The sequence below is a fragment of the Pseudomonas sp. UBA3153 genome (assembly GCF_002364635.1).
GTDB lineage: Bacteria > Pseudomonadota > Gammaproteobacteria > Pseudomonadales > Pseudomonadaceae > Pseudomonas_O > Pseudomonas_O kuykendallii.
Map to the genome: position 1 here is coordinate 110,280 of NZ_DEYR01000002.1, position 55,648 is coordinate 165,927.

A 55,648-nucleotide genomic window follows, 5' to 3' on the forward strand; every position below is an offset into this window, starting at 1 on the left:
GAGAGGGCGGGGGGAGAGGGCGGCGGTTCAGGTGGCGCCGAGCGCGAGGCGTCGCACCTCGACACCCGCAGCCAGCGCTTCGAAGCTATCGGCGGCCGGAACATCGCGCCCCTCCAGCAACACCCCCTGCACACAAAAATCCCCCCGATCGTCCACGACCAAGAGCAGCGCCTGGCTGACCACCCCATCCTGCAAATCCAGCCGCGCCAGATTCGACAGCTGCGACCACACCTTCGCCCCTGCGCCGATGAACAGGTTCGGTCCTTCCAGCCCCAGCTGCTGCGCCACATGAAAGCCGGCGGCATTGCTGACGCTGTTGACGAACTCGAAAGGCTTGGGCTGCTTGTGCTGCACGCACACCGCTTCCAGCAGGGCGATCATGGTCGGTCGAGCGGGGTGGTGGGAGGCGAGGTACAGGCCGCAGTCGCTGCGGATGTCTGCCTTGATCAACGCACCGCCCAGCAGCGCCTGAAAGATCAGCCTGTCGATGCGCCGCGGCGGGTTGCTCAGGTGCTGGCTCAGCGCGGCTTTCAGGTCCTTGTCGCCGGTCGTGGCCAGGCCATGGATTTTACTGGCGGCGATGACCGTCATTGCTCACCCCCGCAGCCTTGCAGCACCAGGCTGGCGTTGTTGCCGCCAAAACCGAAGAAGTTGGCCAGCACCAGGGCGTCATCGGCCAGCTGAAGGGGCTGGCCGCTCAGCGGCAGGCTGGCCTCGGTGGCGTAGTCCAGCCCAGGCAGAGGCCCCTGTTGCAGGGCGTGCATCAGCAGCAGGGTTTCGCTCAGGCCGCAGGCGCCGAGGGTGTGGCCGAGCCAGGGTTTGAGCACGCACAGCGCCGGCATGCGCTCGGGATAGAGGCTGAGCATGCCGTTGGTTTCGGCGTGGTCGTTGGCCTGGGTGGCGGTGCCGTGCAGCTTGATCAGGGCGATATCGCCGGCATCGCGCCCGGCACTGGCCAGGGCCTTTCGCATCACCCAGTCGATATGGCTGCCGTCTTCGCGGGTGGTGGTCAGGCTGGTGGTGTCGCAGGCGCTGAAGCCGCCGAGCAGGCGGGCCAGCGGCGCGCTGCCGGGTTCCAGCCCGAGCAGGGCGGCGCAGTAGGTTTCGCCGAGCACCAGGCCGTCGCGCTCGGGGTGAAACGGCCGGTACCGGCCGCTGGGGCTGAGCAGGTTGAGGGCGCCGAAGCCCTGCATGGCCACGGCACTCGGCGTTTCGAAGGCCAGTACCAGCACATGGGTAAACAGACCGGCGGCCAACTGGCGGGCGCCATACAGCAGGCCATTGGCGGCGCTCGTGCAGGCGGTGTTCAGGGTGTAAGCCTCGGCGAACCCCCAGCGCTCGCGCAGCTGCCCGGCAAGCCGATCCAGCGAGGTGGAGTCGCTTGGCACGAACCCGCCGCGCTCCGCCGCCAGGGTTTCCAGCTCGACGATATCCAGCGCGGTGCTGGCGACAATCAGCAGGCAGTCGTCCAGCACGCCGCAATCGGCCCCGAGGGTTTCGCCCAGCAGACGATCCAGGCGTTGGTCGAGGCTTTCCTCGCTCGCCGGCACATTCAGGTAGGTACGCGGCTCCTGTACGTCATGCAGCACGAACTCACGGCCAGTCGCCCGCTGACCTTCACGCAGGGCCCGGCTGGCGGTGGCAAGGTCGTCTCCCAGCGCACAGTGCAGGGCGCCGCGCAGCAGGTAGACCGGCGTCACTGCTGCTGCCTGATGAAGGCGGCGATGCTGGCGATGCTGTTGAGGATGCGCCGGCCGTCCTTGGCGCCTTCGATGCGCACGTTGTAGTGCTGCTGGAGGGCCAGCGAGACCTGCAGGGCGTCGAGGCTGTCCATCTGCACCCGGCTTTTCTGGCCGAACAGCGGCTCGTCATCGGTGATGCTCTGCCAGTCGATGTCGTCTTCCTTGTCGCATTCGACGATCAGCAGACGTTTGAGCTGTTCTTCTAGTTGTGTGTTGTCCATTGCGTTTGCTGCACTCGTTTACGGAACAGGAACAACCCGCCAGCGCCCAGCACCAGGGCGAAGAGCAGCAGGCGCGCGCAGTAGGGGGCGACGTCGGCCAGCGAGCCGTGGCCCACCAGCAGGGTCAGGAAGGCGTCCAGCGCCCAGCTCATCGGCGAAAGCTCGGCCAGCCGGGCCATCGCGGCGGGCATCACGCTCTTCGGGACCATGATCCCGCCGAGCGCGGCGATGATTATATTCAGCCCGCCGCCGAGCAACAGCGCCTGCTCGGCGCTGCGCGCCAGGGCTGCGAGCAGCAGGCCGAGGCTGCCGGTGGCGAGGCCGATGCTCAGCGCCAGCGCTGCATAGGCCAGCGGGCTGCCGGGCAGGCTCAGCGCGGGCAGGCCGAGCAGCGGCAGCCCATAGTGGCCGAGGGCGAGAAGCAGGGCGAATTGCAACAGGTTGATCGCCAGGTAGGGCAGCAGTTTGCTCAGGGCCAGCGTGGCGAGGCTCAGGCCGAGGCCGCGAAAGCGCAGCAGGGTGCCACTCGCCTGTTCGCGCTGGAATCCGCCCGCCATCGGCAGCACCACGAAGAACATGCCGAAGATCAGCCAGGCCGGCACGCTCAGCTGGGTGGCGTTGGCGCGGCCGCTGAGCTCGCCGCTGAGCAACTGGTCCTGTTCCTCGATCGTGCTCTGCGTGCGCTCCTGAACCAGTTGCAGGCGCTGCGTCGGCGTGAGGTCGCCGTCCAGCGCGCCGCTGTCCTGCAGGTAGGCGAGCAGGCGGGTCTGCGCCAAGGCGATGGTCACCGCGCCGCGCACGCGCTGGCGCGACAGGCTGTCGACCCGCGCCGGGAAACTCAGCGTCGGCCCCTGGTGCGGCGTATCGAGCAATGTGCTGTCGAAGTCCGCCGGGAGGATCACCCGGCTCAGCGCCTCGGGGCTGTCGGCGAGCAGGCGGCTGTCGGGCAGCTGCGCCTGCAGGGCGTCGGCGAAGAAGCGGCTCGAGTCGCTGACCTGCGGCGCTTCCAGCACCAGGCTGAGCGGCGGCGGGCGGTCCTGCAGGTAGCTGGACATGGCGAAGGCCATCAGCAGCAGGAACAGCGCCGGCATGATGAACAGCACCGCAAGCGCATGCGGATCGCGGGCCAGCAGCAGCCCTTCCTTGCGGACCAGGGCGCGCAGTCTCACAGCCTTCCTCCGTTGAGGCGCAGGTACAGTTGCTCGAGCGACGGGCGACCGAAGCGCAGCAGGCTGGGCAACTCGTCCTGCCTGGCGATGAAGTCGCTGATGGCCTGGAGCTGATGGCCGTCCAGCGCGGCGATGCGGATTCCGTTGGGGATCGTCTCCGCCGTCAGTTGCAACCCGGCCAGCAGCTCATCCAGGCCGGGCGGAGCCTGTCGGGGCCACTCCAGCAACAGGCCGTGTTCATCGCCGAGCAACTCCCGCTTGTCCACATCGAGGCGCACGCGGCCTTCGTGCAGCAGGAAGATGCGTTGCGCCACGCGCTCGACTTCCTCGAGGTAGTGACTGGTGTAGATCACCGCCTTGCCGCTGGCGGTGAGAGCCTCCACGGCGCCCAGGAGCAACTGGCGGCTGCGCGCGTCGACGCCCACGGTGGCCTCGTCGAAGAGGTACAGCGCGGCCGGTTGCAGCAGTCCGATGGCGAAGTTCAGGCGGCGCTGCTCGCCGCCGGAGAGTCGCTCGGCGCGGCGCGACAGCTTGTCTTCCAGCGCCGTGCTGGCGATGCAGCGTTCCATCAGGTCGCGGCGTTCGGCGCCGCGCAGGCGGTAGAGGTCAGCGAACAGCTCGAGGTTCTCGCGCACCTTCAGGCCGGCGTAGAACGCCAGTTGCTGCGGCACCAGGGCCAGGCGACGCGGGCCGCGCCAGCGGATCTCGCCCTGTTGCGGCTGCAGCACGCCGCTGATCAGCGAGAGCAGGGTGGTCTTGCCGGCGCCGTTGCTGCCGAGCAGCCCCAGGCATTGGCCCGGTTCCAGCTGCAGGTGGATGTTCTCCAGCGCCGCCGACTCGGCGCCCGGATAGCGAAAACCGAGCCCTTCCAGTTCAAGCATGGACCAGCACCAGCAGCAGTTTGCCGTCCAGCAGCAGGCGCCCCTCGGCATGCACGGCGAAGGCGTACAGCGCACCGGCCGGGCTCAGGGCCTCCTGCGTCGCGCTGACCTGCAGGGCTCCGTCGCGGCGTTGCGGTTCGTGATGCAGGAGGAGGTGCGAGAGCTTGCCGACCAGCGCCATCTCGATGGAATCGTCGGCGCCATATAGGGCACCATGCGCCGCACACAGCTGCGCGGCGGCTTCGAACAGCAGGCAGGGCGAGGCCTCTTCGCCGAACGCAGCGAGGTGATGCCAGGCGGTGAGGCCGATGATGCGCGCGGGGTCGTGCTCGATCAGGCGATCCAGCCAGAGGGCTTCACCCTGATGCGGCAGCAGCGTGTGCAGTTGATCGCGGTCCATTGCTTGCGGTCGCAGCGAAGGGGCTGGCAGTGTAACAGAGGGGGCGGCGGCCGCGTGGTGTCGGGCCCGGACGATCAGGGCGGGAGAAGGAATAGGGATGATGTGGCAGCAATGGTTGGGATTCCTGCTGGGAAGCCTGGTTCTGACAGGCGTCTCGTGGCAGGCCCTGCGCCGGCCGAACTCGCATGGGTTCTACCGTTTCTTCGCCTGGGAGGCGATGCTCGCGCTGTTCGTGGTGAACGCGCCGGTGTGGTTCGAGGACCGCTTCGCGCTGCATCAGAAGGTGTCCTGGGTTTTGCTGTTCGGCTCGCTGGCGGTGCTGTTCCTCGGCCTCTACCAACTGCTGCGTTACGGTCGGCCGAACCGCGGCCGGCGCACCGACGCCGAACTGTTCGACTTCGAGCGAACCTCGCAACTGGTGACCGGCGGGATCTACCGCTTCATCCGGCATCCGCTGTACTGCTCCCTTTTGCTGCTGACCTGGGGCATCTGCTGCAAGCAGATCGGTCCGCTGACGCTGCTTCTGGCCGGCGTCGCCAGCGTGCTGCTGCATCGGGCGGCGCGATGCGACGAGAGCGAATGCCTGGCCTATTTCGGCGAGGCCTACCGCCTCTACATGCAGCGCAGCCGGATGTTCATTCCCTACGTTTTCTGATGGCTGGATGGCGTGGATCGCGGTCGGCAGATAAATGAACCGACGGTCATCCCGAGTTCGGCCATTCATGGTTATGATGCCCGCCAAGACAGCACAGCAGTACCCGCCGGGGTCCTTCGTCAACTACGGGAGCGCAGCAATGGAAACGTTGTATCCGGAGATCAAACCTTTCGCGCGCCATGAGCTGGCGGTGGATGACACGCACCAGCTCTATGTCGACGAAAGCGGCTCGCCGGATGGTTTGCCGGTGCTCTTCGTGCACGGCGGGCCGGGCGCCGGTTGCGATTCGCTGTCGCGGCGCTTCTTCGATCCGCGGCTGTACCGCATCGTCACCTTCGACCAGCGCGGCTGCGGGCGCTCGACGCCGCATGCGAGCCTGGAGAACAACACCACCTGGGACCTCGTGGCCGACATGGAGCGCATCCGTGAGCACCTGGGCATCGACAAGTGGGTGCTGTTCGGCGGTTCCTGGGGCTCGACGCTGTCGCTGGCCTACGCGCAAACCCACGCCGAGCGCGTGCACGCGCTGATCCTGCGCGGGATATTCCTCTGCCGGCCGCAGGAGATTTCCTGGTTCTACCAGGAAGGCGCCAGCCGGCTGTTCCCCGATTACTGGCAGGATTACCTGGCGCCGATCCCGCAGGAAGAGCGCGGCGACCTGGTCCAGGCGTTTTACAAACGCCTCACCGGCAGCGACCAGATCGCCCAGATGGGTGCGGCCAAGGCCTGGGCCTGCTGGGAAGGGCGCACCCTGACGCTGCGACCCAACCCGCAGACGGTCGAGCGTTTCCACGAACGCGCGCTGTCCATCGCCCGGATCGAGTGTCACTACTTCGTCAACGACGCCTACCTCGAGCCCAACCAGCTACTGCGCGACATGCCGAAGATCGCCCACCTGCCGGGCGTCATCGTGCACGGCCGCTACGATGTGGTGACGCCGCTGGACAACGCCTGGGAGTTGCACCAGGCCTGGCCGAACAGCGAACTGCAGATCGTCCGCGAAGCCGGCCACGCGGCCTCCGAGCCGGGCATCATCGATGCGCTGGTGCGTGCCACCAACGAAATGGCCCGGCGCCTGCTCGATCTGCCTCTGGAAGAGGCGTGAAGGCACTGTTGCAGCGCGTGCGTGGTGCACGCGTCGAGGTGCAGGGCGAAACCGTCGGCGCGATCGACCAGGGCCTGCTGGCGCTGATTGGCGTCGAAAAGCACGATGATGCGGCCAGCGCCGAGCGCCTGCTGCACAAGCTGCTCAACTACCGCGTGTTCTCCGACCCCGACGGGAAGATGAACCTGTCGCTGAGCGACGTCGGCGGCGGCCTGCTGCTGGTGTCCCAGTTCACCCTGGTCGCCGACACCCGCAGCGGCCTGCGCCCGAGCTTCTCCAGCGCGGCGCCGCCGGAGCAGGGGCGTGCGCTGTTCGAGCATCTGCTGGCGCAGGCCGGCGCACGGCATCCGCGTGTCGCCAGCGGCCGCTTCGGCGCCGACATGCAGGTGCATCTGGTCAACGACGGGCCAGTGACTTTCCTGCTCGAAAGCTGATCTGTCGCACGACGATTGGCTCCTTTCTTGCCTCATCCTGGCTCGCCTTGGGCGGCGCCTGCGGTTAGCATGCGCCGCCAGCGAGCGGTCGGTCCGCTCGGCGAGCTTCCATGGAAATTGCCCCCTTCTGGAGATGAAATGAAACGATTTCTCGCGTCATTGCTGTTATCCGCCTGCGCCCTGAGCGGCCTGGCCCACGCCGGCATGGTCGACGATGTGGTCAAGCGCGGCACCCTGCGCGTCGGCATGGACCCGACCTACATGCCCTTCGAAATGACCAATAAACGGGGCGAGATCATCGGCTTCGAAGTCGACCTGCTCAAGGCGATGGCGAAGGCCATGGGCGTCAAGCTTGAACTGGTTTCCACCGGCTACGACGGCATCATCCCGGCGCTGCTGACCGACAAGTTCGACATGATCGGTTCGGGCATGACCCTGACCCAGGAACGCAACCTGCGGATCAACTTCTCCGAACCCTTCATCGTGGTCGGGCAGACCCTGCTGATCCGCAAGGAACTGGCCAACGACGTGAAGTCGTACAAGGACCTCAACGATCCGAAGTACCGCATCACCTCGAAGATCGGCACCACCGGCGAAATGGTCGCCAAGAAGCTGATCGCCCAGGCCAAGTACAACGGCTTCGACAACGAGCAGGAAGCGGTGATGGACGTGGTCAACGGCAAGGCCGATGCCTTCATCTATGACGCCCCGTACAACGTCGTCGCGGTCACCAAGGCCGGCGCCGGCAAGCTGCTGTTCATCGAAGAGCCCTTCACCTACGAGCCGCTGGCGTTCGGTCTGAAGAAAGGCGACTACGACAGCCTCAACTGGATCAACAACTTCCTGGCCCAGGCCAAGAAGGACGGCACCTACGATCGCATCCATGCCAAGTGGTTCAAGAACACCGACTGGCTCAAGGATATGGAATAAGTAAGAGTCGCCGAGGGCCGCCCGCGCGGTCCTCGGCGCTTTTACGATGTGTCCGCCTCCACGTTGTACCCGAGATATCCCGTGACCAAGAAGAAACGTCCCCTCTGGCCCTGGCACCTGCTGACCGTTCTGATCCTGGTCGGGCTGGCCGCCGGTATCTGGTATTCCACCTCGCTGATTTCCTACGAGTGGCGCTGGAACCGTGTGCCGCAGTATTTCGCTTATCAGGCCGAGGACGCGCAGCGCGCTGCCGACTTCGGCCGTGTCGAGTCCGTCGTCGAAGACGGCGACCGAGCCCGTGTCACCCTGGCCACCGAGAGTGGCAAGCAGCAGGTCGTCGAAGTCGCCCGCAACAGCCTGCTGGTCGCCGAAGGCGATGACGTCAGCGAAGGCGACAGCCTGGGCGTGAACCGTCACTGGGCTGCCGGTCCGCTGCTCTGGGGGTTGTGGACCACGCTGTGGATTTCCGTCGCCGCCGGCGCCGCCGGGCTGGTCATCGGCCTGTTCACCGGCCTGTGCAGGCTGTCGCCGAACCCGACCCTGCGCGATCTTTCCAGCGTCTATGTCGAACTGGTGCGCGGCACGCCGCTGCTGGTGCAGATCTTCATCTTCTATTTCTTCATCGGCACCGTGCTCAACCTGTCCCGCGAGTTCGCCGGGGTGGCGGCACTGGCGCTGTTCACCGGCGCCTACGTCGCCGAGATCGTTCGCGCCGGGGTGCAGTCGATCGCCCGCGGGCAGACCGAGGCGGCGCGCTCGCTGGGCCTCAACGCTCCCCAGGCGATGCGCCACGTCATCCTGCCGCAGGCCTTCAAGCGCGTGCTGCCACCGCTGGCCGGGCAGTTCATCAGCCTGGTCAAGGACACCTCGCTGGTCTCGGTGATCGCCATCACCGAACTGACCAAGAGCGGCCGGGAGGCGATCACCACCTCGTTCTCGACCTTCGAGATCTGGTTCTGCGTCGCCGCGCTGTATCTGGTGATCAACCTGCCGTTGTCACAAATCGCCAACAAGCTGGAGCGGAGGCTCGCGCAAAGTGATTGAAGTACGCGACCTGACCAAGGTGTTCGACACCCGCGGCCACGTGGTGCGCGCGGTCGACGATGTATCCACCGATGTGGCCAAGGGCGAGGTGCTGGTGGTGATCGGCCCGTCCGGCTCCGGCAAGTCGACCTTCCTGCGCTGCCTCAACGGGCTGGAGGACATCGATTCCGGTTCGGTGAGCATCGACGGGCTCGACCTGGCCAACCCGAAGACCGACATCAACGCCTATCGCCGGGAAGTCGGCATGGTGTTCCAGCATTTCAACCTGTTCCCGCACATGACCGTGCTGGAGAACCTCTGCCTGGCGCAGAAGGTGGTGCGCAAGCGCGGCAAGGCCGAGCGCGAAGACAAGGCGCGGGCGTTGCTGGAGAAAGTGGGCATCGGGCAGAAGGTCAACGAATACCCGTCGCGCCTCTCCGGCGGCCAGCAGCAGCGCGTGGCGATCGCCCGGGCGCTGTGCATGGACCCGAAGGTGATGCTGTTCGACGAGCCGACCTCGGCACTCGACCCGGAAATGGTCGGCGAGGTGCTGGACGTGATGAAGACCCTGGCGCTGGAAGGCATGACGATGGTCTGCGTGACCCACGAGATGGGCTTCGCCCGCGAAGTGGCGGACCGGGTGCTGTTCTTCGATCACGGCAAGCTGCTCGAAGACACCGCTCCGGCGGAGTTTTTCGCCCATCCGAAAGACCCGCGCGCGCAGGCGTTCCTGCGCCAAGTGCTGTAGGAAAGAGACTGCCGGTCACCCCCGGGAAGCGTCCTTACGTGGTCGCCTGCAGTTTTTTTTCATACGGCAACGCAGCGGGAAACCATCGATGCCACGCCATTGGCCTCAACGTCCGGTGATTAGCGGCGTGCAGCCGCTTGCCGAGCCCGTTCGTCGTCCCTCATCATTCACACCCCGAGAGGCTGCCCAGGGCGGCTTCGGGGAATCATTGCGTACTCACGCGGTCGTTTATGGGTCATCGCCGTCTAGCTTGCGGCTTATAGAAGCAATCTGACGAGTAAGGGGATTACGTTGGTCTCTCATTCCATTGCAGCAGCTTCCTGGCCCGAAAAGCTTCGCCCGATGCTGCTGGGTTTTGCCTTGTTTACCGCCTTCGGCGCCGCGCAGGTCCAGGCATTCAGCCTCGACGACGTTGGCACGGAAGCGAAGAATCTGGCCGACAAGGCCTACGAAGCACCGAAGAACAACCTGCCCAAGTCGCTGCGCGACCTCAAGTTCGCCGACTACCAGCAGATCCAGTACCGCTCCGACAAGCTGTTCTGGGCCGAGCGCGATACCCCCTTCAAGCTGAGCTTCTATCACCAGGGCATGCAGTTCGACACACCGGTGAAACTCAACGAAGTCACCGCCACCAGCGTCCATGAAATCCAGTACGACCCGAACAACTTCAGCTTCGGTTCGCTGCAGCTCGATCACAGCCCGGAAGCGCTGAAGGACCTGGGCTACGCCGGCTTCCGCGTGCTCTATCCGATCAACAAGGCGGACAAGCAGGATGAAGTGATGACCCTGCTCGGTGCCAGCTATTTCCGCGTGATCGGCAAGGGCCAGACCTACGGCCTGTCCGCGCGCGGCCTGGCCATCGACACCGCGCTGCCGTCCGGCGAAGAGTTTCCGCGCTTTCGCGAATTCTGGATCGAGCGTCCGAAGGCCGGTGACAAGCACCTGGTGATCTACGCGCTGCTGGACTCGCCGCGTGCCACCGGTGCCTATCGCTTCATCCTGCGTCCGGGCGACGACGCGGTGGTCGACGTGAAGTCGCGGGTCTACCTGCGCGACACCGTCAATCGCATCGGCCTGGCGCCGCTGACCTCGATGTACCTGTTCGGCTCGAACCAGCCATCCCCGCACCTCAACTACCGCCCGGAGCTGCACGACTCCGACGGCCTGGCGATCCACGCCGGTGACGGCGAGTGGCTATGGCGCCCGCTGAACAATCCGAAACACCTCGCCGTCAGCGCCTTCTCGGTCGAGAATCCCAAAGGCTTCGGCCTGCTCCAGCGCGGCCGCGAGTTCGCCCGCTTCGAGGACCTCGACGACCGCTACGACCTGCGTCCGAGTGCCTGGATCGAGCCCAAGGGCAACTGGGGCAAAGGCCAGGTGCAACTGGTGGAAATCCCCACGCCGGACGAGACCAACGACAACATCGTCGCCTTCTGGACCCCGGCGGAATTGCCCGCGAACGGCGAGCCGCTGGAACTGGACTATCGCCAGCACTGGACGCTGAACGAGCCGGCGCTGCATGCGCAGGACAGCGCCTGGGTCGCCCAGACCCGCCGCTCCACTGGCGACGTCAAGCAATCCAATCTGATCCGTCAGGCCGACGGCAGCATCGCCCTGCTGGTCGACTTCGTCGGCCCGGCGCTGGAAGCGCGCGCCGAGGGCGAGCCGCTGAGCAGCCAGGTCAGCGTCGGCGACAACGGCGAGCTGGTCGAGAACAGCCTGCGCTACAACGCGGTGACCAAGGGCCGGCGCCTGACCCTGCGCTTCAAGGTCAAGGACCCGACGCTGCCGGTGGAAATACGTGCCGCGCTGGTCGATGGCGAGCGCACCCTCAGCGAAACCTGGAGCTACCAGTTGCCCGCCGATGAATAAACCCCATGAAAGCGCCTCGCCCGTCGAGGCCTACCGGCACCATCTGGGACTGTCCGCCGAGGACGGTGATCTTGCCACTGCGGACGACATCGACGTGCTGCTCGGCGGGCTGGCCACGCGGGGACGCGTGAACGGCGCCACCGGCGAAGCCGCGCTGGACTCGGTCGGCCGTCGCCTGGAGCTGGCCTGGCCGGATCTGCGCAACAGCGATGTGATCGGCGTCGACGCCGGGCAGCGGGTCTGCCTCAAGGCGACTCCGCCGGTGCGGCGTACCCGCATGCTGCCCGAACCCTGGATGACCAACCCACTGGTGCGCGGCTGGCGCAAGCTGTTCGGCGCGCCGCCCAAGCGCCTGCGTCCGCCCGCCGAGGCCGACGAGTACGCGCACTGGCGCACCGTCGGTGCCTGGCGGCGGATGATCCTGCTGATCCTGATGCTGGCGCAGACCGTGGTCGCGACCTGGTACATGAAGCAGGTGCTGCCGTACCAGGGCTGGGGCATGGTCGATCTGCAGGAAGTCTTCCAGCAGGGCTGGCTCGCCTCGATCCGCCAGGTCCTGCCCTATGTCGTGCAGACCAGCATCCTGCTGCTCTTCGCGCTGCTCTGCTGCTGGGTCTCGGCAGGTTTCTGGACCGCGCTGATGGGCTTCCTGCAACTGCTCACCGGGCGCGACAAGTACAGCATCTCGGCCAGTTCCACCGGCGAGGAGCCGATCGACCCGCAGGCGCGTACCGCGCTGGTCATGCCGATCGCCAACGAGGACGTGCCGCGCGTCTTCGCCGGTCTTCGCGCGACCTACGAATCGCTGGCCGCCACCGGGCAGCTTGAGCACTTCGATTTCTTCGTGCTCAGCGACAGCAACCAGCCGGACGTTTGCGTCGCCGAGCAGAACGCCTGGCTCGAGTTGTGCCGCGAGGTGAAGGGCTTCGGCCACATCTTCTACCGCCGCCGGCGTCGCCGCGTGAAGCGCAAGAGCGGCAACATCGACGACTTCTGCCGCCGCTGGGGCAGCGACTATCGCTACATGGTGGTGCTCGACGCCGACAGCGTGATGAGTGGCGAATGCCTGGTGCGCCTGACCCAGCTGATGGAGGCCAATCCGCGCGCCGGGATCATCCAGACCGCGCCCAAGGCGTCCGGCATGGACACCCTCTATGCGCGCATGCAGCAGTACGCGACGCGCGTCTACGGCCCGCTGTTCACCGCCGGCCTGCATTTCTGGCAGCTCGGCGAGTCGCACTACTGGGGGCACAACGCGATCATCCGCATGAAGCCGTTCATCGAGCACTGCGCGCTGGCGCCGTTGCCGGGCAAAGGTGCCTTCGCCGGGGCGATCCTCTCCCACGACTTCGTCGAGGCCGCGCTGATGCGGCGTGCCGGCTGGGGCGTGTGGATCGCCTACGACCTGCCAGGCAGCTACGAGGAACTGCCGCCCAACCTGCTCGACGAGCTCAAGCGCGACCGTCGCTGGTGCCACGGCAACCTGATGAACTTCCGCCTGTTCCTGGTCAAGGGCATGCACCCGGTGCACCGCGCGGTGTTCCTCACCGGGGTGATGTCCTACCTGTCGGCGCCGCTGTGGTTCCTCTTCCTGGTACTCTCCACCGCGCTGCTGGCGATCCACCAGTTGCTCGAGCCGCAGTACTTCCTGCAGCCGGGCCAGCTGTTCCCGGTGTGGCCGCGCTGGCGTCCGGAGGAGGCCATTGCGCTGTTCTCCACCACGCTGCTGATGCTGTTCCTGCCCAAGCTGCTCAGTGTGATGCTGATCTGGTTCCAGGGCGCGCGGGAGTACGGCGGCAAGTTCAAGGTCACGGTGTCGATGCTGCTGGAGATGTTCTTCTCCATGCTGCTGGCGCCGGTGCGCATGCTCTACCACACGATCTTCGTGACGGCGGCATTCCTCGGCTGGTCAGTGCAGTGGAATTCGCCGCAGCGTGACGACGACGCCACGCCATGGAGCGAAGCGATCCGTCGCCACGGCATGCAGACGCTGCTCGGCGCCGCCTGGACCGCCCTGGTCGCCTGGCTGAACCCGCAGTTCCTCTGGTGGCTGTCGCCGATCGTGCTGTCGTTGATGCTGTCGATTCCGGTCTCGGTGCTTTCCAGCCGCTCGCGTCCGGGTATCGCCACGCGCCGCGCGAAGCTGTTCGTGATCCCCGAGGAGAGCAACACGCCGCGCGAACTGAGCGCCACCGACGAGTACACCCAGCTCAACCGCGACAACCAGTTGAAGGACGGCTTCCGCAAAGCGGTCGTCGATCCCTCGCTGAACGCGCTGGCCTGCGCGCTGGGAACCGCTCGCCATGGTCACAGCGAGATCATCGAGCGGCAGCGTCAGCAGCAGATCGAGCGCGCCCTCAGCGAAGGGCCGAAGGCCCTGGACGGTACGCGCAAGATGTTCCTGCTCAGCGACCCGGTCGCGCTGTCGCGCCTGCATGCGCAGGTCTGGCGCAACGGCGTGGCACCCTGGCTGGCCGGTTGGGAAAAACTCCCCGCCGCCTCGGCCAACCCGCCAGCGGGCACCCTCAAGGCCGACGGACTTCCCCAGCCCGCGGTCTGAATCCGAAGCAGCGATGCGTGATCGCATCGCCGCCCGGTTCCTCGACGGTTTCAGGCCCTCAGTAGACGCCGGCGGATGCCTTCGGGCATGGACGAATCCGCCGCCGTGTCCGCCGCGGCCGGCTCCAGTCCCAGTTCCATCAGCCAGTTCAGCGCCAGCTCGTGCAGCCGGGCCTTTTCATAGATCGGCCAGGCTTGGCGTGCAGCGGGAAACTGCTCCAGCTCGTAGCCGAAGGTGCGCAGCGGTCGCCGGCTCTGCAGGGCCGCCGCCAGCAGCGGATGGGCGTGCGGGTCGTGCAGGTCGAAGAGGAATGCCTCGCGCATGTCGATGCGGTCGGCGGTGTCCAGCGGCGGGATGCCGGCATAGCGCTCGGGATCGCTTTCCAGCTGGTGGAGGGTCTGCGCGTCGGGGGCGTCGGCATCCAGTGAGATGAACTCGCCGCTGTGCAGGTCGAGGTAGTGCTCGAGAGGGCCCGGATCGTCCAGTGCGCGTTCCAGGCGGTGCATGTCGATGGTCAATACGCGCATATCGTCGGCCTCCTGGGGTTTCCACCCGCAGTAGACCATAGTCACGGCGACCCGTGCGGCGCCCTTCGCGCGGGCGCCGACGACGGGGCGATCAGGTCCGGAAGCGCGCCACGCGCTGTTGCAGTTCGGCGCCCAGGCGGGCCAGCTCGACGCTCGAGGCTGCGGTTTCCTCACTGGACGAGGCGGTCTGCTCGGAGATGTCGCGCACGTTGATCACGCTGCGGTTGATCTCCTCGGCGACCACGCCCTGCTGTTCGGCCGCGGCGGCGATCTGCTGGTTCATCGCCTGGATGGTCGACACCGCCCGGGCGATGTCGCCGAGACGGCTGCCGGCGCTGCGGGTCAGCTCAACCGTGCTTTCGGTCAGCGCCCGGCTGCTGTCCATCAGGCTGGCGGCGCGCTGGGTGCCGCTCTGCAGGCCGGCGATCAGCTCCTCGATCTCCTCGGTGGATTTCTGCGTGCGTTGCGCCAGGCCGCGTACTTCGTCGGCGACCACGGCGAAACCGCGTCCGGCGTCCCCGGCACGGGCGGCCTCGATGGCGGCGTTGAGCGCCAGCAGGTTGGTCTGCTCGGCGACCGACTTGATCACGTCGAGCACGCTGCCGATGCGCTCGCTTTCCTGCTTGAGCAGGCCGACCGCGTCGTTGGAGCGGCTCACTTCGGCGGCCAGGCGATCCATCTGCCCCACCGCGTCGTTCACCGCGGTTTCGCCCTCACGAGCCTGGCGATCGGCATTGCTGGCGGCGAGCGAGGCTTCCTCGGCGTTGCGTGCGACTTCCAGCACAGTGGCGGCCATCTCGTTCATCGCGGTGGCGACCTGGTCGGTCTCGCTCTTCTGGCTGTTCACCCCGGCGCTAGTCTGCTCGGTGACCGCGGACAGCTGTTCGGCGGCGCTGGCGATCTGGGTGACGCCGTCGCGGATATGCCCGATCAGCTCGCGCAGGTTGAGGGTCATGCGCTGCATGCTCTTCTGCAACTGGCCCAGTTCGTCCTTGCGTCGCACCTGAATGTCCTGGCCTAGGTCGCCGGACGCGATACGTTCCGCCGCGACCAGGGTGAGGTTGAGGGGGCGGGTGATCTGCCGGGTGATCAGCGCCGCAGCGAACACGCCGATCAGCAGCGCCAACGCGGCGCTGATCGCGAGCAGCCCGCGGGTGCGCCCGGTTTCGCTGGTGCGCTTCTCGTTCTGGATCTGGTAGAGCTGCTGGGCGATCTGCAGGAAGCGCTCACCCTCGCTCTGCATGGCGGCGAACTGAGCGGCAGCCGCATCGCTGGCGGTCCGGAACTGCGCGACAGCCTTACGGTAAGCCTGCAGTGCGGTGGCGATTTCGCCCAGGCTGGCATCCGCCGCGCCGGTCTGCTGGCCCAGTTGGGTGACGCTGCCGATGGCGGCGTCGACGGCGTCGAGCGCGGTCTGTTGCACGCTCGGATCGTTGCTGTAGGTGTAGCCGCGCACCTGGTAGCGCGCCTGCTGCACAGCGAGGCGCAGTTGGGCGACGAGGCGGAACTCGGCGAGCCGGGTGGCATCGTCGAGCGCGCTGTCATCGAGCACGCGCTGCTCCAGGGCGGTGATCAGTTGCACGGCGTGATCGGCATTGCTGCCAAGGCTGGCGCGGGCAGCCTCGCGGGTCTGGTAGGCCTGGCCCAGCAGCTCGATGGCTTTCTGGTAGGCGTCATTGGTGGCGTCCTGCTCGCCAACCAGTTCCATGTCGTCGGGGTCGAGGGTCGCGCCCAGGTCGTCGGAGATCTTGTCGATGTCCTTGAGGCGGCCACGCAGCCGTTCGGCGGTGGCGGGCTCCTGCTTGATCAGATACTGCAGGCGGGAGACGTTCAGGTCCTTGGTCATTTCGCCGAAGCGCGCGGCCGCGCCCAGTTTGTCTCCGCGCTCGATGGTCTGTCCCAGGCTGAACCAGCCGGTAAGGGTGATCAGCAGGGTAAGCAGCAGCACCAGGCCGAAGCCCAGGGCGAGTTTGAGTTTGACGCTAAGGTTGTCGAACCAATCCATCGAGTGTCTCCACGACATGAAGGCCATTCTCTGGGGGCGGGATGCTGCGCTTATCGGCCGCAGGTCGCGACTCTATAGAGGTGTAGGACAATTTTACAAGCGAACCGTGAAAATCCGCAGGACGCGGGCTCAGTACAGGCGGGCGAGGAGGGCGGTGACGGCGGTTTCGACCCGCAGGATACGATCGCCGAGCTGCACGGGCGCCAGTCCCGCCGCGATCATCTTCTCGACTTCATAGGGAATCCAGCCGCCTTCCGGGCCGATCGCCAGCGTCACGGGAGCGTCGACGCCGCGCGGGCAGGCGGGGTAGTCGCCCGGGTGGGCGATTAGACCGAGGCTGTCGGCAGCGACCGATGCCAGTCGATCCTCTACGAAGGGCTTGAAGCGCTTCTCGATACTCACATCCGGCAGCACCGTGTCGCGCGCCTGTTCCAGGCCGAGAATCAGCTGTTCGCGGATCGCGGCAGGCTCGAGGAACGGCGTCTGCCAGAAGCTCTTTTCCACCCGGTAGCTGTTCAGCAGGACCAGGCGCGGAACGCCCATGGCGGCGACCGTCTGCAGCACGCGGCGAAGCATCTTCGGGCGCGGCAGGGCGAGCAGCAGGGTCAGCGGCAGCTTGGCCGGAGGTGCCTGGTCGAGATCGACCTGCAGTTCCGCTTCGTCGGCTTGCAGCCGCAGCAGGCGCGCCGTGCCCATCGCCCCGCCCAGGCGGCCGACGCGCAGGCTGTCGCCGGCCTCCGCGCGGTGCACGTCATGCAGATGGGTGAGGCGGCGATCGCGCAGGATGGCCCGGTCCGCCGCGACGAAGTCGGCGTTTTCCAGCAACAGCAGGTTCACGGCAGTGGTGCGGGCGGCTGGTCGGTGCTTTCGGCTTCTTCGCGCTCGTCGCGGCTCTTGCGCACGAAGCGCGAGAACAGCAGGCCGACCTCGAAGAGCATCCACATCGGCACGGCCAGCAGGGTCTGCGACATGGGGTCCGGCGGGGTGAGGATCATCCCGACCACGAAGCAGCCGATGATCACGTAAGGGCGGATCTTCTTCAGGTAGGCGACGTCGACGACGCCGATCAGCGTCAGCAGGACCACCGCGACCGGAATCTCGAAGGTCAGGCCGAAGGCGAACAGCAGGGTCAGGAAATCCAGATAGCTGTTCACGTCGGTCATCGTGGTGACGCCTTCCGGCGCCTGGCTGATGAAGAAGTGGAACATCAGCGGGAACACCAGGTAATACGCGAAGGCCATGCCGGCGTAGAACAGCACGATGCTCGACGCCAGCATCGGCACGGCGATGCGCTTCTCGTGCTTGTACAGGCCTGGCGCGATGAAGCCCCAGATCTGCCCGAGGATGATGGGCATCGCCAGCAGCACCGAGACGATCATGGTCAGCTTCAATGGCGCGAGGAACGCCGAGGCCGGATCGATGGAGATCATCGTCGCGCCTTCGGGGAGAAAGCGCCGCAGCGGTTCCGAGGCGTAGGCGTAGATCTGCTTGGAGAAGTACAGCAGGCTGATGAAAATCAGGAAGACCGCGGCCACGCAGCGCAGCAGGCGCGTGCGTAGCTCGGTGAGGTGCGAAACCAGGGGCATTTCCTGGTCCTGTTCCGGTATCTCGCTCATGGATTACGCGGCGGCTCTGGCGTGACGGGAGTATCGACCGCCGGCGGCGACAGGGCATCGCTCTTCGGCTCTGGATGCAGCGCGGCCTCCACGGTCTCCGGCGAAGCGGCGGCGGACTGCTCCGGCGTGGTGTTCGTCGGCGGCTGGATGCTGCGCTTCATCTCGCGCTCCAGCGACAGGATGTTCTCGTTGTGCAGCTGCCGGCGAATCTCGTCGGCGCCGATTTCGCGCTCCACTTCCTGCTTGATCGCGTTGAAGCTGCGCTTGAGCCGGCCCACCCAAAGGCCGGCGGTACGCGCCGCGCCCGGCAGGCGCTCCGGTCCGAGAACCAGCAACGCCACCAGGGCGATCAGCAGCAGTTCGCCGAAGCTGATACCGAACATGGATTAATCCTTGCGCGCCGGCTCTTCGACCTTGTGCGCCTGGGCGTCGATGGTGTGCGGCTGCTCGAGCGGCGTGGTCGAGGCCTTCGGCTCTTCGGTCGGGCGCTCGTCGTCGTTCATCGCCTTGCGGAAGCCCTTGATCGATTCGCCGACATCCGCGCCCAGGCCCTTGAGCTTCTTGGTGCCGAAAACCAGTACTACGACGATGAGAATGACGATCCAGTGTTTCCAGTCGAAAATGCCCATGGAGAACCTCGTGTGATTAGTGGGAGTCGGAGCGGGCGGCCTTTTCGGCATGCCCGGAGAGGCCGAAGCGCCGGTCCAGTTCGTCCAGCACGGCCTGCGGATGCTGGCCGAGGGCGGCGAGCATGACCAGGCTGTGGAACCACAGGTCGGCGGTTTCGTAGATCAGGTCGCTGCAGTCGCCGCTATTGGCGGCGTCCTTGGCGGCGAGGATGGTTTCCACCGATTCCTCGCCGAGTTTTTCCAGGATCTTGTTCAGGCCCTTGTGGTACAGGCTGGCGACGTAGGAGCTGTCGGCCGACGCGCCCTTGCGCGCCTCCAGCACTGCGGCCAGGCGGTCGAGTGTGTCAGTCATGCTGATGGCCCGCCGCGTAGATGGCTTTCGGGTCTTTCAGCGGCGCCTCGACGGTCTTCCAGTCGCCCTCCTGGTAAACCCGGTAGAAGCAGCTTTCGCGCCCGGTGTGGCAGGCGATGCCGCCGACCTGCTCGACCATCAGGATGATCACGTCGGCGTCGCAGTCCAGGCGCAGTTCGTGGAGCTTCTGCACGTGACCGGAGTCCTCGCCCTTGCGCCAGAGCTTGTTGCGCGAGCGCGACCAGTAGATCGCCCGGTTTTCCGCGACGGTCAGGCTCAGCGCCTCACGGTTCATCCAGGCCATCATCAGCACCCGGCCCGTACGGTGGTCCTGGGCGATGGCGGCGACCAGGCCGTCGGCGTTCCAGTTGATCTCGTCAAGCCAGTCTTTCATGGTGTCTTTCCGCGCCGGCGCGCCCTGTTCGCAGGGCTCGCGCCGTACTGCCAGTGTCTATGGAGGGGACCTAGTGTGCCAGCCGATGACGCGGCTGGCTATCGGCGCACGACCAGGTAAAGACCCGCAGCGGCCATGATCCACATCGGCCAGGCCTCGATCGCGTTCAGCGACCCGGCGTTCGCGGCGAGTACCGCACCGCCGCCGAGCAGGGCTGCACCGAGCAGGCGCAAGATGCCGCCGTCGCGACGTTCGCGCCAGGGCGGCGGCGGGTCTTCGGCATGCGGTTGCGACATCCGTTCGAGCAGGTCGCGGGTCATGTTGGCCAGGTGCGGCACCTGTTCGAGTTGTGTCTGCAGGTTGCGCAGCAGGGTTTTCGGGCTCATCCGCTCCTTCATCCAGCGTTCGAGGAAGGGTTGCGCGGTGGTCCACAGGTCGAGGTCCGGGTAGAGCTGGCGGCCGAGGCCTTCGATGTTCAGCAGGGTCTTCTGCAGCAGCACCAGCTGCGGCTGGATTTCCATGTTGAAGCGCCGTGCGGTCTGGAACAGGCGCAGCAGCAACTGGCCGAAGGAAATGTCGCGCAGCGGCTTCTCGAATATCGGCTCGCAGACGGTACGGATCGCCGCCTCGAACTCGTTCACCTTGGTGTCCTTGGGAATCCAGCCGGAGTCGATGTGCAGCTGCGCCACCTTGCGGTAGTCGCGCTTGAAGAACGCCACCAGGTTGCGTGCCAGGTAATCCTGGTCTTCCGGGGTGAGGCTGCCGACGATGCCACAGTCCACCGCGATGTATTGCGGGTTCCACGGTTGCTGGGTGCTGACGAAAATGTTGCCGGGGTGCATGTCGGCGTGGAAGAAGCTGTCGCGGAACACCTGGGTGAAGAAAATCTCCACGCCGCGCTCGGCGAGCAGCTTCATGTCGGTGCGCTGGCTGGCGAGGGTCGCCAGGTCGGTGACCGGAACGCCGTAGATGCGCTCCATCACCAGCACTTTCGGCCGGCAGTAATCCCAGTGCACCTGCGGCACGTAGAGCAGCGGCGAGCCGGCGAAGTTGCGCTTCAACTGGCTGGAGTTGGCCGCCTCGCGAAGCAGGTCGAGTTCGTCGTAGATGACCCGCTCGTAGTCGCTGACCACTTCCACTGGGTGCAGCCGGCGTGCCTCGCTGGACAGCCGCTCGGCAAGCCGGGCGATCAGGAACAGCCAGGCGATATCCTGGGCGATCACCGGCTTGAGCCCCGGACGAACCACCTTGACCACCACTTCCTCGCCGCTGTGCAGGCGCGCGCTATGCACCTGGGCTACCGAGGCCGAGGCCAGCGGTTGCTGCTCGAAGCGGGCGAACAGCCTGGCGATCGGCGCACCGAGCTGCGACTCGATCAGGGCCACGGCCTGTTCGGGCGGGAACGGAGGCACCTTGTCCTGCAGGAAGCTCAGCTCGTCGGCGATATCTTCGGGCAGCAGGTCGCGGCGGGTGGAGAGAATCTGGCCGAACTTGATGAATACCGGGCCGAGGCCTTCCAGCGCCAGGCGCAGGCGCTGCCCGCGGCTGTGCGGCGAGGTGCGCCGCGGCAGCCAGCGCCATGGCAGCAGGTAGCCGCAGACGCGCAGGTACCAGGGCAGCGGCAGTTCGAGGACCAGGTCGTCGAGGCGATAGCGGATCACCACGAAGAGGATGCGGAGCAGGCGGCTTAGCGCGGCGAACAGCTTCATGCTTGGGGTTTGGGTCCTTGGACGAGACGCTCGACACGCGCCTCAAGACGGTCGAGAGCCAGTTTCAGCGCATCGAGTTCGGCGAAACGTGCTTCGGCTTCGCGGGCACCGACCAGGCTGGCGGTTTCCTCGGCCAGGTAGTCCTTGAGGTCGAGACGCAGGCTGTCGAGGCTCTGCTCGGCCCAGTTCGACGCGCCCCGCAGGCGGCTGCCGAGGACATGGCTGGCCACCGGTCCGATCCAGCGCGACAGCTCGTATTCCCAGTCCAGCTCGAGGTCCTGGAGTACCGCCGACAGTTCCATCAGCACGCCGCTGTCGCCGTCGATCTGCACGTCCGGGCGATGCAGCACGGCGGTCTTCTGCCGGCTGGTGGCCAGGCGCAGCAGGGTGCCGGCGGGGGCGCGCAGCACGCAGTCCGCCGGCGCCGCCCATTGCCGGGCCAGGCGCAGGCCGTCCGCGTGAGGCAGGATGAACAGGCGCACCGCGGGGGAGGCGCAATCGACCTCGATCACCTTGCCGGACAGCCCGGCGAGGCGCGCCTGTGCGCTGCTGTCCAGCGCGAGGATACGGTTGATGCCGCTTTCGGCGGCGGCGAGCAGGGCCTGGGTGATCATCAGGGCTTGATTCCCCGATGCAGGGCGACGATGCCGCCGGTCATGTTGTGGAAAGTGACCGCGGCGAAACCGGCATCGGCCATCATGCCCTTGAGGGTTTCCTGATCCGGGTGCATGCGGATCGACTCGGCGAGGTAGCGGTAGCTGTCGGCATCGTTGGTGATCAGCTTGCCCATCATCGGCAGCAGGCTGAACGAGTAGACGTCATAGGCCTTGGACAGCAGCGCGCTGGAAGGTTTGGAGAACTCCAGCACCAGCAGCCGGCCGCCCGGCTTGAGCACGCGCAGCATCGAGCGCAGGGCGTCTTCCTTGTGGGTGACGTTGCGCAGCCCGAAGGCGATGGTCACCACGTCGAAGTGATTGTCCGGGAACGGCAGCTTTTCCGCGTCGGCCTGGACGAACTTGACGTTGCCGGAGACGCCCTTGTCCATCAGTCGATCGCGGCCGACGGCGAGCATCGAGGCGTTGATGTCGGCCAGCACCACTTCGCCGGTCGGGCCGACCAGGCGCGAGAATTGCCTGGTCAGGTCGCCGGTGCCGCCCGCGATGTCGAGCACCCGGTTGCCGGTGCGTACACCGGAGAGCTCGATGGTGAAGCGCTTCCACAGGCGATGAACGCCACCGGACATCAGGTCGTTCATCAGGTCGTACTTGGCCGCCACCGAATGGAACACCTCGGCGACTTTCTGCGCCTTCTGGCTCTCCGGCACGCTCTTGTAGCCGAAGTGGGTGGTGGGCTCGGCGTCTTGGCGGTTAAGCGGATCGTTCATGTCGCAGGCACCGGTGGATAAAAGTGGCGGCCATTCTAAACCGAAAAGCCGACGCCAGGCGCCACGCGCTGTGCGCTGCGTGCGCCGCCGTGGGGCGTGGCCGGTCGCGCTTGATATAGTGCCGCGTCCAACTGCCGCAGCAAGGAGCCTGCATGTCCTCCATCCGCATCGAACGTGAACATTCCCTCGGCCTGGAAGCCGCCCGCGGCAAGGCCGAGGCAATCGCCGCCCGGCTCGCCAGCGACTTCGGCGTCAGCTCGCAATGGGCCGGCGACGATCTCGAGCTGAGTCACTCGGCGGCCAATGGGCGCATTCAGGTCGAGGAAGACAGGGTACGCATCGAGTTGAAACTGGGCCTGATGCTCGCCGCGATGAAGGCGCCGATCCAGGCGAAGATCGAGCGTAGCCTGGAGAAGGCGCTGGGGCAGGCCTGAGCGCCGCCCGTTGCCCTTGCCGACGCCGGCTCGGCTTCGAACTGGCGCTCAGAGCATCAGCCTGACCACCGATTCGCTGGGGTCGCGCGAGCGCCCGGCGGCGGAGAGTTGCTCCAGGTACTCGGCCCAGAGTTGTTCCTGGTGCGTAGCCAGCTGGTACAGGTAGTCCCAGCTGAACAGGCCGCTGTCGTGGCCGTCGTCGAAGGTCAGTTTCAACGCGTAGTTGCCCGCCGGCTCGACCTTGCTCAGGCCGACGGCGATCTTGCCGTGCTGCAGGACCGGCGTGCCGTGACCCTGCACTTCGGCCGACGGCGAATGCACGCGGAGGAATTCGGCGGGCAGGCTGTAACGCTCGGCGCCGTATTCCAGGTCCAGGGTCTTCGACGCCTTGCGCAGTTTGATCGCGGTGGGGACGCGCATCGGTGGAACTCCAGCGGATTCACCCGCGACGAAGGATCGGCCCTCGCCGCGGGGCAGGTTCAGAGAATGTAGCGCGACAGGTCTTCGTCCTGCGCCAGTTCGCCGAGGTGGCCGTTGACGTAGGCGGCGTCGATGCGGATCGGCGCGCCGTTCTGCTGCGAGGCGAGGTCGCCGGCGCTGAACGAGACTTCCTCTAGCAGGCGTTCGAGCAGCGTGTGCAGGCGCCGTGCACCGATGTTCTCGGTCTTCTCGTTGACCTGCCAGGCGATCTCGGCGAGGCGCTTGATGCCGTCCTCGACGAATTCGATGTGCAGCCCTTCGGTCTTCAGCAGTTCGCGGTACTGCTCGGTGAGCGAGGCGTGCGGCTCGGTGAGGATGCGCTCGAAGTCCTGCGGCGACAGCGCCTTGAGTTCGACGCGGATCGGCAGGCGGCCCTGCAGCTCGGGCACCAGGTCGCTGGGCTTGGACAGGTGGAAGGCACCCGAGGCGATGAACAGGATGTGGTCGGTCTTGACCATGCCCAGCTTGGTGTTGACCGTGCTGCCCTCGATCAGCGGCAGCAGGTCGCGCTGCACGCCCTCGCGGGAGACGTCCGCGCCGCCGGCGTTGGCGCGCTTGGCGACCTTGTCGATCTCGTCGATGAAGACGATGCCGTTCTGCTCCACGGCTTCCAGCGCCTTGGCCTTGAGTTCTTCCTCGTTGACCAGGCGCGCGGCTTCCTCGTCGCGGACCAGTTTCAGCGCTTCCCTGACCTTCAGCTTGCGGCTCTTCTTCTTGCCCTTGCCCATGTTGGAGAAGAGGTTCTGCAACTGGCTGGTCATTTCCTCCATGCCGGGCGGCGCCATGATTTCCACGCCGGCCGGGGCTTCCGCCACTTCGATCTCGATGTCCTTGTCGTCCAGCTGGCCTTCGCGCAGGCGCTTGCGGAACAGTTGGCGGGTGTTCGAGTCGCCGCTCGGCACCGCGTCGTCGTTGAAGCCGGTGCGTGCCGGCGGCAGCAGCGCGTCGAGGATGCGTTCCTCCGCGGCGTCTTCGGCGCGGTGGGCGACGCGGACCATTTCCTGCTCGCGGAGCATCTTGATCGCTGCGTCGGCGAGGTCGCGGATGATCGATTCGACATCGCGGCCGACGTAGCCAACCTCGGTGAACTTGGTCGCTTCCACCTTGATGAACGGGGCGTTGGCCAGCTTGGCCAGGCGCCGGGCGATTTCGGTCTTGCCGACGCCGGTCGGGCCGATCATCAGGATGTTCTTCGGCGTCACCTCGGGGCGCAGCTCGGCCGGCAGTTGCATGCGCCGCCAGCGGTTGCGCAGGGCGATGGCGACGGCGCGCTTGGCATCTTCCTGGCCGATGATGTGGCGGTTGAGTTCGTGGACGATCTCGCGGGGCGTCATGGACATAGTGGTTGGCTCGTTGCAGACGTTGGCCGCGCGGCGCTCGGGCCGGGCGGCGGAGGGAGGTGGAGACGCGTCAGATCGCCGAATCCAGCTCTTCGAGAGTGAGGTTCTGATTGGTGAAGACACAGATCGAACCGGCAATGTTCAATGCGCTTTCGGCGATCTCGCGCGCCGACAGCTCGCTGTGCCTGAGCAGCGCCATGGCCGCGGCCTGGGCGAAGCCGCCGCCCGAGCCCATGGCGATCAGGCCATCCTCGGGTTCGACGACGTCGCCGTTTCCGGTGATGATCAGCGAGGCATCCTTGTTGGCCACCGCCAGCATGGCTTCCAGACGGCTCAGCGAACGGTCGGTACGCCAGTCCTTGGCCAGTTCGACGGCCGCGCGCACCAGGTGGCCCTGATGCCGCTCGAGCTGGCTTTCGAAGCGTTCGAAGAGGGTGAAGGCGTCCGCGGTGGCGCCGGCGAAGCCGGCCAGCACCTCACCGTGGTAGAGGCGGCGAACCTTCTTCGCGTTGCCTTTCATCACGGTGTTGCCGAGGGAAACCTGGCCGTCGCCGCCCATGACGACTTTGCCGTTGCGGCGAATTGAAACGATGGTGGTCAAGGGGGACATCTCCACGCAGCGGGGCATTCTTGCCCGAATGGAGATTCATATGGGGGCGCGAAGCAGAGGCTTCAAGCCGTCCCTCGATCGGGAACGGCGTTGCAGCCCGCGCGCCGGCCCGGCGCGCCTGAAGCGTTCCGGCCTCAGCGCACCTGTCGCTGTTGCAGCAGCAGGTTGCCGAAGCCGCTGGCGGAGAGCTGCTTCTGCGCGCCGGCCAGTTGCTCCTTGCTGGCGAACGGACCGACCAGCACGCGGTACCAGACTTCCTCGCGCACGGTGCCGGATTCCACTTGCACCGCCTGGCCGAGCAGGATGATCTGCGCGCGCACCCGGTCGGCATCGGCCTGCTTGCGGAACGAGCCGGCCTGCAGGAAGTACTGCGTGGTCAGCGGCGCCTTGGCCACCGTCGTCGCGTTCGCCGGCGTGTTCGGCGCGGGCACGGCGACCGGCGGGGGTGGCGGAGGCACCTGGCCATTGAGTGCTGCCTCTGCGCGCGCGGTATCGATCTTCGCCGCCTGCTCGGGCGTCACCGGGGTGGCGGGCGGCGTGGCCGGCATCGAGTCGGGCGGCACTATCACTTCGGACTCGGGCAGCAGCGTGTAGAAGTCGTACTTCGGCTTCACCGGGCCGGCGACTTCGGCGGCGGCCTTCTGCGCGGCTTTCTGCGCGACCTCGGGTTTGACCCGCTTGATCTTGTCGTCGCCGGGCTCGAGCTTCATCAGCAGCACCACGAAGGCGCCGATCGCCAACCCGCAGGCGAGCCACAGCCAGCCCGGAATGGGTTTCTTCTTGGGGGCCTGGTAGCGGCTGGCGCCGCGCTTGGGGGGAGCCTTCTTCTTTGCCGCCACTTACATGCGCTCCAGGGTCTGCAGGCCCAGCAGTTCGAGGCCCTGCTTGAGGGTGCGCCCGGTCAGCGCGGCAAGGCGCAGACGGCTCTGGCGGGTTTGCTCGTCCTCGGCGGCGAGGATCGGGCAATGCTCGTAGAAGCTGGAGAACAGCCCGGCAAGGTCGTACAGGTAGCTGCACAGCACGTGCGGCACGCCTTTCTCGGCGACGTTGCCGAGCACTTCGCCGAACTGCGCCAGCTTGCCGGCCAGCGCCAGTTCCTGCTCGGCCTGCAGGACGATGCGCCCATCCAACTGGTGATAGCCCTTGCCCAGCTTGCGGAACACGCTGGCCACGCGGGTGTAGGCGTAGAGCAGGTAGGGCGCGGTGTTGCCCTCGAAGCTGAGCATCTGCTCGAAGTTGAAGCTGTAGTCGCTGCTGCGGTGCTTGGAGAGGTCGGCGTATTTCACCGCGCCGATGCCCACCGCGTGGGCGATCTGGCGCAGTTCGGCGTCGTCCAGCTCGGGGTTCTTGCCCTTGACCAGCGCGTAGGCGCGTTCTTCGGCCTCGTCGAGCAGGTCGACCAGCTTCACCGTGCCGCCGTCGCGGGTCTTGAACGGACGGCCGTCGGCGCCGTTCATGGTGCCGAAGCCCATGTGCTCGAGCTGCATGCTCGGCGGCACGAACCCGGCGCGGCGGGCCACGGCGAAGACCATCTGGAAGTGCAACGCCTGGCGCTGGTCGACGAAGTACAACGCGCGGTCGGCCTTCAGCACGCCGGCGCGGTAGCGCGTGGCGGCGAGGTCCGTGGTGGCGTAGAGGTAGCCGCCACCGGCCTTCTGCACGATCAGCGGCAGCGGGTTGCCCTCGGAGTTCTTGAACTCGTCGAGGAACACGCAGCGCGCGCCTTCGCTTTCGGTGAGCAGGCCCTTGGCGTCGAGGTCGGCGACCACCTGGGCGAGGTCGTCGTTGTAGGCGCTCTCGCCCTTGACGTCAGCCATGCTCAGCTTCACGCCGAGGCGGTCGTAGACCTTCTGGCAGTGGCTCAGGGAGATGTCGTTGAAACGGTGCCACAGGCGCAGGCATTCGGCGTCGCCGGCCTGCAGCTGGACCACCAGCTCGCGGGCGCGGTCGGCAAACTCGGCAGATTCGTCGAAGCGCTTCTTCGCCGCGCGGTAGAACCCTTCGAGGTCGGAGAGCTCGGCGTCGCTGCCCACCGGCTGCTCCTGCATGAACGCCAGCAGCATGCCGAACTGGGTGCCCCAGTCGCCGACGTGGTTCTGCCGGATCACTTCGTCGCCGAGAAATTCCAGTACCCGCGCCACGCCGTCGCCGATGATGGTCGAACGCAGGTGACCGACGTGCATTTCCTTGGCGAGGTTAGGCGCCGACAGGTCGACCACCACGCGCTGCGCCGCGCCGCTCTTGCGCACGCCGAGGTGCGCGTCGGCCAGCGCCGCTTCCAGGCGCCCGGCCAGGGCGTCGCTGTTCTGGAAGAAGTTGAGGAAGCCCGGCCCGGCGATTTCCACCTTGGCCAACTGCTCGTCGGCGGGCAGCGCGGCGATCAGTTTTTCCGCAAGGTCGCGCGGCTTCATCGCCGCCGGCTTGGCCAGCATCATGGCGATGTTGCTGGCGAAATCGCCGTGGGTCTTGTCCTTGCTGTTCTCCACCTGGATCGTCGGCGTAAGACCCTCGGGCAGCACGCCGTCGGCGACGAGGCGTGTCAGGGCTTGCTGGATCAGCTGGCGAATCGTGTCTTTCATAGTCTGCTCGGTCGGCCTTGGCGGGTCGAAAACCGCGGATTATAGAGGCAGTCAGGAGCCGGGCGCGAGGACGTAGGGTGCGCCATGCACACCGAGCCTCGGCTGCGCGGGCGATATGCCTTTCGTCAGAACAGATCGATCGGGTCCACGTCCAGCGACCAGCGCACCGCGCGGCCGCTGGGCAGTTGCTCCAGGCGCGGCAGCCAGACGCTCATCAGCCGGTGCAGCGGCGCGCGCGCATTGGCCTGCAGCAGCAGTTGCGCGCGGTAGCGACCGGCGCGGCGCTCCATCGGTGCCGGCACCGGGCCGAGCAGTTCGATGCCGCTCAGCTGCAATTCCTCGAGCAGGTGCTCGGCCTCGCTGCAGGCCTGGTCGAGAAAGTCCTCGGCCTGGCCGGGTTTGTGCGCCTCGCCGCGCAGCAGCGCGAGGTGGGCGAACGGCGGCAGGCCGGCGGCGCGGCGTTCGCTCAGGGCCTGCTCGGCGAAGGCGAAATAGCCTTGCTCGGTGAGCTGCACCAGCAGCGGATGGTCGGCCAGATGGGTCTGGATGATCACCGTTCCCGGCTCCTCGGCGCGGCCGGCACGCCCGGCGACCTGGACGATCAGCTGCGCCATGCGCTCGCTGGCGCGGAAGTCGGCGGAGAACAGCCCGCCGTCGGCGTCGAGGATCGCCACCAGGGTGACGCGCGGGAAGTGGTGGCCCTTGGCGAGCATCTGCGTGCCGACCAGCAGGCACGGTTCGCCGCGCTGGATGGTGCTGAACAGCGTGTCCATCGCGCCCTTGCGCGAGGTGCTGTCGCGGTCGATACGCAGCACCGGGTACTGCGGGAAGAGGATTTCCAGGCGCTCCTCGGCGCGCTCGGTGCCGGTGCCCAGCGGGCGCAGGTCGACCAGGCCGCATTTCGGGCAGTTCGCCGGACGCCGCTCGACATGGCCGCAGTGGTGGCAGCGCAGTTCGTTGGAGCGCTGGTGCACGGTCATTCGCGCGTCGCAGCGCGGGCAGGCGCTGATCCAGCCGCAGTCGTGGCAGAGCAGGGTCGGCGCGAAGCCGCGGCGGTTGAGGAACACCAGCACCTGCTGGCCGGCCTCCAGCGTCTGCGTGATGGCCTGCTGCAGCGGCGCGGAGATGCCCGCGTCCAGCGGCCGGCTCTTGATGTCCAGGCGCAGGAAGCGCGGCGGCTTTGCACCGCCGGCGCGCTGGGTCAGGCGCAGCAGGCCGTAGCGCCCGGCGTGGGCGTTGTGCAGGCTTTCCAGCGACGGCGTGGCCGAGCCGAGGACGATCGGCACGTTGTCCTGGCGCGCGCGTACCAGCGCCAGGTCGCGCGCGTGGTAGCGCAGGCCTTCCTGCTGTTTATAGGAGGCGTCGTGTTCCTCGTCGACGATGATCAGCCCCGGATGCTTCAGCGGGGTGAACAGCGCCGAGCGCGTGCCGATGACGATGTCGGCCTCGCCGTCGCGGGCGGCGAGCCAGGCGTCCAGGCGTTCGCGGTCGTTAACGCTGGAGTGCAGCAGGGCGATCCGCGCGTTGAAGCGCTGCTCGAAGCGCGCCAGCGTCTGCGGGCCGAGGTTGATCTCCGGTATCAGCACCAGCACCTGCTTGCCGGCTTCCAGCGCCTGGCGGATCAGTTGCAGGTAGACCTCGGTCTTGCCGCTGCCGGTGACACCGGCCAGCAGGAAGGCCTGGAAGCCGCCGAAGCTCGAGCGTATCGCCTCGCAGGCGGCGCGTTGCTCGGGATTGAGCGGCAGTTCCGGCTGCGCCAGCCAGCCGCCGGCGCGTTTCATCGGTGCGCTGCGGCGCACTTCGACGCTGACCAGGCGCTTCTCCAGCAGCAGCTCCAGGCTGTCGCGGTTCAACTGGAGCTTGCTCAACAGGGAATGCGCGACGCCGTGGGCGTGCTGCGCCAGGGTGCGCAATGCCTCGCGCTGCCGTGGCGCGCGGGTGAGGCGCGGGTCGTCGAGCCGGGCGCCTTCGGCCACATGCCAGAAGCGCTCCTGCCGCGCTTCCGCCGGCTCGCCCTGGCGCAGCAGCACCGGCAACGCCCAGCTCAGCGTGTCGCCCAAGCTGTGCTGGTAGTACTGCGCGGTCCACAGGCAGAGCCTGAACAGCGCCGGCGGCATCGGCGTCTGCTCGTCGAGCAGCTGCAGCGCCGGGCGCAGCTTGTCCGCCGGGACCTCGCTGGTTTCGCTGACCTCGACGAGGATGCCGACCACCTCGCGCCGACCGAACGGCACGCGCACGCGCATGCCCGGCTGCAGGCTCGCGGCCGTCGCGCCCAGTGGTGCGCGGTAGTCGAACAGGCGGCGCAGCGGCGAGGGCAGGGCGAGGCGGAGGATGAGTTCGGGCACGCGCGGGTCCTTGGATTTGGGCGGCGTCGATCTTAGCAGTCCGCGACCTCCAGTCGCCGATCCCGCGCGTGCTCGCACATGTTTTCCGCTGACGGACGGCGAGGTTCGCCGCTTGCAGGCCTTCGACGTCGGGCGTATATTCCGCGGCTCGTTTCCGTGCGGTACTCGACATAGGGTCGGGTGGCGGCACGCCAGACACAGAGGAATACACCATGAAAGCCGATATCCATCCGAATTATGTCGAGATCGACGCCACCTGCAGCTGCGGCAACGTCATCAAGACCCGCTCCACGCTGGGCAAGAACCTGAGCCTGGACGTTTGCTCCGAGTGCCACCCGTTCTACACCGGTAAGCAAAAGGTGCTCGACACCGGCGGCCGTATCGACCGCTTCAAGCAGCGTTTCGGCGTGTTCGGCGCCAAGTAAGCGCGAACTGCCAAGGAAGGCCCATGGGTTTTCCGGAGCTGTTGAAAAAGGCGTCCCTGGTGGGCGCCTTTTTCGTTTCTGCCTCGGCTGTTCTGCCGTCGCTCGCGGCCTGTCCCGCACCTCCCCAGTCGCTGCACCCCGTCGAAGTCCGTCGCGTCGTCGATGGCGACACGCTGCGCCTCGCCGATGGGCGCAGCGTGCGCCTGATCGGTCTGAACGCGCCCGAACTGGGCCGCGACGGACGACCCGCCGAAGCCTTCGCGGAGGCGGCGCGCCGGCGCCTGGAGGCGCTGGTGGCCGCCAGCGACGGTCGCGTGATCGTGCAGCCCGGGCGCGAGGCGAAGGATCGCTACGGGCGCACCCTGGCGAACGTGTTCGACAGTCGCGGGCTGAATCTCGAGGAGCGCCTGCTCGCCGAGGGGCTGGGATATCAGGTCGCCATCGCGCCCAATGACGGGCTGCTGGTCTGCCAGCAGGCCGCGGAGCGTACGGCGCGCGCGTCCGGCCTGGGGCTATGGCGCAAGGCGCCGGTCCAGGCGCCGGCACAGCTGCGGGCCGCCGGCTTCGCGCTGGTCAGGGCCCGCGTGAAGGGTGTCGAGCACAACCGCGGCGGGCTCTGGATCGAGCTCGAAGGCCCGCTGGTCCTGCGCATCGAGCCGAAGTGGAACGCCCAGTTCGACCCCACGGCGCTAGAGGCATTGGTCGGTCGGCAGGTCGAGGTGCGTGGCTGGGTGGTGGATCGTGCGCGGCGTGCTGCACTCAGGTCCGGGCAGGCGCGCTGGCTGCTGGCAGTGAGCCATCCGGCGATGCTCCAGGCGCTGCCCTGAGCGCGAATCACTGGCGTCCGCGTGGCGTGAAAAGCCCTTGCTAGAGAGCTCCGGAAGGCTGACCGGGCAGTCTTGTTCGGCACTATCTTCACGCGTATCCTCGGCCGCCAGCCTGTTTTCACTAGCAAAAAAAGCGGAAATCCGACATGTCAGACCTTAAAACTGCCGCTCTCGAATACCACGCACTGCCGCGCCCGGGGAAGCTCAGCGTCGAGCTGACCAAGCCCACCGCGACAGCCCGTGACCTGGCCCTGGCCTACAGCCCCGGCGTTGCCGAGCCGGTCCGCGAGATCGGCCGCGATCCCGAACTGGCCTACACGTACACCGGTAAGGGCAACCTGGTCGCGGTGATCTCCGACGGCACCGCGATTCTCGGTCTGGGCAACCTCGGCCCGCTGGCTTCCAAGCCGGTGATGGAAGGCAAGGGCGTGCTGTTCAAGCGGTTCGCCGGTATCGACGTGTTCGATATCGAAGTCGATGCGGAAAGTCCGCAGGCGTTCATCGACACCGTCAAGCGCATCTCGATCACCTTCGGTGGCATCAACCTCGAGGACATCAAGGCGCCCGAGTGCTTCGAGATCGAGCGCGCACTGATCGAGCAGTGCGATATCCCGGTGTTCCACGATGACCAGCACGGCACCGCCATCGTCACTGCCGCCGGCATGCTCAACGCCCTGGAAATCGCCGGCAAAACCCTGCCCGAAGCGAAGATCGTCTGCCTCGGTGCCGGCGCCGCCGCCACGTCCTGCATGAAGCTGCTGGTGAGCATGGGTGCGAAGGTCGAGAACATCTTCATGATCGACCGCAAGGGTGTCATCCACGCCGGCCGCGACGACCTCAACCAGTACAAGGCGGTGTTCGCCCACGAGACCGGCAAGCGCACGCTGGCCGACGCCCTCGACGGCGCCGACGTGTTCGTCGGTCTTTCCGGCGCCAACCTGCTCAAGGCGGAAGACCTGGCGCGCATGGCGGCCAACCCGATCGTCTTCGCCTGCTCCAATCCGGACCCGGAAATCGCCCCGGAGCTGGCCCATGCCACGCGCAACGACGTGATCATGGCGACCGGCCGTTCGGACTATCCGAACCAGGTGAACAACGTGCTCGGCTTCCCGTTCATCTTCCGTGGCGCCCTCGACGTGCGCGCCAAGCGCATCAACGAGGAGATGAAGATCGCCGCCGCGCTGGCCCTGCGTGACCTGGCCAAGCTGCCGGTGCCGCAGGAAGTCTGCGACGCCTACGGCGGCATCGCCCTGAGCTTCGGTCGCGAGTACATCATCCCGAAACCGATGGACCCTCGCCTGATCACCGTGATTTCCGAGGCGGTGGCCAAGGCCGCCGTGGAAACCGGTGTCGCCACGCTGCCTTATCCGAAGCACTACCCGCTGAAGAGCGTCGATGACGTGTTCCTCGGTTGAGTCTTCGGCAACGAAGAAAAACCCCGCCTAGGCGGGGTTTTCTTTTTGCGTCGGGAGCGTTCTAGAACAGGTCGATCGGCGCCGCTTCGTCGCTTGGCAACGGGCTACCCGGCGCGCTCATACCGGGCTCGATCTCGCTCATCGGCGGCGGCGAGTCCTCGCTCTTGAACAGCTCGAAGTAGGCATCGGGCGATCCCGGTGGCGCGGCGCGCCCGCTGACAGGGTCGACGCGCAGGGAGATGATCCCGTCCGGTTCCGCCGGCGCGTGCTCCGGCTTGCCTTTGAGCGCGGCGCTCATGTAGCTCATCCAGATCGGCAATGCCACGGTGCCGCCGAATTCGCTGCGGCCGAGGGTCTCCGGCTGGTCGAAGCCGGCCCAGACGCTGGTCACGTAATCGGCGTTGTAGCCGGAGAACCAGCTGTCCTTGGATTCGTTGGTGGTGCCGGTCTTCCCGGCGATGTCGCCGCGTCCCATCGCCAGGGCGCGCCGGCCGGTGCCGCGCTTGATCACGTCCTGCAGCATGCTGGTAAGGATGTAGGTGGTGCGCGGGTCGACGATGCGCTCGGCGACGGCGGGTGCCTGCGGGTCTTTCGCTTCGTCCGTGCCGCTGCCGCCGGTGGCTTCCTCGGCGGTCTGGGTGCGCGGCTCGGCATCCTGCGTGGCCGCTGCTGCGCTCGGCGGGTTGGCGGTGAACAGCACCTCGCCGTCGCGGCTCTCGATACGCTGGATCAGGTAGGGCTGGATCTTGTAGCCCCCGTTGGCGAAGGTGCTCCAGCCGGTCACGATTTCCATCGGCGTCAGGTTGGCCGTGCCCAGCGCCAGCGACAGGTTGCGCGGCAGCTCCTGCTTGTTGAAGCCGAAGCGACTGACGTAGTTGAGGGCGTAGTCGATGCCGATGGTCTGCAGCAGGCGGATGGAGACCAGGTTACGCGACTTGTACAGCGCTTCGCGCAGGCGGATCGGGCCAAGGAAGGTATTGGTGTCGTTCTTCGGCCGCCAGACCTTGTCCAGGTACTCGTCGACGAAGACGATCGGTGCGTCGTTCACCAGGCTCGCGGGCGTGAAGCCAGCGTCCAGCGCCGCGCTATAGATGAAGGGTTTGAAGCTGGACCCCGGCTGGCGTTTGGCCTGGGCCGCGCGGTTGTAGTTGCTCTGCTCGAAGGCGAAGCCGCCGACCAGGGCGCGGATGGCGCCGTTGTTCGGGTCCAGCGAGACCAGCGCGCTCTGTGCGCTCGGCACCTGGCTGAAACGCAGGCTGCCGTCTTCCTGGCGCTGTACGCGAACAAGGTCGCCCACCTGCACCACGTCCGCCGGCTTCTGCGGGCGCGCGCCCATGCTGTTGCTGTTGATGAACGGGCGGGCCCATTTCATGCTGTCCCAGGCGACGGCTTCCTCTTTCCCGTCGCGGGTCAGCACGAGGATGCCGCTGCTCTCCACCTGGCTGACCACTGCCGGCTCGAGACTCCCCAGCGTGCGGTACTTGGGCAGTTCCTGGAGCCAGGCCTCGCGGGTCATGTTCGGGTAGCGGGTTTCCGGGCCGCGATAGCCGTGGCGCTGGTCGTAGCTGATCAGTCCGTCCTGCACCGCCTTGTTGGCCGCCAGTTGCAGGTCGCTCGGCACGGTCGTGGTGACGCGGAATCCGTCGGTGTAGGCGGCGCTACCGAAGCGGCCGACCATCTCCGCGCGGGCCATTTCCGCGATGTAGGGCGCGGCCAGCTCGGGCGTCTGCACGTGATAACGGGCATCGATCGGTTCGGCCAGTGCGGCCTTGTAGCGCGACTCGTCGATCTTGCCGAGGCGGAACATGCGCCCGAGGATCCAGTCGCGCCGCTCCTTGCTGCGCACCGGGTCCATCAGTGGGTTGTAGCGCGAGGGCGCCTTCGGAAGACCGGCTATCATCGCCATCTGCCCGAGGCTCAAGTCTCGGATGGATTTGCCGTAATAGACTTGAGCGGCGGCTTCGATCCCGTAGGCGCGATTGCCCAGGTAGATCTTGTTGACGTAGAGCTCGAGGATTTCGTCCTTGCTCAGCTCACGTTCGATCTGCAGCGCGAGCAGTATCTCGGTGATCTTGCGCGAGAAGCTGCGCTCGCTGGTGAGGAAGTAGTTCTTCGCCACCTGCATGGTGATGGTGCTGCCGCCACTCTGAATATGGCCGGTCTTCAAGAGTTGAGAGGCGGCGCGCATCAGGCTGCTGACGTCGACGCCATAATGGTTTGCAAAGTTGTCATCCTCGGCGGATAAGAGTGCCTGGATGAAGTCCTTGGGGATGTCGGCGAACTGGATGGGGGTACGCCGCATCTCGCCAAATTCGGCGATCAGCTTCTCGTCGCTGCTGTACACACGCAGCGGAATCTGCAGTTGGATGCTGCGCAGTGAGTCCACGGAAGGGAGGGTTGGGCTCAGATAAAGAAAGGCGCCACTGAGACCAAGCAAAAGGCCACAGAAAACGGCTACGCAAGACCACCAGAAGAATTTCAGCAGGCGTATCAAATGCTTGGTTTTCCAGATAAAAGAATGAGTTAGCAGAAGGCGAAGCGGAAAGCGGAAAGCCGTTCACATTATAAGCGGTTTTTTTGCCGGGGAGCCATTTGCGCTTCTGTCAAGACTGTTATTTAATGTGAAAAAACATAAATAGTCCGTAAGTAGCGGATGCCAATAGGAAATCGGACGTGCTAGGGCTCTTCACCAAGAAAGCGAATACGCTGCTGGGGATCGATATCAGCTCGACCTCGGTAAAGCTCCTCGAACTGAGTCGCTCAGGTGGCCGCTACAAAGTAGAGGCCTATGCCGTCGAGCCGCTCCCGATAAACGCCGTAGTGGAAAAGAACATCGCCGAACTCGAGGGCGTGGGGCAGGCGCTCGCTCGTGTGACAGCCAAGGCAAAGACCGGCGTGAAGGCCGTTGCAGTGGCCGTGGCCGGCTCCGCAGTCATCACCAAGACGATCGAAATGGAATCGGGTCTCAACGATGACGAGTTGGAAAATCAACTGAAGATCGAGGCTGATCAGTACATTCCTTATCCGCTGGAAGAAGTTGCCATCGATTTCGAAGTTCAGGGCACCTCGGTACGCAATCCCGAGCGGGTTGAAGTGCTGCTGGCTGCTTGCCGCAAGGAGAACGTCGAGGTCCGTGAGGCGGCGCTGGCGTTGGCCGGTCTCACGGCCAAGGTCGTGGACGTCGAAGCCTATGCGCTGGAGCGTGCCTATGGTCTTCTCGCCGAGCAACTGGGGGGCGAACGGGACGAGATGACCGTTGCCGTGGTGGACATCGGCGCCACCATGACCACCCTCAGCGTGCTGCACAATGGCCGCACCATCTATACCCGTGAGCAGCTTTTCGGTGGGCGCCAGCTGACCGAGGAAATCCAGCGTCGCTATGGCCTGTCGGTCGAGGAGGCTGGCCTCGCCAAGAAGCAGGGCGGCCTTCCGGATGACTACGAAAGCGAAGTGTTGCTGCCGTTCAAGGAGGCCGTGGTCCAGCAGGTTTCCCGCTCCCTGCAGTTCTTCTTCGCCGCGGGTCAGTTCAACGACGTCGACTACATCATGTTGGCCGGTGGCACTGCCTCCATTCCCGATCTGGATCGTTTGATCCAGCAGAAAATCGGCACTCAGACGCTGGTCGCCAACCCCTTCGCCGATATGGCCCTGAGCGGCAAAGTCAACGCGGGTGCCCTGGCCAGTGATGCGCCGGCGTTGATGATCGCCTGCGGTCTGGCGATGAGGAGTTTCGACTGACATGGCACGGATCAACTTACTTCCTTGGCGCGAGCAGCTTCGCGAAGAGCGCAAGCAGCGCTTCCTCGTTACCTTGGGTGGTGTCTTGTTGGTGGCTGGTGGCGCGGTCTTTCTGGCCTCCCAGTATCTGGATTCCGCGATAGAGAACCAGCGTGCCCGCAACGACTATGTGCGCACGGAAATCTCCCTGCTTGATGCAAGGATCGCGGAGATCAGAGAGCTGAGGACCCGCCGCCAGCAACTGCTCGAGCGGATGAAGATCATTCAGGACCTGCAGGGAAATCGTCCGATCATCGGTCGAGTGTTCGATCAGCTTGTTCGTACGTTGCCGGAAGGTGTGTATTTCACCGAACTGAAAATGAACGGCTCGACGATCGCTATCACCGGGGCTGCTGAATCCAACAATCGGGTCTCCAACCTGATGCGCAATCTGGATTCCTCGCAATGGCTCACGGCGCCTAACCTCACGGAAGTAAAGGCTGTGACCGCCGGGGAAGTTGACCAGGCGAACGTCTTCCAGCTGACGGTGCAGCAGACCCAGCCGAAAGCTGATGTGGAAGGAGCCGCGAAATGAGTCTTGCCGATTCCCTGGCTAGTTTGCGCAAGGTGGATCTGGGCGATCTGGATTTGAACAACCTGGGTTCATGGCCGGCGCCAGTCAAGGCGATAGCCTGTTTCCTGCTCCTGGTTGCGGTTCTGGCGCTTGGTTACAACTTCCATCTCAAGGATCTTCAGGCCGATCTCGATCAGCAGCGTAGCGAAGAGCTGACGTTGAAGGAGCAGTTCTCCAGCAAGGCATTCCAGTCCGCCAACCTGGAAGCCTACAAGGAGCAAATGAAGGAAATGGAAGTTTCCTTCGGCGCCCTGCTCAGGCAGTTGCCCAGCGATACTGAAGTCCCTGGCTTGCTTGAGGACATTACGCGCACTGGGCTGGGCAGCGGGCTGGAATTCGAGGAGATCAAATTGCTTCCGGAGGCCGCGCAGCAGTTTTATATCGAACTTCCCATACAAATTACGGTAGTGGGCGCTTATCACGATTTGGCGACGTTCGTGAGCGGTGTCGCCAGCTTGCCGCGGATCGTCACGTTGCACGATTTCGACATCAAGCCGGTGAACGCTGCCAGCCCCAACAAGTTGCGCATGAGCATCTTGGCCAAGACCTATCGTTACAACGAGACCGGGGTACAGAAATGAAAAGCCCCCATCTTTTTGTAGGCACCGCTCTGGTGCTGGTTCTCGCGGGTTGCGGTGTCAGCAACGACTTCAGCGATTTGCAGAACTACATGGACGAGGTTCGCGCGAGGCCGAAGGGTTCTATCGAGCCGTTGCCCAAATTTCAGCCCTACGAGGCCTTCACCTACAGCGCTGCTGCCATGCGCAGTCCATTCCAGCCGCCGGTGAAGATCGATCTGGCTCGGCAGCAGAAGGGCTCCAAGGACATCAAGCCGGACGAAACACGGGTCAAGCAGTTCCTTGAAGGCTTCAATATCGAAACGTTCGAAATGGTCGGCACGCTTTCCAACGAGGGTGGGATGTTTGCCTTGGTCCGGGGTGCCGGTGGAGTCCATCGAATTCGTGTAGGGGATTACCTCGGAAGAAACAACGGACGGATTGTGGCCATCAACGAGAACGCGATCGAAGTTGTGGAAGTCGTTCCAGACGGAGAGGGTGGCTGGTTGGAAAGGCCGCGTAGCCTGGCCCTAAAAGAACGCTCATAGGGACAGGGATATGAAGAATTATTGCCAGTCAGCACAACGGAATCAGAGAATGAACAGCAAACTTTCGCGCCTAGCTCTATCAATGTTGGCGGCTCTGATTGCGCCTGAAGTGTTGGCGGCCAATCTCCAGGGTTTGGATGTCGCGGCGTTGCCGGGCAATCGTGTCGAGCTGAAGCTGTCCTTTGACGAGCCTGTTCCAGTCCCGCGCGGTTACACCATCGAACAACCGGCCCGTATTGCGCTCGATCTGCCCGGTGTCAGCAGTAAGTTGGGTGCCAAGAACAAGGAGCTCGGCGTAGGCAACGCGCGAAGCGTCACTGTCGTCGAGGTGAAGGACCGCACGCGTCTGATCGTTAATCTGGCGACTCTCGTGCCCTACAGCACTCGTGCTGAAGGCAATAACCTGTATGTCGTGGTGGGTGAAGGGGCTCTTGGTGCTCCCGTTCCCCAGCCGGTCGCCGTCCAGACGCCTGTCAGCTCCAAAGCGCCTGCTGCTCCTGTTTCGAAAACCTTCGCTCCGGCCGGTAAGGCCATCAGTGGGATCGATTTCCAGCGTGGTGATCAGGGCGAAGGGAATGTGGTTATTGCACTCTCCGATCCAACGGTAAGTCCGAACATTCAGGAGCAGGGCGGAAAAATTCGTCTGGACTTCGCGAATACCCAGTTGCCCGAGTCGCTACGAGTGCGATTGGATGTCAAGGATTTCGCAACCCCCGTACAGTTTGTAAGTGCGAGTACACAGGGTGGCCAAACCAGCATCAATATCGAGCCTACGGGTTTTTACGATTATCTTGCTTATCAGACTGATAACAAGCTGACCATCAGTATCAAACCGCTGGCAAAAGAGGAGGTTGAGCAGCGTAAGAGCGATAGATTCACCTACTCGGGTGAAAAGCTGTCTCTTAACTTTCAGGATATTGACGTTCGTTCGGTACTTCAGCTGATTGCCGACTTTACCGATTTGAACCTCGTGGCCAGCGATACGGTTCAGGGCAGCATCACACTTCGGTTGCAGAACGTGCCCTGGGATCAGGCGCTTGATCTGGTATTGAAGACCAAAGGGCTGGACAAACGTCAAATCGGTAACGTGCTTCTGGTCGCGCCGGCTGATGAGATCGCGGCTCGGGAGCGTCAGGAGTTGGAGTCGCAAAAACAAATCGCCGAACTGGCTCCGCTACGTCGGGATTTGATCCAGGTGAACTACGCCAAGGCGTCTGACATCGCCAAACTGTTCCAGTCGGTAACCAGCTCCGAAGCGGGCGCGGCTTCTACGCCCGAGCGTGGCTCGATCACCGTGGACGATCGCACCAACAACATCATTGCCTATCAGACTCAAGAGCGTCTGGATGAGCTTCGTCGAATCGTTACCCAGCTGGATATCCCCGTACGGCAGGTCATGATCGAGGCGCGGATCGTCGAGGCAAACGTCGATTACGATAAGGCGCTGGGTGTTCGCTGGGGTGGTGCCTTGAGCAAAGGCAACTGGACTGGCTACGGGCAGAACGGAAACATTGGTATCAATGAAAGTGGAACGGGTGGGTGTGGTCCCTTTGCCGGTGGATGTACGTTGCCTACTAGCAGCGCTGGTTCTGGCTCTGGCTCTAGCTCCAGTAGCAGCCCTGTCCCATTTGTCGACTTGGGTGCTAGCAACAGCACTTCCGGGATAGGTATTGGCTTCATTACGAACAACGTGATTTTGGACCTGCAGCTTTCCGCTATGGAAGCGACCGGTAACGGCGAAATCGTATCCCAGCCCAAGGTCGTTACTTCCGACAAGGAAACGGCTCGCATCCTCAAGGGCGCTGAAGTGCCTTATCAGGAAGCCAGCTCCAGCGGTGCCACCAGTACCTCGTTTAAAGAAGCAGCGCTATCGCTGGAAGTCACTCCGCAAATTACCCCCGACAATCGGGTAATCATGGAGGTGAAGGTGAACAAGGATGCGCCTGACTTCACCAATGCGGAGGCGTCAAATGGTGTTCCCGCCATCAACAAGAATGAGGTGAATGCCAAGGTCCTTGTGAGTGACGGCGAGACAATTGTAATTGGCGGCGTGTTTTCCAACACCCAAACCAAGAGCACCGAGAAAGTCCCTTTCCTGGGTGACCTGCCTTACCTCGGACGACTGTTCCGTCGCGACACAGTGCAGGACTCCAAATCCGAGCTGCTGGTCTTCCTCACTCCGCGCATCATGAACAATCAGGCTATTGCAGTGGGTCGTTGATGCTGTGCGCAATCTGATTCTGGTTGGCCCGATGGGTGCTGGGAAAAGCACCATCGGGCGGCTTCTGGCCAAAGAGCTGCGGCTTCCCTTCAAGGATTCCGACAAGGAAATCGAGCAGCGCTGTGGCGCCAACATACCCTGGATTTTCGATGTCGAGGGCGAGCCGGGCTTCCGCGAGCGGGAGCGCTCGATGCTTGCGGAGCTCTGCGAGCTCAATGGCGTGGTGCTGGCGACAGGCGGCGGAGCGGTGCTGCGCGATGACAACCGCGCCGTCCTTAAGGCTGGGGGCGATGTCGTTTATCTCTTCACCTCTGTTGCGCAGCAGTTGAACCGTACGGCCCGGGATCGGAATCGTCCGCTTCTGCGCACTTCCGACCCTGGCAAGGTGCTCCGAGAGCTGATGGCTATTCGGGACCCGCTTTATCGCGAGATTGCCGATATCGTCATCGAAACCGACCAGCGCCCGCCGCGGATGGTCGTTCAGGAAATACTCGAGCGCTTGCAGGCGTTGCGGCCGGATTAAACTACGGCCGGATGCGCTATCCTATTGGCCTTTTTTACGGGGGCCTCATGCAGACTCTTCACGTCGACCTCGCTGATCGCAGTTATCCCATCTACGTTGGCGCCGGGCTCATCACTCAGGGTGAACTGTTCGCCCGTCATGTTGCGGGCAAGAAGGTGGCGATCGTTACCAACGAGACGATCGCGCCGCTTTATCTCGAATCGGTGCAGCGTGCACTGGCTGCCTACGCACAGACAGCCATCGTTCTTCCCGATGGGGAGGCGTTCAAGACCTGGAAGACCTTGCAGCTGATTTTCGACGGCCTGCTTTCCGCCCGGCACGATCGCCGTTGCACTGTGATCGCCTTGGGTGGAGGCGTGATCGGCGATATGGCTGGTTTTGCAGCGGCCTGCTATCAGCGCGGCGTCGATTTCATCCAGGTGCCGACCACGCTGCTGTCGCAGGTCGATTCATCCGTGGGCGGGAAAACCGGGATCAATCATCCGCTCGGCAAGAACATGATCGGCGCCTTCTATCAGCCGAATGCCGTGCTCATCGATACCTCGACGCTGACCACGCTGCCGCCGCGCGAGCTTTCCGCCGGCCTGGCCGAGGTCATCAAGTACGGCCTGATCTGCGACGAGGGTTTCCTGGCCTGGCTCGAGGAGCATATGGATGCGCTGCGTTCGCTCGACCAGCAGGCGCTGACGTACGCCATCGAGCAATCCTGTGCGGCAAAGGCCCGTATCGTCGGCGCGGACGAGCGTGAGGCCGGGGTTCGTGCCACCCTCAATCTGGGCCACACCTTTGGCCATGCCATCGAGACTCACAAGGGCTACGGTGCCTGGCTGCACGGCGAGGCCGTGTCCGCGGGCACGGTGATGGCCCTGGAAATGTCGCGGCGCCTTGGCTGGATTTCCACGGAGGATCGCGATCGCGGGATTCGCCTGTTCCAGCGGGCGGGTCTGCCGGTGGTGCCGCCCGAAGAGATGACCCCGGCCGATTTCCTCCAGCACATGGCCGTCGACAAGAAGGTTCTCGATGGGCAGTTGCGCCTTGTATTGCTGAGGCGGATGGGGGAAGCCGTGGTTACGGCGGATTATCCTGATGAGACTTTGCACGCCACCCTGAGCGCGAATTACCGCGCCCTGGTGGACCAGCTCGGAGAACAATGAGAGCTCATGACCAGTTTGCATGCCGATGAAGCGTTTCTAGGTTTTTACCAGTTCAGCCACGACCCTTTCGCACCGCGGGTGCCGGGGTTCAAGTTCTTCGCTGCCCAGCGCAAGCCGGTGTTGGGACAGCTTCATCACCTCGCGCGTTACAGTCAGCTGCTTCTGGTGGTCAGTGGGCCTGAAGGCAGTGGCAAGACCCTCTTGCGCCAGGCTCTGGTCGCCAGTACCAACAAGCAGAGTGTGCTCAGCGTGGTGGTTTCCGCGCGTGGCGCCGAGGATGCGGCCAGCCTGTTGCGGCAGGTGGCCCAGGGGCTGGGCATGCAGGCCGCCGATTCCCGCTCTATCCAGTCGCAGGTGGTGCAGCTGGGGCTGACCGGGCAGGAAGTCTATCTGCTCGTGGACGATGCCGAAGCGCTCAAACCGGATGCGCTCGAGGCCTTGCTGGCGCTGGCGCAGGGCAATGCCGACGGCCGCGCCCACGTGTTCCTATTCGGCGAGCCTTCGCTGATCGCGCGTCTGGATGATCTGGGCGACGGCGGGGAAGAGTGCTTCCACGTCATCGAGCTGCAACCCTACGAAGAGGAGGAGACGCGCGCCTACCTGGCTCGCCGCCTAGAGGGCGCCGGGCAGGGAATCGAAGTCCTCTCGGACGATCAGATCGCCGATATCCACGCCCAGTCCGAAGGTTGGCCGGGTGCGATTAACCAGGTGGCGCGCGAGACGTTGATCGAGGCGATGCTGGCGCAGCGCGGCTCGGGCAAGCGCACCGGTTTCGCATTCAAGTTGCCGAAGAAGCATCTTCTGGCCCTTGTCGTGGTGTTCGTGGGTGTTCTGGCCGCGTGGTTGATGCAGGGGCAGGGCAGCAAGACCCCAGGCGAACCCGCTCCCGGCGTTGCACTGGCGCCTCAGGATCAGGCGGCAGGCAGTCCGGCGGGGCAGGCGCAGCAGGGGGCTTCGCAGGAAGGCAATCCTGCCGTCGAGTTTTCGGGGTCTTCCCAGCCGCTGCCGTTGCCTCTGGTGGGCGAGGCTCAGCCGGTCATTCGCAGCCCTCTTGCTCAGGCGGCGGCTACGGAAGATAGCGACGAGACGGCTACCGAGGTTCCCGGTCCGGCGCCGTTGCCCGAGCCGGGCGCCGCGGCGCCTATCGCCGCCGTACCTGCACCTCCGGTTGTCGCTGCGCCGCCGGTAGTGACCGCGCCAACCGCGAGCCCGGCTCCGGTAACGCAGCCCAAGTCCACGCCGCCCGCCGCGGCCGTTTCCAAGCCGCCTGCGGCAACCAAGCCTGCGGCGCCCGCCACGGCGAAGGTGGACAAGCCTGCAGCGGTGGCGAGCGCGGCATCGCCGGGTGCGGACTGGTATCGGGCCCAGCCGGCCACGGCGTTTACCGTGCAGATTCTCGGCTCGGCGTCGGAGAGCAGTGCGCAGGCGTTCGTTCGGGCGAACGGCGATCAGTACCGGTATTTCAAGAAGGTCTTCCAGGGCAAACCACTCTATGTGGTGACCTATGGCAGCTTCCCCTCCCGCACGGCGGCGCAGGCGGCGATCAAGGCGCTGCCGGCCAAGGTTCAGGCCGGCAAGCCGTGGCCGAAAACCTTCGCCAGCATCCAGCAGGAAATGGGCGCATCGCGCTGATTCCTGGCGGTTAGAGTCGGCGGGCGCTATCACGGCTCGCCGCCTTATTCCTACGTTATTGCGACATTAAAATTCACTGCCACGCCACTAACGATTTGTGAGCGTCCGGGTGGATATGTACAATGACCTCCCTTTGCCTGCGCAAAGCTGGCGACTCGTCCTGCGCGTTCGGTAACTGATTGTATTTGAAAGCATTTTTGCCTTGTTATAGAAGGCAGCCTGGTGAGAGTCCCTATGAAAGCAGGTCTGTATCATCCTGATGAGTTCAAGGATAACTGTGGCTTCGGCCTGATCGCTCACATGCAGGGCGAGGCGAGCCACGATCTGTTGCAAACCGCCATTGAAGCGTTGACCTGCATGACCCACCGTGGCGGCATCAACGCCGACGGTAAGACAGGCGACGGCTGTGGCCTGCTCATACAGAAGCCTGACCTGTTCCTGCGCGAGATGGCGCGCGAGCATTTCGCCGTCGAGTTGCCGCAGCAATACGCGGTCGGCATGGTCTTCTTCAACCAGGATCCGGCCCGCGCCGAAGCCGCTCGCGAGAACATGAATCGCGAGATCCTCGCCGCCGGCCTGCACCTGGTCGGCTGGCGCAAGGTGCCGATCGACCCGAGCGTGCTCGGCCGTCTCGCGCTTGAGCGTCTGCCGCAGATCGAGCAGGTGTTCATCGGGGGCGAGGGGCTGTCGGACGAAACCTTCGCGGTCAAACTGTTCTCCGCGCGTCGCCGCTCTTCCGTGGCCAATGCCGAGGACACCGATCACTACATCTGCAGCTTTTCGCCGCGCACCATCATCTACAAGGGCCTGATGATGCCCGCCGACCTGGCGGCGTTCTTCCCGGACCTCAGCGACGAGCGCCTGAAGACCGCGATCTGTGTGTTTCACCAGCGCTTCTCCACCAACACCCTGCCGAAATGGCCGCTGGCCCAGCCATTCCGCTTCCTCGCCCACAACGGCGAGATCAACACCATCACCGGCAACCGCAACTGGGCGCTGGCGCGGCGTACCAAGTTCGCCAACGAGGCGATCACCGACCTCGACGAGCTCGGCCCGTTGGTCAACCGCGTCGGTTCCGACTCCTCGAGCATGGACAACATGCTCGAGTTGCTGGTCACCGGCGGCATGGATCTGTTCCGCGGCCTGCGCATGATCATTCCGCCGGCCTGGCAGAACGTCGAGACCATGGATTCCGACCTGCGCGGTTTCTATGAATACAACTCCATGCACATGGAACCCTGGGATGGCCCGGCCGGCGTGGTGCTGACCGATGGCCGCCATGCCGTGTGCCTGCTCGACCGCAACGGCCTGCGCCCGGCGCGCTGGGTGACCACCAAGAACGGCTACATCACCCTCGCCTCGGAAATCGGCGTGTGGGACTACCAGCCCGAGGACGTCATCGCCAAGGGGCGGGTCGGTCCGGGGCAGATCTTCGCCGTGGATACCGAGACCGGGCAGATCCTGCAGACCGACGACATCGACAGCCGCTTGAAGTCGCGCCACCCCTACAAGCGCTGGCTGCGCGAGAACGCGCTGCGCATCCAGGCGACGCTGGACGACCACGACCACGGCTCACCGTTCTACGACAGCGACCACCTCAAGCAATACATGAAGATGTTCCAGGTCACCTTCGAGGAGCGCGACCAGGTGCTGCGCCCGCTCGCCGAGCAGGGCCAGGAAGCGGTCGGCTCGATGGGCGACGACACCCCGATGGCGGTGCTGTCCAAGCGCGTGCGCTCGACCTACGACTACTTCCGCCAGCAGTTCGCGCAGGTCACCAACCCGCCGATCGACCCGCTGCGAGAAGCCATCGTGATGTCCCTGGAAACCTGCCTGGGCGCCGAGAGCAACATTTTCGAAGAGGACGCGTCCCACGCCAACCGGGCGATCCTCAGCACGCCGATCCTGTCGCCGGCCAAGTGGCGGACGATCATGACCCTCGAACGCCCAGGCTTCGAGCGCCAGATCATCGACCTCAACTACGACGAGTCGATCGGGCTGGAAGCCGCGGTACGCAACATCGCCGACCAGGCCGAGGAAGCGGTGCGCGGCGGCAAGGTGCTGCTGATCCTCACCGATCGCCACATCGCCCCCGGCAAGCTGCCCGCGCACGCTTCGCTGGCCGTCGGCGCGGTCCACCACCGGCTGACCGAGAAAGGCCTGCGCTGCGACTGCAACATCATGGTCGAGACCGCCACCGCGCGCGATCCGCACCATTTCGCCGTGCTGCTGGGCTTCGGTGCGACGGCGGTCTACCCGTTCCTCGCCTACGAAGTGCTCGGCGACCTGATCCGCACCGGCGAGGTGCTCGGCGACCTCTACGAAGTCTTCAAGTACTACCGCAAAGGCATCTCCAAGGGGCTGCTGAAGATCCTCTCGAAGATGGGGATTTCCACCGTTGCCTCCTACCGCGGCGCGCAGCTGTTCGAGGCGGTGGGCCTGTCCGACGAAGTCGTGGCGCTGAGTTTCCGCGGCGTATCCAGCCGCATCAAGGGTGCGCGGTTCGTCGATATCGAAGCCGAACAGAAACTGCTCGCGCAGGAAGCCTGGAACAACCGCCGGGCGATCCAGCAGGGCGGGTTGCTCAAGTTCGTCTACGGCGGCGAGTACCACGCCTACAACCCGGACGTGGTGAACACCCTGCAGGCCGCCGTGCAGCAGAGCGATTTCGCCAAGTTCAAGGAATACACCGCGCTGGTCGACAGCCGTCCGGTGTCGATGCTGCGTGACCTGCTCAAGGTCAAGCTCGCCGATGCCCCGCTGACGCTCGAGGAGATCGAACCGCTGGAGTCGATCTTCAAGCGCTTCGACGCCGCCGGGATTTCCCTCGGCGCGTTGTCGCCGGAGGCCCACGAGGCCCTGGCCGAGGCGATGAACCGCCTGGGCGGGCGCTCCAACTCCGGCGAGGGCGGCGAAGACCCGGCCCGTTACGGCACGGTGAAAAGCTCGAAGATCAAGCAGGTCGCCACCGGCCGCTTCGGCGTCACCCCGGAGTACCTGGTCAACGCCGAAGTGCTGCAGATCAAGGTCGCCCAGGGCGCCAAGCCGGGCGAGGGCGGTCAACTGCCCGGCGGCAAGGTCAACGGCCTGATCGCCAAGCTGCGCTATGCGGTGCCTGGCGTGACGCTGATCTCGCCGCCGCCGCATCATGACATCTACTCGATCGAGGATCTGGCTCAACTGATCTTCGACCTCAAGCAGGTCAACCCGAAGGCGCTGGTCTCGGTGAAGCTGGTGGCCGAGCCGGGCGTAGGCACCATCGCCGCCGGCGTGGCCAAGGCCTATGCCGACCTGATCACCATCTCCGGCTACGACGGCGGCACCGGCGCCTCGCCGATCACCTCGATCAAGTACGCCGGCTCGCCGTGGGAACTCGGCCTCGCCGAAACCCACCAGACCCTGCGCGGCAACGACCTGCGTGGCAAGGTCCGGGTGCAGACCGACGGCGGTCTGAAGACCGGCCTCGACGTGATCAAGGCGGCCATCCTCGGCGCCGAGAGCTTTGGCTTCGGCACCGCGCCGATGATCGCGCTGGGCTGCAAGTACCTGCGTATCTGCCACCTGAACAACTGCGCCACCGGCGTCGCCACGCAGAACGACAAGCTGCGCAAGGACCACTTCATCGGCACCGTCGACATGGTGGTGAATTTCTTCACCTTCATCGCCGAGGAAACCCGCGAGTGGCTGGCCAAGCTGGGCGTGCGCAGCCTCGGCGAGCTGATCGGGCGTACCGATCTGCTGGAAATGCTGCCAGGCGAAACCGACAAGCAGGCGCAGCTCGACCTGTCCCCGCTGCTGGGCAGCGAGCATATCCCGGCCGACAAACCGCAGTTCTGCCAGGTGGAGAAGAACCCGCCGTTCGACCAGGGTCTGCTCGCCGAGCGCATGGTGGAAATGGCCATGCCGGCGATTTCCGACAAGCTCGGCGGCGAGTTCGAGCTGGACATCTGCAACTGCGACCGCTCCATCGGCGCGCGGATTTCCGGTGAGATCGCCCGCCGTCACGGCAACCAGGGCATGGTCTCGGCGCCACTGACCTTCCGCTTCAAAGGCACCGCAGGGCAGAGCTTCGGCGTGTGGAACGCCGGCGGCCTGAACCTGTACCTCGAGGGCGACGCCAACGACTACGTCGGCAAGGGCATGACCGGTGGCCAACTGGTGATCACGCCGCCCAAGGGCAGCGCGTTCAAGAGCCAGGAGTCGGCGATCATCGGCAACACCTGCCTGTACGGCGCCACCGGCGGCAAGCTGTTCGCCGCCGGCACCGCGGGCGAGCGCTTCGGCGTGCGTAACTCCGGCGCGCATGCGGTCGTGGAAGGCACCGGCGATCACTGCTGCGAATACATGACCGGCGGTTTCATCTGCGTTCTTGGCAAGACCGGCTACAACTTCGGCTCCGGCATGACCGGTGGCTTCGCCTACGTACTCGACATGGACAACACCTTCGTCGACCGGGTGAACCACGAACTGGTGGAAATCCAGCGGATCAACAACGAACCGATGGAAGCATACCGCAGCCACCTGCAGCGCGTGCTCGCCGAGTACGTGCAGGAAACCGGCAGTGCATGGGGACGCAACCTTTCGGAAAACCTGGACGACTACCTGCGCAAGTTCTGGCTGGTCAAGCCGAAGGCGGCGAGCCTTGGTTCGCTGCTTTCCAGCACCCGGGCGAACCCGCAATAAGAACGCCGCTTCAAGCGGCAAGCCCCCGTCGGGGCTTGCCGGCTCACCGTGATCGTCTCGCAGCGCGGCCCAGGTTCGGCGCTGCTGAAAAGAGGTTTTGAAATGACTGAACGTCTGAACAACGACTTCCAGTTCATCGAGGTCGGCCGCAAGGATCCGAAGAAGAAGCTGCTGCGCCAGCGCAAGAAGGAATTCGTCGAGATCTATGACCTGTTCAAACCGCAGCAGGCCGCCGATCAGTCGCACCGTTGCCTGGGTTGCGGCAATCCGTACTGCGAGTGGAAGTGCCCGGTGCACAACTACATCCCGAACTGGCTGAAGCTGGTTTCGGAAGGCAACATCCTCGCCGCCGCCGAACTCTCGCACCAGACCAACACGCTGCCCGAAGTCTGCGGCCGCGTGTGCCCGCAGGACCGCCTGTGCGAGGGCGCCTGCACGCTGAACGACGGCTTCGGCGCGGTGACCATCGGCTCGGTGGAGAAGTACATCACCGATACCGCCTTCGCCATGGGCTGGCGTCCGGACATGTCCAAGGTCAAACCGACCGGCAAGCGCGTCGCGGTGATCGGCGCCGGCCCTGCCGGCCTCGGTTGTGCCGACGTGCTGGTGCGCAACGGCGTGACCCCGGTGGTGTTCGACAAGAACCCGGAAATCGGCGGCCTGCTGACCTTCGGCATCCCCGAGTTCAAGCTGGAGAAGAGCGTGCTGAGCAATCGCCGCGAAGTCTTCACCGGCATGGGTATCGAATTCCGCCTGAACACCGAAGTGGGCAAGGACGTCAGCATCGACGAGCTGCTCGCCGAGTACGACGCGGTGTTCATGGGCATGGGCACCTACACCTACATGAAGGGCGGCTTCCCCGGCGAAGACCTGCCAGGCGTCCACGACGCGCTCGACTTCCTCATCGCCAGCGTCAACCGCAACCTGGGTTTCGAGAAGTCCCCCGAGGACTTCGTCGACATGAAGGGCAAGCGCGTGGTGGTGCTCGGTGGTGGCGATACGGCGATGGACTGCAACCGCACCTCGATCCGCCAGGGCGCCAAGGCCGTGACCTGCGCCTACCGTCGCGACGCCGAGAACATGCCTGGCTCGCGCAAGGAAGTGAAGAACGCCAAGGAGGAGGGCGTGAAGTTCCTCTTCAACCGTCAGCCCATCGCCATCGTCGGCGAGGACAAGGTGGAAGGCGTGAAGGTGGTCGAGACCCGTCTTGGCGAGCCGGACGCCCGCGGTCGTCGCAGCCCGGAGCCGATTCCGGGTTCCGAGGAAGTCCTGCCGGCCGATGCCGTGGTCATCGCCTTCGGCTTCCGCCCGAGCCCGGCGCCCTGGTTCGAGCAGTTCGACATCCGCACTGACAGCCAGGGCCGGGTGATCGCTCCCGAGCAGTCGCAGTTCAAGCACCAGACCAGCAACCCGAAGATCTTCGCCGGTGGCGACATGGTCCGCGGTTCCGACCTGGTGGTGACCGCGATCTTCGAGGGTCGCCAGGCCGCCGAGGGCATCCTCGACTACCTGGAAGCGTGATCCCGCGCGGCGCGAGCGCTCAGCTCGCGCCCTTCCGGCAGCAGGCGCGACGCGATGCCGCGCCAAGCTGACCTGACGCAAAACCCCGCCAGCGGCGTTCCCCTAGAGTGACGACATCCCCCGTTGTCCAGGAGTCTCGCCATGCTCACCACCGCCATTTTCCCCTCGCGTTACGTCCAGGGTCGAGGCGCGCTCGCGCAACTCGGTGAAGAGCTGGCCCGATTCGGCGGCAGCAGCCTGGCGTTGCTCGATCCCTTCGCCGACGACAACCTCGGCGCGCAACTCGACGCCTCCGCCAGCGAGCGGATCGATTTCCACCGCGTGCGCTTCACCGGCGAATGCTGCGACGAGGAAATCGCCCGGCTGGTCGGCCTCGCCGAGGCGCGCCGTCCGGATTCGATCGTCGGCATCGGCGGCGGCAAGGCGCTCGACACCGCCAAGGCGCTGGCCCACGAGCTCGGCCTGCCGGTGGCCGTGGTACCGACACTGGCCTCCACCGATGCACCGTGCAGCGCGCTGTCGGTGATCTACACCGCCGAGGGGGCGTTCAAGCGCTACCTGGTGCTGCCGCGCAATCCCGATCTGGTGCTGGTGGACAGCCAGGTGATCGCCCAGGCCCCGGCGCGTTTCCTCGTCGCCGGCATGGGCGACGCCATGGCGACCTGGTTCGAGGCCGAGGATTGCCGCATCCGCGGGGCCGCCAACATGACCGGTCGCCCCGGCCCGCGTACTGCCTTCGCCCTCGCACGGCTGTGCTACGACACCCTGCTCGAATACGGCCCGCTGGCGCTGCAGGCGTGCCGCCAGCAGGTGGTGACGCCGGCGCTGGAGCACATCATCGAGGCCAACACCCTGCTCTCCGGTCTCGGCTTCGAGAGTGGCGGCCTGGCGGCGGCGCACGCCATCCACAACGGCTTCACCGCGCTGGCGGAGACCCACGCCTACTGGCACGGCGAGAAGGTCGCCTTCGGCGTGCTGAGCATGCTCATGCTGCGCGACAGCGCGCCGGCGCAGATCGATGAGGTCTACGACTTCTGCATCGCCATCGGCCTGCCGGTGACTCTGGCCGACATCGGCCTGCACGACGTCGACGATGCCTACCTGCTGCGCGCCGCCGAGCTGGCCTGCGCGGTCGGGGAGAGCATCCACAACGAACCCTTCCCGGTCGACGCCCAGACCGTTCTCGGCGCCATGCGCACCGCGGACGCCGAAGGTCGCCGGCGCAAGGCCCTGGCGGCCGCCGCCGTACACTGAACCCGATACCGCATAACGCAAAGGCACGGCACCCGCCGTGCCTTTTGCCCTGCGCTCTGCGAAAATGCCCGCACTTTTTTCCCGGATGACCCCATGACTGTCCTGAAGAACGATCGCTTCCTGCGTGCCCTGCTCAAGCAACCGGTGGACGTTACCCCGGTATGGATGATGCGTCAGGCCGGCCGCTACCTGCCCGAGTACCGGGCCACGCGCGCCAAGGCCGGCAACTTCGTCAACCTGATGAAGAACCCCGAGCTGGCCTGCGAGGTCACTATCCAGCCGCTGGACCGCTACCCGCAGCTGGACGCGGCGATCCTCTTCTCCGACATCCTCACCATTCCCGACGCCATGGGCCAGGGCCTGTACTTCGAGACCGGCGAAGGCCCGCGCTTCAAGAAGGTCGTCAGTTCGATGGCCGACATCGAAGCGCTGCCGATTCCCGAGCCGGAACAGAACCTGGGCTACGTGATGGACGCGGTGCGCAACATCCGCCACGAGCTGAACGGCCGCGTGCCGCTGATCGGCTTCTCCGGCAGCCCCTGGACGCTGGCGACCTACATGGTCGAAGGCGGCTCGTCGAAGGACTTCCGCAAATCCAAGGCGATGCTCTACGACAACCCGCAGGCCATGCACGCGCTGCTCGACAAGCTGGCGCGCTCGGTCACCGCTTACCTCAACGGGCAGATCAAGGCCGGCGCGCAGGCCGTGCAGATCTTCGACTCCTGGGGCGGCAGCCTGTCGGCGGCGGCCTACCAGGAATTTTCCCTGGCTTACATGAAGCAGATCGTCGACGGGCTGATCCGCGAGCACGACGGCCGCCGCGTGCCGGTGATCCTGTTCACCAAGGGCGGCGGCCTGTGGCTGGAGTCGATGGCCGACAGCGGCGCCGAGGCCCTCGGCCTGGACTGGACCTGTGACATCGGCAGCGCCCGCGCCCGCGTCGGCGCCAAGGTGGCGCTGCAGGGCAACATGGACCCGAGCGTGCTCTACGCCAACCCGGCGGCGATCCGCGCCGAGGTAGGGCGCATCCTCGCCCGCTACGGCCACGGCGAAGGGCAGGTGTTCAACCTCGGCCACGGCATCACCCCGGAAGTCGATCCAGAGAACGCGCGGGCGTTCTTCGAGGCGGTGCACGAGCTGTCCGCGCAGTACCACGCCTAAGAGTTCCCCTCCGCGAGGGACGCTGAAACGAAAACGCCCGGCATCTGCCGGGCGTTTTGCGTTGCGCTGCCGATCAGCGGTTGCGGTTGCCCGGCAGCACCGGCAGGCGCGCCAGGTGGATGGCCACGCCGAGAGCGATCATCAGCAGCGTCCCGATGAACAGGCCGATGCCGTTCCAGCCCGCCGCGTGCCAGAACACCCCGCCGAGGGTGCCGGCGACGCTGGAACCGATGTAGTAGCTGAACAGGTACAGCGACGACGCCTGGCCCTTGGCCTTGGGTGCGCGGCGGCCGATCCAGCTGCTCGCCACCGAGTGCGCGCCGAAGAAGCCGAAGGTGAAGGTCAGCATGCCGATCACCACCAGCGGCAGCGCGGTGAACAGGGTCAGTGCGAGACCGGCGGACATCAGCACGATGGTCGCCCAGAACACCCGGCGGCGGCCCAGCTTGTCGGCCAGCGCGCCGATCTGCGCCGAGCTGTAGATGCCCGACAGATAGACCACCGAGAGCAGCCCGACCAGCGCCTGGCTCATGTGGTAAGGCTCGGCGAGCAGGCGATAGCCGATGTAGTTGAACAGCGTGACGAAGGCGCCCATCAGCAGGAAGCCCTCGAGGAACAGCCAGGGCAGGCCCGCGTCGCGGAAATGCACGGTGAAGCCGTCCAGCAGGCTGCGCGGGTTGAGCGAGCGGGCGCGGAAGTTGCGCGACTCGGGGAGGATCTTCCAGAACACCACAGCCGCCGTCAGCGCCAGCACGCCGATCACCAGCATCGCCGTGTGCCAGCTGACGAAATCGATCAGCACGCCGGCGATCAGCCGCCCGGACATCCCGCCGATCGCGTTGCCGCCGATGTACAGGCCCATCGCCAGGCCGATGTGCTGCGGGTGGATTTCCTCGCTGAGGTAGGTCATCGCCACGGCCGCGAGCCCGCTGAGGGAAAGCCCGACCAGCGCGCGCGTCACCAGCACGCCCTGCCAGGTAGGCATCAGCGCGCTGGCAATGGTGAACAGCGCGGCGGCGGACAGCGCCGCGACCATCACGGGTTTACGCCCGAGCGCATCGGACAGCGGGCCGGTGATCAGCAGGCCGATGGCGAGCGTCGCCGTGGAAACCGAAAGGATCAGGCTGCTCTGCGCCGCGTTGATGGAAAACTCGTGGGAGAGGATCGGCATCATCGGCTGCACGCAATAGAGCAGTGCGAAGGTGGAGAAGCCGCCGCAGAACAGCGCCAGCACCGTGCGCATGAACATCGGGGTGTTCTTCTCGATGTAGATCTCGCTGCTCTGGACGGCGCTGGAAACAGCCACGGACGACAAGGCGGGCGACGCGACGGCAGTTTTCACTTGTACCTCAAGGGGGCGAATGAAGGATTGGCAGGAAAAGAATATAGGTGGCTAACGATTACATCCAATATATCATTCGACCTGTTTGATATCTGAAACGACCTAATTGGAGCGCGCTATGGAACTGCGTCACCTGCGCTATTTCATCGCGGTGGCCGAGGAACTGCACTTCGGCCGCGCCGCAGAGCTGCTGGGCATCTCCCAGCCGCCCCTCAGCCAGCAGATCCAGGCACTGGAGCAGGAGCTGGGGGCGCGCCTGTTCGAGCGTACCAATCGTCGGGTCGAGCTCAGCGAGGCGGGCCGGCTGTTCCTCGAGGAGGCGCGTCTGGTGCTGGCGCAGGTCGACAAGGCGGCCGATGTCGCGCGCCGTGCGCAGCTCGGCGAACTGGGCGAGATGAAGATCGGCTTCACCTCGTCGGCGCCGTTCAGCACCCGTATCCCCAGGGCGATCCACGCGTTCCGCCAGGCCTTTCCCGCCGTTCACCTCAACCTGCAGGAGATGAGCAGCAAGAAGGTCGCCGACGCGCTGGTCGACGAATCCATCGAGATCGGTCTGATGCGCCCGCTGCCGTTGCCGGACTCGCTGCGTGTGCAGGAGCTGTTTCGCGAGCCGCTGGTGGCGGTACTCAACGCCGCGCATCCGTTGGCGGCCGCCGGCGGCGCCGGTTTGCATCTCGAGGCGCTCGCCGGCGAGCCGTTCGTGTTCTTCCCGCGCGGCTACGGCAGCGGCCTCTATGCCCAGTTGCTCAGCCTCGCCAGTCGCGCCGGTTTCAGCCCGCACTTTTCCCAGGAGGCCGCCGAGGCGATGACGATCATCGGGCTGGTGGCCGCGGGCCTTGGGGTGTCGGTGTTGCCGGCATCGTTCCAGCGCATCCGCATCGATGGCGTGGTCTACCGCACGCTGCTCGACGAGGGCGCCGAGACGGCGGTCTGGCTGGTCCAGCGCAACGAGCCGCCGTCGGCGATGGCACGGGCATTTTCCGACCTGCTGACGCGGCAGGCGGCGCAGCATCGCTAGCGGCGGTGGAGGCGGATCGCGCTGATGCCGAGCACCTCGGCGTGTTCCAGCAGCTGCGCCTCGCTGTCGTCCGCGCCAGGCATCGCCAGGCTGTTTTCCGCATCGGCGAAGTGCACTTCGATCAGGTGACGCGCCGCCTGGCCGGGCGAACAGGCATCGCCCGGCGCGTCGAACGTCTTGGTCCGCGGCTCGCCATGGAACAGGTAATGGATCTCGAGGGACATGCCGGCCTCCGCGTTCGGCGCGGCCTCCGCGATCGCGCCTTCGAGCATGTCGACCGGCCGCCACGCGGCATCGTTCCGACCCAGAACGAAGAACGCCCCGCAGGGCGGAGCGTTCTCGGAGCGCGGGGTCTTACTTGACGGTAGCCAGTTTCCCTTTGAGCGCTACGCCGGCCATGATCGCGCCGGCGTGGCATTCGTAGTTTTCCGCGTTGCGGTACTCGACGTTCTTGTAGTTGCTGGCGATATCCACTACGGCGTTCGCGCCGGCGGCCTTGGCCGCGTTCTGCAGGCGGATCAGCGCCGATTGCAGCACCCAGCCGCAGGCCACTTCATCGGATTTGCCGAAGGCGTTGGTCTTCTGGTTGGTGGTCACCAACGGGTTGATGATCTTCGCGCCGGCCGGGGTCTTCGCCAGGTAGAACTTCACGCTGCCATCGAGCTTGCCGGCCTGGGTCGCCTGGGCGACGACGGCGTCGAACGGCAGGTAGTGGGTCGTGTCGCGCGCCTGGCTGATGGCGGGCAGGGCACTGAGGCACAGCGCGGCGATGATCAGAGCTTTCTTTTGCATATCGTCTCCTTGATGAGCGGGGTCTTGCGGATGGTGCGGCGGCGAACTCCAGGCATGAAGGTCAGCGCCAGCGACGGAAA

General features: G+C 65.4%; 53 protein-coding genes and 1 pseudogene (1 of these 54 running past the window's edge). 25 read left to right on the forward strand and 29 right to left on the reverse strand.

The genetic code is table 11. The features are described 5' to 3' along the window. Nucleotides 1-27 precede the first annotated feature (27 nt). The 6 genes from B2X67_RS00725 to B2X67_RS00750 are packed head-to-tail and all read right to left on the reverse strand — an operon-like array spanning nt 28 to nt 4,413. On the reverse strand, nt 28-591 hold the full coding sequence (locus B2X67_RS00725; RefSeq protein WP_286784301.1) for a hypothetical protein: 564 nt from the start codon (nt 589-591) through the stop codon (nt 28-30). Then, a complete protein-coding gene (locus B2X67_RS00730) occupies nt 588-1,700 on the reverse strand; it encodes a beta-ketoacyl synthase N-terminal-like domain-containing protein (RefSeq protein WP_286784302.1) in 1,113 nt (370 codons plus the stop codon). Before B2X67_RS00730 ends, B2X67_RS00725 begins: the two co-directional genes overlap by 4 nt. Then, nucleotides 1,697-1,963 carry an acyl carrier protein gene (locus B2X67_RS00735; RefSeq protein WP_090225617.1) on the reverse strand — a complete coding sequence of 89 codons (267 nt, stop codon included), beginning with the start codon at nt 1,961-1,963 and terminating at the stop codon, nt 1,697-1,699. Before B2X67_RS00735 ends, B2X67_RS00730 begins: the two co-directional genes overlap by 4 nt. Then, nucleotides 1,945-3,132: an ABC transporter permease gene (locus B2X67_RS00740; RefSeq protein ID WP_286784303.1), complete on the reverse strand. Its 1,188-nt coding sequence runs from the start codon at nt 3,130-3,132 to the stop codon at nt 1,945-1,947. The genes B2X67_RS00735 and B2X67_RS00740 overlap by 19 nt, the downstream gene beginning before the upstream one ends. After that, complete coding sequence (locus B2X67_RS00745) at nt 3,129-4,013, reverse strand: ABC transporter ATP-binding protein (RefSeq protein ID WP_286784304.1); 885 nt, start codon at nt 4,011-4,013, stop codon at nt 3,129-3,131. Before B2X67_RS00745 ends, B2X67_RS00740 begins: the two co-directional genes overlap by 4 nt. Continuing rightward, nucleotides 4,006-4,413, reverse strand: coding sequence for a beta-hydroxyacyl-ACP dehydratase (locus B2X67_RS00750; protein WP_090225622.1), 408 nt, complete (start codon nt 4,411-4,413; stop codon nt 4,006-4,008). Before B2X67_RS00750 ends, B2X67_RS00745 begins: the two co-directional genes overlap by 8 nt. A 97-nt stretch (nt 4,414-4,510) precedes the next feature. Between B2X67_RS00750 and B2X67_RS00755 the strand changes: the two genes are divergently transcribed. The 8 genes from B2X67_RS00755 (at nt 4,511) to mdoH (ending at nt 13,740) form a co-directional block, all read left to right on the forward strand. Beyond that, complete coding sequence (locus tag B2X67_RS00755; protein WP_282341050.1) at nt 4,511-5,068, forward strand: methyltransferase family protein; 558 nt, start codon at nt 4,511-4,513, stop codon at nt 5,066-5,068. A gap of 139 nt (nt 5,069-5,207) precedes the next feature. Continuing rightward, nucleotides 5,208-6,173, forward strand: coding sequence for a prolyl aminopeptidase (pip, locus tag B2X67_RS00760; RefSeq protein WP_282341052.1), 966 nt, complete (start codon nt 5,208-5,210; stop codon nt 6,171-6,173). Then, on the forward strand, nt 6,170-6,607 hold the full coding sequence (gene dtd / locus B2X67_RS00765) for a D-aminoacyl-tRNA deacylase (protein ID WP_286784305.1): 438 nt from the start codon (nt 6,170-6,172) through the stop codon (nt 6,605-6,607). Before pip ends, dtd begins: the two co-directional genes overlap by 4 nt. A 138-nt stretch (nt 6,608-6,745) precedes the next feature. Next, complete coding sequence (locus tag B2X67_RS00770; RefSeq protein ID WP_090225625.1) at nt 6,746-7,537, forward strand: transporter substrate-binding domain-containing protein; 792 nt, start codon at nt 6,746-6,748, stop codon at nt 7,535-7,537. A gap of 81 nt (nt 7,538-7,618) precedes the next feature. Then, complete coding sequence (locus B2X67_RS00775) at nt 7,619-8,581, forward strand: amino acid ABC transporter permease (RefSeq protein ID WP_286784306.1); 963 nt, start codon at nt 7,619-7,621, stop codon at nt 8,579-8,581. Next, nucleotides 8,574-9,308, forward strand: a complete 735-nt coding sequence (locus B2X67_RS00780; RefSeq protein WP_282341059.1) for an amino acid ABC transporter ATP-binding protein — start codon at nt 8,574-8,576, stop codon at nt 9,306-9,308. Before B2X67_RS00775 ends, B2X67_RS00780 begins: the two co-directional genes overlap by 8 nt. A 342-nt stretch (nt 9,309-9,650) precedes the next feature. Then, nucleotides 9,651-11,180 (forward strand): glucan biosynthesis protein G, encoded by a 1,530-nt coding sequence (locus B2X67_RS00785; protein WP_282341061.1) that lies wholly within the window; start codon nt 9,651-9,653, stop codon nt 11,178-11,180. Continuing rightward, a complete protein-coding gene (gene mdoH, locus B2X67_RS00790) occupies nt 11,173-13,740 on the forward strand; it encodes a glucans biosynthesis glucosyltransferase MdoH (protein WP_286784307.1) in 2,568 nt (855 codons plus the stop codon). The genes B2X67_RS00785 and mdoH overlap by 8 nt, the downstream gene beginning before the upstream one ends. A gap of 50 nt (nt 13,741-13,790) precedes the next feature. On the opposite strand, the gene B2X67_RS00795 is transcribed toward mdoH, so the two are convergent. The 12 genes and pseudogenes from B2X67_RS00795 to ubiE form a co-directional block, all read right to left on the reverse strand. Then, the gene (locus B2X67_RS00795; protein ID WP_286784308.1) at nt 13,791-14,267 is read right to left on the reverse strand and encodes a UPF0158 family protein; all 477 of its coding nucleotides are present in this window, start codon (nt 14,265-14,267) and stop codon (nt 13,791-13,793) included. A 91-nt stretch (nt 14,268-14,358) separates the two neighbouring features. Continuing rightward, nucleotides 14,359-15,231 (reverse strand): methyl-accepting chemotaxis protein, encoded by an 873-nt coding sequence (locus B2X67_RS20765; RefSeq protein WP_414703996.1) that lies wholly within the window; start codon nt 15,229-15,231, stop codon nt 14,359-14,361. Further along, nucleotides 15,214-16,299 (reverse strand): annotated as a pseudogene (locus B2X67_RS20770) (methyl-accepting chemotaxis protein); the annotation flags it as partial. The pseudogene B2X67_RS20770 and the gene B2X67_RS20765, both read right to left, overlap by 18 nt. Before the next feature lie 102 nt (nt 16,300-16,401). Next, the gene (locus tag B2X67_RS00805; protein WP_286784310.1) at nt 16,402-17,109 is read right to left on the reverse strand and encodes a 16S rRNA (uracil(1498)-N(3))-methyltransferase; all 708 of its coding nucleotides are present in this window, start codon (nt 17,107-17,109) and stop codon (nt 16,402-16,404) included. Continuing rightward, complete coding sequence (tatC, locus tag B2X67_RS00810) at nt 17,106-17,888, reverse strand: twin-arginine translocase subunit TatC (RefSeq protein ID WP_282342694.1); 783 nt, start codon at nt 17,886-17,888, stop codon at nt 17,106-17,108. The genes B2X67_RS00805 and tatC overlap by 4 nt, the downstream gene beginning before the upstream one ends. Beyond that, nucleotides 17,885-18,271: a Sec-independent protein translocase protein TatB gene (gene tatB / locus B2X67_RS00815; RefSeq protein ID WP_286784311.1), complete on the reverse strand. Its 387-nt coding sequence runs from the start codon at nt 18,269-18,271 to the stop codon at nt 17,885-17,887. The genes tatC and tatB overlap by 4 nt, the downstream gene beginning before the upstream one ends. 3 nt (nt 18,272-18,274) lie before the next feature. Further along, nucleotides 18,275-18,517 carry a twin-arginine translocase TatA/TatE family subunit gene (locus B2X67_RS00820; protein ID WP_090225641.1) on the reverse strand — a complete coding sequence of 81 codons (243 nt, stop codon included), beginning with the start codon at nt 18,515-18,517 and terminating at the stop codon, nt 18,275-18,277. Between the two features lie 16 nt (nt 18,518-18,533). Further along, nucleotides 18,534-18,869 carry a phosphoribosyl-ATP diphosphatase gene (locus tag B2X67_RS00825; protein ID WP_273232681.1) on the reverse strand — a complete coding sequence of 112 codons (336 nt, stop codon included), beginning with the start codon at nt 18,867-18,869 and terminating at the stop codon, nt 18,534-18,536. After that, nucleotides 18,862-19,263: a phosphoribosyl-AMP cyclohydrolase gene (gene hisI, locus B2X67_RS00830; protein ID WP_273232682.1), complete on the reverse strand. Its 402-nt coding sequence runs from the start codon at nt 19,261-19,263 to the stop codon at nt 18,862-18,864. The genes B2X67_RS00825 and hisI overlap by 8 nt, the downstream gene beginning before the upstream one ends. 98 nt (nt 19,264-19,361) lie before the next feature. After that, the gene (gene ubiB / locus B2X67_RS00835) at nt 19,362-20,972 is read right to left on the reverse strand and encodes a ubiquinone biosynthesis regulatory protein kinase UbiB (RefSeq protein ID WP_286784312.1); all 1,611 of its coding nucleotides are present in this window, start codon (nt 20,970-20,972) and stop codon (nt 19,362-19,364) included. Beyond that, a complete protein-coding gene (locus B2X67_RS00840; RefSeq protein ID WP_090225648.1) occupies nt 20,969-21,586 on the reverse strand; it encodes a ubiquinone biosynthesis accessory factor UbiJ in 618 nt (205 codons plus the stop codon). The genes ubiB and B2X67_RS00840 overlap by 4 nt, the downstream gene beginning before the upstream one ends. Further along, nucleotides 21,586-22,356: a bifunctional demethylmenaquinone methyltransferase/2-methoxy-6-polyprenyl-1,4-benzoquinol methylase UbiE gene (ubiE, locus tag B2X67_RS00845; protein ID WP_090225649.1), complete on the reverse strand. Its 771-nt coding sequence runs from the start codon at nt 22,354-22,356 to the stop codon at nt 21,586-21,588. Before ubiE ends, B2X67_RS00840 begins: the two co-directional genes overlap by 1 nt. Before the next feature lie 152 nt (nt 22,357-22,508). On the opposite strand from ubiE, the gene B2X67_RS00850 reads away from it, so the two are divergent. Then, nucleotides 22,509-22,790: a polyhydroxyalkanoic acid system family protein gene (locus tag B2X67_RS00850; protein WP_090225651.1), complete on the forward strand. Its 282-nt coding sequence runs from the start codon at nt 22,509-22,511 to the stop codon at nt 22,788-22,790. Nucleotides 22,791-22,838: 48 nt separating this feature from the next. Here B2X67_RS00850 and B2X67_RS00855 read toward each other — a convergent pair whose 3' ends face one another. The 6 genes from B2X67_RS00855 to B2X67_RS00880 form a co-directional block, all read right to left on the reverse strand. Continuing rightward, nucleotides 22,839-23,210 carry a DUF971 domain-containing protein gene (locus tag B2X67_RS00855; RefSeq protein ID WP_286784313.1) on the reverse strand — a complete coding sequence of 124 codons (372 nt, stop codon included), beginning with the start codon at nt 23,208-23,210 and terminating at the stop codon, nt 22,839-22,841. Nucleotides 23,211-23,269: 59 nt separating this feature from the next. Next, nucleotides 23,270-24,610 carry an ATP-dependent protease ATPase subunit HslU gene (hslU, locus tag B2X67_RS00860; RefSeq protein WP_090225654.1) on the reverse strand — a complete coding sequence of 447 codons (1,341 nt, stop codon included), beginning with the start codon at nt 24,608-24,610 and terminating at the stop codon, nt 23,270-23,272. A gap of 70 nt (nt 24,611-24,680) precedes the next feature. After that, on the reverse strand, nt 24,681-25,211 hold the full coding sequence (gene hslV / locus B2X67_RS00865) for an ATP-dependent protease subunit HslV (protein ID WP_286784314.1): 531 nt from the start codon (nt 25,209-25,211) through the stop codon (nt 24,681-24,683). A 143-nt stretch (nt 25,212-25,354) separates the two neighbouring features. Further along, a complete protein-coding gene (locus B2X67_RS00870; protein WP_273232689.1) occupies nt 25,355-26,059 on the reverse strand; it encodes an SPOR domain-containing protein in 705 nt (234 codons plus the stop codon). Continuing rightward, entirely contained in the window at nt 26,060-27,799 is a 1,740-nt protein-coding gene (gene argS, locus B2X67_RS00875) for an arginine--tRNA ligase (RefSeq protein WP_286784315.1), read from the reverse strand. A gap of 125 nt (nt 27,800-27,924) precedes the next feature. Next, nucleotides 27,925-30,144, reverse strand: coding sequence for a primosomal protein N' (locus B2X67_RS00880; protein ID WP_286784316.1), 2,220 nt, complete (start codon nt 30,142-30,144; stop codon nt 27,925-27,927). A gap of 212 nt (nt 30,145-30,356) precedes the next feature. On the opposite strand from B2X67_RS00880, the gene rpmE reads away from it, so the two are divergent. The 3 genes from rpmE to B2X67_RS00895 all read left to right on the forward strand — a co-directional run bounded on the left by rpmE (nt 30,357) and on the right by B2X67_RS00895 (nt 32,811). Then, nucleotides 30,357-30,569, forward strand: a complete 213-nt coding sequence (gene rpmE, locus B2X67_RS00885) for a 50S ribosomal protein L31 (protein ID WP_003459015.1) — start codon at nt 30,357-30,359, stop codon at nt 30,567-30,569. Between the two features lie 23 nt (nt 30,570-30,592). Continuing rightward, nucleotides 30,593-31,396, forward strand: a complete 804-nt coding sequence (locus B2X67_RS00890) for a thermonuclease family protein (RefSeq protein WP_286784317.1) — start codon at nt 30,593-30,595, stop codon at nt 31,394-31,396. 146 nt (nt 31,397-31,542) lie between these two features. After that, nucleotides 31,543-32,811, forward strand: coding sequence for a malic enzyme-like NAD(P)-binding protein (locus B2X67_RS00895; RefSeq protein ID WP_090225663.1), 1,269 nt, complete (start codon nt 31,543-31,545; stop codon nt 32,809-32,811). A 61-nt stretch (nt 32,812-32,872) separates the two neighbouring features. On the opposite strand, the gene B2X67_RS00900 is transcribed toward B2X67_RS00895, so the two are convergent. Continuing rightward, complete coding sequence (locus B2X67_RS00900; RefSeq protein WP_286784341.1) at nt 32,873-35,302, reverse strand: penicillin-binding protein 1A; 2,430 nt, start codon at nt 35,300-35,302, stop codon at nt 32,873-32,875. Nucleotides 35,303-35,484: 182 nt separating this feature from the next. Here B2X67_RS00900 and B2X67_RS00905 point away from each other — a divergent pair, with 182 nt between their 5' ends. The 12 genes from B2X67_RS00905 (at nt 35,485) to hemE (ending at nt 52,416) form a co-directional block, all read left to right on the forward strand. Further along, the gene (locus tag B2X67_RS00905; RefSeq protein WP_090225665.1) at nt 35,485-36,549 is read left to right on the forward strand and encodes a pilus assembly protein PilM; all 1,065 of its coding nucleotides are present in this window, start codon (nt 35,485-35,487) and stop codon (nt 36,547-36,549) included. A 1-nt stretch (nt 36,550) separates the two neighbouring features. Then, entirely contained in the window at nt 36,551-37,123 is a 573-nt protein-coding gene (locus B2X67_RS00910) for a PilN domain-containing protein (protein ID WP_090225667.1), read from the forward strand. Further along, nucleotides 37,120-37,743, forward strand: coding sequence for a type 4a pilus biogenesis protein PilO (gene pilO, locus B2X67_RS00915; RefSeq protein WP_090225668.1), 624 nt, complete (start codon nt 37,120-37,122; stop codon nt 37,741-37,743). The genes B2X67_RS00910 and pilO overlap by 4 nt, the downstream gene beginning before the upstream one ends. Next, a complete protein-coding gene (gene pilP, locus B2X67_RS00920) occupies nt 37,740-38,267 on the forward strand; it encodes a type 4a pilus biogenesis lipoprotein PilP (protein ID WP_090225670.1) in 528 nt (175 codons plus the stop codon). The genes pilO and pilP overlap by 4 nt, the downstream gene beginning before the upstream one ends. 49 nt (nt 38,268-38,316) lie before the next feature. Beyond that, entirely contained in the window at nt 38,317-40,488 is a 2,172-nt protein-coding gene (gene pilQ / locus B2X67_RS00925; protein ID WP_286784318.1) for a type IV pilus secretin PilQ, read from the forward strand. Between the two features lie 4 nt (nt 40,489-40,492). Further along, entirely contained in the window at nt 40,493-41,011 is a 519-nt protein-coding gene (gene aroK, locus B2X67_RS00930; protein WP_282342787.1) for a shikimate kinase AroK, read from the forward strand. A gap of 47 nt (nt 41,012-41,058) precedes the next feature. Further along, a complete protein-coding gene (aroB, locus tag B2X67_RS00935; RefSeq protein WP_286784319.1) occupies nt 41,059-42,165 on the forward strand; it encodes a 3-dehydroquinate synthase in 1,107 nt (368 codons plus the stop codon). Nucleotides 42,166-42,171: 6 nt separating this feature from the next. Next, complete coding sequence (locus tag B2X67_RS00940) at nt 42,172-43,797, forward strand: SPOR domain-containing protein (protein ID WP_286784320.1); 1,626 nt, start codon at nt 42,172-42,174, stop codon at nt 43,795-43,797. 234 nt (nt 43,798-44,031) lie between these two features. After that, nucleotides 44,032-48,480, forward strand: a complete 4,449-nt coding sequence (gene gltB, locus B2X67_RS00945; protein ID WP_286784321.1) for a glutamate synthase large subunit — start codon at nt 44,032-44,034, stop codon at nt 48,478-48,480. Nucleotides 48,481-48,582: 102 nt separating this feature from the next. Further along, the gene (locus B2X67_RS00950; protein ID WP_286784322.1) at nt 48,583-50,001 is read left to right on the forward strand and encodes an FAD-dependent oxidoreductase; all 1,419 of its coding nucleotides are present in this window, start codon (nt 48,583-48,585) and stop codon (nt 49,999-50,001) included. Between the two features lie 141 nt (nt 50,002-50,142). Next, on the forward strand, nt 50,143-51,255 hold the full coding sequence (locus B2X67_RS00955; protein ID WP_282342795.1) for a glycerol dehydrogenase: 1,113 nt from the start codon (nt 50,143-50,145) through the stop codon (nt 51,253-51,255). A 93-nt stretch (nt 51,256-51,348) separates the two neighbouring features. After that, nucleotides 51,349-52,416 carry a uroporphyrinogen decarboxylase gene (gene hemE, locus B2X67_RS00960; RefSeq protein ID WP_286784323.1) on the forward strand — a complete coding sequence of 356 codons (1,068 nt, stop codon included), beginning with the start codon at nt 51,349-51,351 and terminating at the stop codon, nt 52,414-52,416. A 73-nt stretch (nt 52,417-52,489) separates the two neighbouring features. Here the strand turns inward: hemE and B2X67_RS00965 are convergent, their stop codons facing one another. Beyond that, on the reverse strand, nt 52,490-53,731 hold the full coding sequence (locus B2X67_RS00965) for an MFS transporter (RefSeq protein ID WP_414703997.1): 1,242 nt from the start codon (nt 53,729-53,731) through the stop codon (nt 52,490-52,492). 145 nt (nt 53,732-53,876) lie between these two features. Between B2X67_RS00965 and B2X67_RS00970 the strand changes: the two genes are divergently transcribed. Further along, nucleotides 53,877-54,776, forward strand: a complete 900-nt coding sequence (locus B2X67_RS00970) for a LysR family transcriptional regulator (protein WP_286784324.1) — start codon at nt 53,877-53,879, stop codon at nt 54,774-54,776. On the opposite strand, the gene B2X67_RS00975 is transcribed toward B2X67_RS00970, so the two are convergent. The 3 genes from B2X67_RS00975 to B2X67_RS00985 all read right to left on the reverse strand — a co-directional run. Beyond that, complete coding sequence (locus B2X67_RS00975) at nt 54,773-55,000, reverse strand: hypothetical protein (protein WP_286784325.1); 228 nt, start codon at nt 54,998-55,000, stop codon at nt 54,773-54,775. The genes B2X67_RS00970 and B2X67_RS00975 overlap by 4 nt on opposite strands. A gap of 130 nt (nt 55,001-55,130) precedes the next feature. Beyond that, a complete protein-coding gene (locus B2X67_RS00980; protein WP_090225687.1) occupies nt 55,131-55,568 on the reverse strand; it encodes an excinuclease in 438 nt (145 codons plus the stop codon). A gap of 61 nt (nt 55,569-55,629) precedes the next feature. After that, nucleotides 55,630-55,648, reverse strand: the 3' portion of a protein-coding gene (locus B2X67_RS00985; protein ID WP_286784326.1) for a beta-ketoacyl-ACP synthase. 1,208 nt of this gene lie beyond the right edge of the window; 19 of the gene's 1,227 nt are visible here — the last part of the coding sequence; its start codon lies off the right edge, out of view — the gene reads right to left on this strand; its stop codon occupies nt 55,630-55,632.

Excerpts from the sequence above, each read along its gene's own strand:
- B2X67_RS00725 (WP_286784301.1), bottom strand. The coding sequence starts at position 591 with ATGACGGTCATCGCCGCCAGTAAAATCCATGGCCTGGCCACGACCGGC.
- B2X67_RS00735 (WP_090225617.1), bottom strand. The coding sequence starts at position 1,963 with ATGGACAACACACAACTAGAAGAACAGCTCAAACGTCTGCTGATCGTC.
- B2X67_RS00745 (WP_286784304.1), bottom strand. The coding sequence starts at position 4,013 with ATGCTTGAACTGGAAGGGCTCGGTTTTCGCTATCCGGGCGCCGAGTCG.
- B2X67_RS00750 (WP_090225622.1), bottom strand. The coding sequence starts at position 4,413 with ATGGACCGCGATCAACTGCACACGCTGCTGCCGCATCAGGGTGAAGCC.
- B2X67_RS00755 (WP_282341050.1), top strand. The coding sequence starts at position 4,511 with ATGATGTGGCAGCAATGGTTGGGATTCCTGCTGGGAAGCCTGGTTCTG.
- pip (WP_282341052.1), top strand. The coding sequence starts at position 5,208 with ATGGAAACGTTGTATCCGGAGATCAAACCTTTCGCGCGCCATGAGCTG.
- B2X67_RS00770 (WP_090225625.1), top strand. The coding sequence starts at position 6,746 with ATGAAACGATTTCTCGCGTCATTGCTGTTATCCGCCTGCGCCCTGAGC.
- B2X67_RS00785 (WP_282341061.1), top strand. The coding sequence starts at position 9,651 with ATGCTGCTGGGTTTTGCCTTGTTTACCGCCTTCGGCGCCGCGCAGGTC.
- mdoH (WP_286784307.1), top strand. The coding sequence starts at position 11,173 with ATGAATAAACCCCATGAAAGCGCCTCGCCCGTCGAGGCCTACCGGCAC.
- B2X67_RS00795 (WP_286784308.1), bottom strand. The coding sequence starts at position 14,267 with ATGCGCGTATTGACCATCGACATGCACCGCCTGGAACGCGCACTGGAC.
- B2X67_RS20765 (WP_414703996.1), bottom strand. The coding sequence starts at position 15,231 with ATGCAGCGCATGACCCTCAACCTGCGCGAGCTGATCGGGCATATCCGC.
- tatC (WP_282342694.1), bottom strand. The coding sequence starts at position 17,888 with ATGAGCGAGATACCGGAACAGGACCAGGAAATGCCCCTGGTTTCGCAC.
- tatB (WP_286784311.1), bottom strand. The coding sequence starts at position 18,271 with ATGTTCGGTATCAGCTTCGGCGAACTGCTGCTGATCGCCCTGGTGGCG.
- B2X67_RS00820 (WP_090225641.1), bottom strand. The coding sequence starts at position 18,517 with ATGGGCATTTTCGACTGGAAACACTGGATCGTCATTCTCATCGTCGTA.
- B2X67_RS00825 (WP_273232681.1), bottom strand. The coding sequence starts at position 18,869 with ATGACTGACACACTCGACCGCCTGGCCGCAGTGCTGGAGGCGCGCAAG.
- hisI (WP_273232682.1), bottom strand. The coding sequence starts at position 19,263 with ATGAAAGACTGGCTTGACGAGATCAACTGGAACGCCGACGGCCTGGTC.
- ubiB (WP_286784312.1), bottom strand. The coding sequence starts at position 20,972 with ATGAAGCTGTTCGCCGCGCTAAGCCGCCTGCTCCGCATCCTCTTCGTG.
- B2X67_RS00840 (WP_090225648.1), bottom strand. The coding sequence starts at position 21,586 with ATGATCACCCAGGCCCTGCTCGCCGCCGCCGAAAGCGGCATCAACCGT.
- ubiE (WP_090225649.1), bottom strand. The coding sequence starts at position 22,356 with ATGAACGATCCGCTTAACCGCCAAGACGCCGAGCCCACCACCCACTTC.
- B2X67_RS00850 (WP_090225651.1), top strand. The coding sequence starts at position 22,509 with ATGTCCTCCATCCGCATCGAACGTGAACATTCCCTCGGCCTGGAAGCC.
- B2X67_RS00855 (WP_286784313.1), bottom strand. The coding sequence starts at position 23,210 with ATGCGCGTCCCCACCGCGATCAAACTGCGCAAGGCGTCGAAGACCCTG.
- hslU (WP_090225654.1), bottom strand. The coding sequence starts at position 24,610 with ATGTCCATGACGCCCCGCGAGATCGTCCACGAACTCAACCGCCACATC.
- argS (WP_286784315.1), bottom strand. The coding sequence starts at position 27,799 with ATGAAAGACACGATTCGCCAGCTGATCCAGCAAGCCCTGACACGCCTC.
- rpmE (WP_003459015.1), top strand. The coding sequence starts at position 30,357 with ATGAAAGCCGATATCCATCCGAATTATGTCGAGATCGACGCCACCTGC.
- B2X67_RS00890 (WP_286784317.1), top strand. The coding sequence starts at position 30,593 with ATGGGTTTTCCGGAGCTGTTGAAAAAGGCGTCCCTGGTGGGCGCCTTT.
- B2X67_RS00895 (WP_090225663.1), top strand. The coding sequence starts at position 31,543 with ATGTCAGACCTTAAAACTGCCGCTCTCGAATACCACGCACTGCCGCGC.
- B2X67_RS00910 (WP_090225667.1), top strand. The coding sequence starts at position 36,551 with ATGGCACGGATCAACTTACTTCCTTGGCGCGAGCAGCTTCGCGAAGAG.
- pilO (WP_090225668.1), top strand. The coding sequence starts at position 37,120 with ATGAGTCTTGCCGATTCCCTGGCTAGTTTGCGCAAGGTGGATCTGGGC.
- pilP (WP_090225670.1), top strand. The coding sequence starts at position 37,740 with ATGAAAAGCCCCCATCTTTTTGTAGGCACCGCTCTGGTGCTGGTTCTC.
- pilQ (WP_286784318.1), top strand. The coding sequence starts at position 38,317 with ATGAACAGCAAACTTTCGCGCCTAGCTCTATCAATGTTGGCGGCTCTG.
- aroB (WP_286784319.1), top strand. The coding sequence starts at position 41,059 with ATGCAGACTCTTCACGTCGACCTCGCTGATCGCAGTTATCCCATCTAC.
- B2X67_RS00940 (WP_286784320.1), top strand. The coding sequence starts at position 42,172 with ATGACCAGTTTGCATGCCGATGAAGCGTTTCTAGGTTTTTACCAGTTC.
- gltB (WP_286784321.1), top strand. The coding sequence starts at position 44,032 with ATGAAAGCAGGTCTGTATCATCCTGATGAGTTCAAGGATAACTGTGGC.
- B2X67_RS00950 (WP_286784322.1), top strand. The coding sequence starts at position 48,583 with ATGACTGAACGTCTGAACAACGACTTCCAGTTCATCGAGGTCGGCCGC.
- B2X67_RS00955 (WP_282342795.1), top strand. The coding sequence starts at position 50,143 with ATGCTCACCACCGCCATTTTCCCCTCGCGTTACGTCCAGGGTCGAGGC.
- hemE (WP_286784323.1), top strand. The coding sequence starts at position 51,349 with ATGACTGTCCTGAAGAACGATCGCTTCCTGCGTGCCCTGCTCAAGCAA.
- B2X67_RS00970 (WP_286784324.1), top strand. The coding sequence starts at position 53,877 with ATGGAACTGCGTCACCTGCGCTATTTCATCGCGGTGGCCGAGGAACTG.
- B2X67_RS00975 (WP_286784325.1), bottom strand. The coding sequence starts at position 55,000 with ATGTCCCTCGAGATCCATTACCTGTTCCATGGCGAGCCGCGGACCAAG.
- B2X67_RS00980 (WP_090225687.1), bottom strand. The coding sequence starts at position 55,568 with ATGCAAAAGAAAGCTCTGATCATCGCCGCGCTGTGCCTCAGTGCCCTG.